General features: G+C 70.7%; 59 protein-coding genes (2 of these 59 only partly in view). 29 read left to right on the top strand and 30 right to left on the bottom strand.

The features are described 5' to 3' along the window. From ACWD26_RS21385 to ACWD26_RS21365, 5 genes are all read right to left on the bottom strand, one after another. Window positions 1-46, bottom strand: partial view of a DNA-binding protein gene (locus ACWD26_RS21385; protein WP_451272348.1) — the 5' end (the start) only. 134 nt of this gene lie to the left of the window's left edge; the window shows 46 of its 180 coding nt (coding positions 1-46); the start codon lies at window positions 44-46; its stop codon lies off the left edge, out of view. Between the two features lie 248 nt (window positions 47-294). After that, window positions 295-990, bottom strand: coding sequence for a flavin reductase family protein (locus ACWD26_RS21380; RefSeq protein ID WP_451272276.1), 696 nt, complete (start codon window positions 988-990; stop codon window positions 295-297). 65 nt (window positions 991-1,055) lie between these two features. Next, window positions 1,056-1,880: an enoyl-CoA hydratase/isomerase family protein gene (locus ACWD26_RS21375; protein ID WP_451272274.1), complete on the bottom strand. Its 825-nt coding sequence runs from the start codon at window positions 1,878-1,880 to the stop codon at window positions 1,056-1,058. Between the two features lie 97 nt (window positions 1,881-1,977). Further along, window positions 1,978-4,224, bottom strand: coding sequence for an acetate--CoA ligase family protein (locus ACWD26_RS21370; RefSeq protein WP_451272272.1), 2,247 nt, complete (start codon window positions 4,222-4,224; stop codon window positions 1,978-1,980). A 301-nt stretch (window positions 4,225-4,525) separates the two neighbouring features. Next, window positions 4,526-5,737 (bottom strand): flavin-containing monooxygenase, encoded by a 1,212-nt coding sequence (locus ACWD26_RS21365; protein ID WP_451272270.1) that lies wholly within the window; start codon window positions 5,735-5,737, stop codon window positions 4,526-4,528. A 388-nt stretch (window positions 5,738-6,125) separates the two neighbouring features. Between ACWD26_RS21365 and ACWD26_RS21360 the strand changes: the two genes are divergently transcribed. From ACWD26_RS21360 to ACWD26_RS21345, 4 genes are read left to right on the top strand one after another with little or no spacing between them, the layout of a single operon-like run. Continuing rightward, on the top strand, window positions 6,126-6,575 hold the full coding sequence (locus ACWD26_RS21360; RefSeq protein WP_451272268.1) for a DoxX family membrane protein: 450 nt from the start codon (window positions 6,126-6,128) through the stop codon (window positions 6,573-6,575). Next, a complete protein-coding gene (locus ACWD26_RS21355) occupies window positions 6,575-7,051 on the top strand; it encodes a Zn-ribbon domain-containing OB-fold protein (protein ID WP_451272267.1) in 477 nt (158 codons plus the stop codon). The genes ACWD26_RS21360 and ACWD26_RS21355 overlap by 1 nt, the downstream gene beginning before the upstream one ends. 24 nt (window positions 7,052-7,075) lie before the next feature. Next, window positions 7,076-7,708, top strand: a complete 633-nt coding sequence (locus ACWD26_RS21350; protein WP_451272265.1) for a GNAT family N-acetyltransferase — start codon at window positions 7,076-7,078, stop codon at window positions 7,706-7,708. Then, window positions 7,705-8,487, top strand: a complete 783-nt coding sequence (locus ACWD26_RS21345; RefSeq protein WP_451272263.1) for a class I SAM-dependent DNA methyltransferase — start codon at window positions 7,705-7,707, stop codon at window positions 8,485-8,487. The genes ACWD26_RS21350 and ACWD26_RS21345 overlap by 4 nt, the downstream gene beginning before the upstream one ends. Window positions 8,488-8,503: 16 nt before the next feature. On the opposite strand, the gene ACWD26_RS21340 is transcribed toward ACWD26_RS21345, so the two are convergent. The 3 genes from ACWD26_RS21340 to ACWD26_RS21330 all read right to left on the bottom strand — a co-directional run bounded on the left by ACWD26_RS21340 (window position 8,504) and on the right by ACWD26_RS21330 (window position 10,970). Next, complete coding sequence (locus tag ACWD26_RS21340) at window positions 8,504-9,214, bottom strand: pyridoxine/pyridoxamine 5'-phosphate oxidase (RefSeq protein WP_451272261.1); 711 nt, start codon at window positions 9,212-9,214, stop codon at window positions 8,504-8,506. A gap of 10 nt (window positions 9,215-9,224) precedes the next feature. Continuing rightward, the gene (locus ACWD26_RS21335; RefSeq protein WP_451272259.1) at window positions 9,225-9,650 is read right to left on the bottom strand and encodes a pyridoxamine 5'-phosphate oxidase family protein; all 426 of its coding nucleotides are present in this window, start codon (window positions 9,648-9,650) and stop codon (window positions 9,225-9,227) included. Window positions 9,651-9,746: 96 nt separating this feature from the next. After that, window positions 9,747-10,970, bottom strand: coding sequence for a thiolase C-terminal domain-containing protein (locus ACWD26_RS21330; protein WP_451272257.1), 1,224 nt, complete (start codon window positions 10,968-10,970; stop codon window positions 9,747-9,749). Between the two features lie 148 nt (window positions 10,971-11,118). Between ACWD26_RS21330 and ACWD26_RS21325 the strand changes: the two genes are divergently transcribed. Both ACWD26_RS21325 and ACWD26_RS21320 read left to right on the top strand, forming a co-directional pair. Continuing rightward, the gene (locus tag ACWD26_RS21325; RefSeq protein ID WP_451272255.1) at window positions 11,119-12,462 is read left to right on the top strand and encodes an acyl-CoA dehydrogenase family protein; all 1,344 of its coding nucleotides are present in this window, start codon (window positions 11,119-11,121) and stop codon (window positions 12,460-12,462) included. Beyond that, entirely contained in the window at window positions 12,462-12,962 is a 501-nt protein-coding gene (locus ACWD26_RS21320; protein WP_451272253.1) for a nitroreductase/quinone reductase family protein, read from the top strand. Before ACWD26_RS21325 ends, ACWD26_RS21320 begins: the two co-directional genes overlap by 1 nt. Before the next feature lie 196 nt (window positions 12,963-13,158). Here ACWD26_RS21320 and ACWD26_RS21315 read toward each other — a convergent pair whose 3' ends face one another. Beyond that, complete coding sequence (locus tag ACWD26_RS21315; protein ID WP_451272251.1) at window positions 13,159-13,806, bottom strand: TetR family transcriptional regulator; 648 nt, start codon at window positions 13,804-13,806, stop codon at window positions 13,159-13,161. Between the two features lie 489 nt (window positions 13,807-14,295). On the opposite strand from ACWD26_RS21315, the gene ACWD26_RS21310 reads away from it, so the two are divergent. The 5 genes from ACWD26_RS21310 (at window position 14,296) to ACWD26_RS21290 (ending at window position 19,767) form a co-directional block, all read left to right on the top strand. Next, complete coding sequence (locus tag ACWD26_RS21310; RefSeq protein ID WP_451272249.1) at window positions 14,296-15,159, top strand: VOC family protein; 864 nt, start codon at window positions 14,296-14,298, stop codon at window positions 15,157-15,159. A gap of 380 nt (window positions 15,160-15,539) precedes the next feature. Continuing rightward, complete coding sequence (locus tag ACWD26_RS21305) at window positions 15,540-17,921, top strand: outer membrane protein assembly factor BamB family protein (protein ID WP_451272247.1); 2,382 nt, start codon at window positions 15,540-15,542, stop codon at window positions 17,919-17,921. A 161-nt stretch (window positions 17,922-18,082) separates the two neighbouring features. Then, a complete protein-coding gene (locus tag ACWD26_RS21300) occupies window positions 18,083-18,517 on the top strand; it encodes a VOC family protein (RefSeq protein WP_451272245.1) in 435 nt (144 codons plus the stop codon). A 138-nt stretch (window positions 18,518-18,655) separates the two neighbouring features. Beyond that, window positions 18,656-19,162, top strand: a complete 507-nt coding sequence (locus ACWD26_RS21295; RefSeq protein ID WP_451272243.1) for a hypothetical protein — start codon at window positions 18,656-18,658, stop codon at window positions 19,160-19,162. Window positions 19,163-19,173: 11 nt separating this feature from the next. Then, window positions 19,174-19,767, top strand: coding sequence for a hypothetical protein (locus ACWD26_RS21290; protein WP_451272241.1), 594 nt, complete (start codon window positions 19,174-19,176; stop codon window positions 19,765-19,767). 3 nt (window positions 19,768-19,770) lie between these two features. On the opposite strand, the gene ACWD26_RS21285 is transcribed toward ACWD26_RS21290, so the two are convergent. The 3 genes from ACWD26_RS21285 to ACWD26_RS21275 are packed head-to-tail and all read right to left on the bottom strand — an operon-like array spanning window position 19,771 to window position 22,145. Then, the gene (locus ACWD26_RS21285) at window positions 19,771-20,550 is read right to left on the bottom strand and encodes an enoyl-CoA hydratase/isomerase family protein (RefSeq protein WP_451272240.1); all 780 of its coding nucleotides are present in this window, start codon (window positions 20,548-20,550) and stop codon (window positions 19,771-19,773) included. Beyond that, window positions 20,547-20,963 (bottom strand): Zn-ribbon domain-containing OB-fold protein, encoded by a 417-nt coding sequence (locus ACWD26_RS21280; RefSeq protein WP_451272238.1) that lies wholly within the window; start codon window positions 20,961-20,963, stop codon window positions 20,547-20,549. The genes ACWD26_RS21285 and ACWD26_RS21280 overlap by 4 nt, the downstream gene beginning before the upstream one ends. Before the next feature lie 33 nt (window positions 20,964-20,996). After that, the gene (locus tag ACWD26_RS21275; RefSeq protein WP_451272346.1) at window positions 20,997-22,145 is read right to left on the bottom strand and encodes a lipid-transfer protein; all 1,149 of its coding nucleotides are present in this window, start codon (window positions 22,143-22,145) and stop codon (window positions 20,997-20,999) included. Window positions 22,146-22,285: 140 nt separating this feature from the next. Between ACWD26_RS21275 and ACWD26_RS21270 the strand changes: the two genes are divergently transcribed. Next, window positions 22,286-23,965: a fatty acid--CoA ligase family protein gene (locus ACWD26_RS21270; RefSeq protein ID WP_451272236.1), complete on the top strand. Its 1,680-nt coding sequence runs from the start codon at window positions 22,286-22,288 to the stop codon at window positions 23,963-23,965. A gap of 27 nt (window positions 23,966-23,992) precedes the next feature. Here the strand turns inward: ACWD26_RS21270 and ACWD26_RS21265 are convergent, their stop codons facing one another. The 3 genes from ACWD26_RS21265 to ACWD26_RS21255 all read right to left on the bottom strand — a co-directional run bounded on the left by ACWD26_RS21265 (window position 23,993) and on the right by ACWD26_RS21255 (window position 27,932). Next, window positions 23,993-24,352 (bottom strand): DUF6247 family protein, encoded by a 360-nt coding sequence (locus ACWD26_RS21265; protein ID WP_451272234.1) that lies wholly within the window; start codon window positions 24,350-24,352, stop codon window positions 23,993-23,995. Window positions 24,353-24,481: 129 nt separating this feature from the next. Continuing rightward, window positions 24,482-24,715 (bottom strand): hypothetical protein, encoded by a 234-nt coding sequence (locus tag ACWD26_RS21260; protein ID WP_451272232.1) that lies wholly within the window; start codon window positions 24,713-24,715, stop codon window positions 24,482-24,484. 193 nt (window positions 24,716-24,908) lie between these two features. Next, complete coding sequence (locus tag ACWD26_RS21255; protein ID WP_451272230.1) at window positions 24,909-27,932, bottom strand: AfsR/SARP family transcriptional regulator; 3,024 nt, start codon at window positions 27,930-27,932, stop codon at window positions 24,909-24,911. A 199-nt stretch (window positions 27,933-28,131) separates the two neighbouring features. On the opposite strand from ACWD26_RS21255, the gene ACWD26_RS21250 reads away from it, so the two are divergent. Further along, window positions 28,132-29,394, top strand: a complete 1,263-nt coding sequence (locus ACWD26_RS21250) for an amidohydrolase family protein (RefSeq protein ID WP_451272228.1) — start codon at window positions 28,132-28,134, stop codon at window positions 29,392-29,394. Between the two features lie 267 nt (window positions 29,395-29,661). On the opposite strand, the gene ACWD26_RS21245 is transcribed toward ACWD26_RS21250, so the two are convergent. After that, window positions 29,662-30,438 carry a TSUP family transporter gene (locus tag ACWD26_RS21245; RefSeq protein WP_451272226.1) on the bottom strand — a complete coding sequence of 259 codons (777 nt, stop codon included), beginning with the start codon at window positions 30,436-30,438 and terminating at the stop codon, window positions 29,662-29,664. 238 nt (window positions 30,439-30,676) lie between these two features. On the opposite strand from ACWD26_RS21245, the gene ACWD26_RS21240 reads away from it, so the two are divergent. Continuing rightward, window positions 30,677-31,579 carry an LLM class F420-dependent oxidoreductase gene (locus ACWD26_RS21240; RefSeq protein WP_451272344.1) on the top strand — a complete coding sequence of 301 codons (903 nt, stop codon included), beginning with the start codon at window positions 30,677-30,679 and terminating at the stop codon, window positions 31,577-31,579. A gap of 63 nt (window positions 31,580-31,642) precedes the next feature. On the opposite strand, the gene ACWD26_RS21235 is transcribed toward ACWD26_RS21240, so the two are convergent. Together ACWD26_RS21235 and ACWD26_RS21230 are read right to left on the bottom strand one after the other, a co-directional pair. Further along, window positions 31,643-31,855, bottom strand: a complete 213-nt coding sequence (locus ACWD26_RS21235; protein ID WP_451272224.1) for a hypothetical protein — start codon at window positions 31,853-31,855, stop codon at window positions 31,643-31,645. Between the two features lie 76 nt (window positions 31,856-31,931). Then, the gene (locus ACWD26_RS21230) at window positions 31,932-32,273 is read right to left on the bottom strand and encodes a hypothetical protein (protein ID WP_451272222.1); all 342 of its coding nucleotides are present in this window, start codon (window positions 32,271-32,273) and stop codon (window positions 31,932-31,934) included. Between the two features lie 135 nt (window positions 32,274-32,408). Between ACWD26_RS21230 and ACWD26_RS21225 the strand changes: the two genes are divergently transcribed. Beyond that, the gene (locus ACWD26_RS21225; RefSeq protein ID WP_451272220.1) at window positions 32,409-32,642 is read left to right on the top strand and encodes a GntR family transcriptional regulator; all 234 of its coding nucleotides are present in this window, start codon (window positions 32,409-32,411) and stop codon (window positions 32,640-32,642) included. 55 nt (window positions 32,643-32,697) lie between these two features. Here ACWD26_RS21225 and ACWD26_RS21220 read toward each other — a convergent pair whose 3' ends face one another. Genes ACWD26_RS21220 through ACWD26_RS21210 form a run of 3 tightly spaced genes read right to left on the bottom strand, consistent with a single transcriptional unit; the run spans window position 32,698 to window position 34,336 of the window. Then, complete coding sequence (locus tag ACWD26_RS21220; protein ID WP_451272218.1) at window positions 32,698-33,552, bottom strand: helix-turn-helix domain-containing protein; 855 nt, start codon at window positions 33,550-33,552, stop codon at window positions 32,698-32,700. A gap of 24 nt (window positions 33,553-33,576) precedes the next feature. Continuing rightward, window positions 33,577-34,104 carry a DUF6879 family protein gene (locus ACWD26_RS21215; protein WP_451272216.1) on the bottom strand — a complete coding sequence of 176 codons (528 nt, stop codon included), beginning with the start codon at window positions 34,102-34,104 and terminating at the stop codon, window positions 33,577-33,579. Further along, complete coding sequence (locus ACWD26_RS21210) at window positions 34,076-34,336, bottom strand: hypothetical protein (protein WP_451272214.1); 261 nt, start codon at window positions 34,334-34,336, stop codon at window positions 34,076-34,078. Before ACWD26_RS21210 ends, ACWD26_RS21215 begins: the two co-directional genes overlap by 29 nt. A 270-nt stretch (window positions 34,337-34,606) precedes the next feature. Between ACWD26_RS21210 and ACWD26_RS21205 the strand changes: the two genes are divergently transcribed. The 5 genes from ACWD26_RS21205 to tgmC are packed head-to-tail and all read left to right on the top strand — an operon-like array spanning window position 34,607 to window position 37,405. Further along, the gene (locus ACWD26_RS21205; protein ID WP_451272212.1) at window positions 34,607-34,963 is read left to right on the top strand and encodes a DUF6415 family natural product biosynthesis protein; all 357 of its coding nucleotides are present in this window, start codon (window positions 34,607-34,609) and stop codon (window positions 34,961-34,963) included. After that, window positions 34,964-35,227 carry a putative ATP-grasp-modified RiPP gene (gene tgmA, locus ACWD26_RS21200; RefSeq protein WP_451272210.1) on the top strand — a complete coding sequence of 88 codons (264 nt, stop codon included), beginning with the start codon at window positions 34,964-34,966 and terminating at the stop codon, window positions 35,225-35,227. After that, a complete protein-coding gene (locus ACWD26_RS21195) occupies window positions 35,227-35,883 on the top strand; it encodes a hypothetical protein (RefSeq protein ID WP_451272208.1) in 657 nt (218 codons plus the stop codon). Before tgmA ends, ACWD26_RS21195 begins: the two co-directional genes overlap by 1 nt. Then, the gene (locus ACWD26_RS21190) at window positions 35,838-36,209 is read left to right on the top strand and encodes a hypothetical protein (RefSeq protein ID WP_451272206.1); all 372 of its coding nucleotides are present in this window, start codon (window positions 35,838-35,840) and stop codon (window positions 36,207-36,209) included. The genes ACWD26_RS21195 and ACWD26_RS21190 overlap by 46 nt, the downstream gene beginning before the upstream one ends. Next, window positions 36,206-37,405, top strand: coding sequence for an ATP-grasp peptide maturase system methyltransferase (gene tgmC, locus ACWD26_RS21185; RefSeq protein ID WP_451272204.1), 1,200 nt, complete (start codon window positions 36,206-36,208; stop codon window positions 37,403-37,405). Before ACWD26_RS21190 ends, tgmC begins: the two co-directional genes overlap by 4 nt. Window positions 37,406-37,464: 59 nt before the next feature. On the opposite strand, the gene ACWD26_RS21180 is transcribed toward tgmC, so the two are convergent. The 4 genes from ACWD26_RS21180 to ACWD26_RS21165 all read right to left on the bottom strand — a co-directional run bounded on the left by ACWD26_RS21180 (window position 37,465) and on the right by ACWD26_RS21165 (window position 40,498). Further along, the gene (locus ACWD26_RS21180; protein WP_451272202.1) at window positions 37,465-37,971 is read right to left on the bottom strand and encodes a hypothetical protein; all 507 of its coding nucleotides are present in this window, start codon (window positions 37,969-37,971) and stop codon (window positions 37,465-37,467) included. A gap of 35 nt (window positions 37,972-38,006) precedes the next feature. Continuing rightward, on the bottom strand, window positions 38,007-38,576 hold the full coding sequence (locus tag ACWD26_RS21175) for a DUF4240 domain-containing protein (RefSeq protein WP_451272200.1): 570 nt from the start codon (window positions 38,574-38,576) through the stop codon (window positions 38,007-38,009). Window positions 38,577-38,741: 165 nt separating this feature from the next. Continuing rightward, window positions 38,742-39,209 carry a MarR family transcriptional regulator gene (locus ACWD26_RS21170; RefSeq protein WP_451272198.1) on the bottom strand — a complete coding sequence of 156 codons (468 nt, stop codon included), beginning with the start codon at window positions 39,207-39,209 and terminating at the stop codon, window positions 38,742-38,744. A 530-nt stretch (window positions 39,210-39,739) separates the two neighbouring features. Continuing rightward, window positions 39,740-40,498 carry a class I SAM-dependent methyltransferase gene (locus ACWD26_RS21165; protein WP_451272196.1) on the bottom strand — a complete coding sequence of 253 codons (759 nt, stop codon included), beginning with the start codon at window positions 40,496-40,498 and terminating at the stop codon, window positions 39,740-39,742. 505 nt (window positions 40,499-41,003) lie between these two features. Between ACWD26_RS21165 and ACWD26_RS21160 the strand changes: the two genes are divergently transcribed. Next, window positions 41,004-41,684, top strand: coding sequence for a helix-turn-helix domain-containing protein (locus tag ACWD26_RS21160; protein ID WP_451272194.1), 681 nt, complete (start codon window positions 41,004-41,006; stop codon window positions 41,682-41,684). Between the two features lie 92 nt (window positions 41,685-41,776). On the opposite strand, the gene ACWD26_RS21155 is transcribed toward ACWD26_RS21160, so the two are convergent. Both ACWD26_RS21155 and ACWD26_RS21150 read right to left on the bottom strand, forming a co-directional pair. Next, window positions 41,777-42,568 carry a hypothetical protein gene (locus ACWD26_RS21155; RefSeq protein ID WP_451272192.1) on the bottom strand — a complete coding sequence of 264 codons (792 nt, stop codon included), beginning with the start codon at window positions 42,566-42,568 and terminating at the stop codon, window positions 41,777-41,779. A gap of 86 nt (window positions 42,569-42,654) precedes the next feature. Continuing rightward, complete coding sequence (locus tag ACWD26_RS21150; protein WP_451272190.1) at window positions 42,655-43,395, bottom strand: hypothetical protein; 741 nt, start codon at window positions 43,393-43,395, stop codon at window positions 42,655-42,657. A gap of 196 nt (window positions 43,396-43,591) precedes the next feature. Between ACWD26_RS21150 and ACWD26_RS21145 the strand changes: the two genes are divergently transcribed. The 6 genes from ACWD26_RS21145 (at window position 43,592) to ACWD26_RS21120 (ending at window position 50,190) form a co-directional block, all read left to right on the top strand. Then, the gene (locus ACWD26_RS21145; protein ID WP_451272188.1) at window positions 43,592-44,344 is read left to right on the top strand and encodes an SDR family NAD(P)-dependent oxidoreductase; all 753 of its coding nucleotides are present in this window, start codon (window positions 43,592-43,594) and stop codon (window positions 44,342-44,344) included. Window positions 44,345-44,503: 159 nt separating this feature from the next. After that, window positions 44,504-45,622: an LLM class flavin-dependent oxidoreductase gene (locus tag ACWD26_RS21140; RefSeq protein ID WP_451272186.1), complete on the top strand. Its 1,119-nt coding sequence runs from the start codon at window positions 44,504-44,506 to the stop codon at window positions 45,620-45,622. Window positions 45,623-45,731: 109 nt separating this feature from the next. Beyond that, a complete protein-coding gene (locus ACWD26_RS21135) occupies window positions 45,732-47,465 on the top strand; it encodes an N-acyl-D-amino-acid deacylase family protein (RefSeq protein WP_451272184.1) in 1,734 nt (577 codons plus the stop codon). Next, window positions 47,462-48,928, top strand: coding sequence for an aldehyde dehydrogenase family protein (locus tag ACWD26_RS21130; protein WP_451272183.1), 1,467 nt, complete (start codon window positions 47,462-47,464; stop codon window positions 48,926-48,928). Before ACWD26_RS21135 ends, ACWD26_RS21130 begins: the two co-directional genes overlap by 4 nt. A 120-nt stretch (window positions 48,929-49,048) precedes the next feature. Further along, window positions 49,049-49,603 (top strand): hypothetical protein, encoded by a 555-nt coding sequence (locus ACWD26_RS21125; protein WP_451272342.1) that lies wholly within the window; start codon window positions 49,049-49,051, stop codon window positions 49,601-49,603. Between the two features lie 26 nt (window positions 49,604-49,629). Continuing rightward, entirely contained in the window at window positions 49,630-50,190 is a 561-nt protein-coding gene (locus ACWD26_RS21120; protein WP_451272181.1) for an AAA family ATPase, read from the top strand. On the opposite strand, the gene ACWD26_RS21115 is transcribed toward ACWD26_RS21120, so the two are convergent. Both ACWD26_RS21115 and ACWD26_RS21110 read right to left on the bottom strand, forming a co-directional pair. Next, the gene (locus ACWD26_RS21115) at window positions 50,183-50,740 is read right to left on the bottom strand and encodes a hypothetical protein (protein ID WP_451272179.1); all 558 of its coding nucleotides are present in this window, start codon (window positions 50,738-50,740) and stop codon (window positions 50,183-50,185) included. The two genes, ACWD26_RS21120 and ACWD26_RS21115, sit on opposite strands and share 8 nt — an antisense overlap. Before the next feature lie 184 nt (window positions 50,741-50,924). Next, window positions 50,925-51,230, bottom strand: coding sequence for a hypothetical protein (locus ACWD26_RS21110; RefSeq protein ID WP_451272177.1), 306 nt, complete (start codon window positions 51,228-51,230; stop codon window positions 50,925-50,927). Window positions 51,231-51,367: 137 nt separating this feature from the next. Between ACWD26_RS21110 and ACWD26_RS21105 the strand changes: the two genes are divergently transcribed. Next, window positions 51,368-52,102, top strand: a complete 735-nt coding sequence (locus ACWD26_RS21105) for a class I SAM-dependent methyltransferase (RefSeq protein WP_451272175.1) — start codon at window positions 51,368-51,370, stop codon at window positions 52,100-52,102. 400 nt (window positions 52,103-52,502) lie between these two features. Beyond that, window positions 52,503-52,760, top strand: coding sequence for a hypothetical protein (locus ACWD26_RS21100; protein WP_451272173.1), 258 nt, complete (start codon window positions 52,503-52,505; stop codon window positions 52,758-52,760). A 49-nt stretch (window positions 52,761-52,809) separates the two neighbouring features. Here the strand turns inward: ACWD26_RS21100 and ACWD26_RS21095 are convergent, their stop codons facing one another. Then, a protein-coding gene (locus tag ACWD26_RS21095; RefSeq protein WP_451272171.1) for a phage baseplate protein crosses the window boundary here: on the bottom strand, window positions 52,810-53,533 show its 3' portion. 254 nt of this gene lie beyond the right edge of the window; the window shows 724 of its 978 coding nt (coding positions 255-978); its start codon lies off the right edge, out of view; its stop codon occupies window positions 52,810-52,812.

Here is a 53,533-nt window from a genome sequence, read left to right as displayed (position 1 = left end):
TCCAATAGGTGAGGCGGACCGCGTCGGTGTCCAGGTGGAAGCGCAGCTCGCGAAGCTTGCCGTCCAGCTGGCGCGAGTACGGCTCGCTGAGCAGCGGGGCCGCGATCGGCGAGCAGGTCGACGTAGAACGCGACCGTACTGCGATGCCCTGCGGACAGCCCGAGGAACCACTGTTCCACCTCCGGCTCCAGCTCTACTTCACCCCACGTCATAACAGCGACGTTATGAACAGGCTAGCCGGTGGGTTCGAGGATCGCGCGGCGTGCACTCGAAAGAGTGGGCCCGGCCGTGCGGTCAGGCCCTGAGCTCGCCGAATCGTCCTTTGTGGAACAGCAGCGGCGGGATCGCTTCGTCCGCCGCGCCCAGCGCCTCCACCCGGCCCACGACGATCAGGTGGTCGCCGCCGGGGTGTACGGCGTGGATCGTGCAGTCGATCCAGGCGGGGGCGCCGGTGAGGCGGGGGGAGCCGGTCGCGGGGGCCGGGGCGTGGGAGACGCCGGTGAACTTGTCCGTGCCGCTCACCGCGAAGCGCCGGCACAACTCGCCCTGATCTGCGCCGAGTACGTTCACGCAGAAGACGCCCGCGCGGGCGATGCGCGGCCAGGTCGTCGACGTACGGCCGACCATGAAGACGACGAGGGGCGGGTCGAGGGAGAGCGCGGAGAAGGACTGACAGGCGAAGCCGGCGGGGTGGCCGGCGGGGGCGTTGCCCGTGCTGTCGGTCGACGCGGGCGACGCGGTCGTCGGGGCGTCCCGGGCCGTCGGCGCCGTCTCCACCGCCGGGGCGGTGATCACCGTGACGCCCGTCGCGAAGTTGCCCAGTACGCGGCGGAACTCGGCCTGGTCGACCGGCGCGCGCTCGTCCTCGCCGACGCAGCGCAGCTCGGGGCGGGGCAGTGCTTCGACGACCGGCTGCGCGAGCGCCGTCCCACGGCCCCTGTCCGCCTTCAGATAGCGGACGGCGGCGGCTGCCATTCCCGCGTGTCCCATCACACCACCCATTGAAGCTGACGGGCCGTCAGAAGTGAAGCCCCGTAACGGTTCGCCCGGTGCCGTCAGCGGCCCTCGAAACGCGGTGGCCGTCGCTCCACGAAGCTCGCCACGCCCTCCTGGGCGTCCGCCGTCGTCATGTTGATCTCCTGCGCGGTGGCCTCGGCTGCGAAGGCGGTGGCGCGGTCGGTGTCGAGGGAGGCGTTGACCAGGTGTTTGGTCAGCGCCATGGCGCGGGTCGGGCCGGCGGCGAGGCGTTCGGCCCACTCGCGGGCCGTCTTCTCCAGGTCCTGGGCGGGGACGACACGGTTGACCAGACCGAGGCGTTCCGCGTCGGCGGCGGGCAGGGCGTCGCCGAAGAACATCAGCTCCTTAGCCCGGTGGGGGCCGACGAGGCGGGGGAGGAGATACGCGCCGCCGCCGTCGGGGACGAGGCCGCGCCGTACGAACACCTCGATGAAACGGGCCCCTTCCGCCGCCAGCACGAGGTCACAGGCGAGGGCGAGGTGCGCGCCGAGGCCGGCCGCCGTGCCGTTCACCGCAGCGATCACCGGCTTCTCGCAGTCGAGTACGGCCGCGATGAGCCGCTGCGCGCCGAGCCGGATCACGCGCGCCACATCACCGGCCACGCGTTCGCCGCCGACCGTCGCGCCCCGCAGGTCCGCGCCCGCGCAGAAGCCGCGGCCCGTCGCGGTGATGACGACCGCGCGTACGGCGGGGTCGGCGGAGGCGTCGGCGAGGAGTTGGATGAGGCGTTCCCGCTGGTCAGGGGTGAGGGCGTTCATCGCCTCGGGACGGTTGAGGGTGATCCACGAGACCGCGTTGTCAGTGGCGTGCCGTATCAATGTGTCACGGGATTTTTCGGGATGTTCGAGGGGGGAAGCGGACATGTGGGTGCTCCGGTTCTTACGGGGAGTGATGGCGGTCCTGGGCGTCCTGGGTGCGACGGTCCTGGGTGTGTGGGGTGCCTTCCGTGCGTGTCGGCGCTCAGCGGCACACGGCCAGCGCGTCCAGGGCCACGGCCCCCTGCCCCCTCGGCAGCACCATCAGCGGGTTGATGTCCAGCTCCGCGATCTCGTCGCCGAGTTCGAGCGCCATGCGCTGCACGCGGAGCACCACCTCCACGAGGGCGTCCACGTCGGCCGGGGGAGCCCCGCGCACCCCGTCCAGCAGGGCCCGCCCGCGCAGTTCGGTGAGCATGGCGCGGGCCTGGTCCTCACCGAAGGGCGGCACGCGTACGGCGGAGTCGCGCAGCACCTCCACGAGGACGCCGCCGAGCCCGACGGTGACCGTCGGCCCGAACAGGTCGTCATGGGTGACGCCCACGACCATCTCCACACCCCGCTCGACCATCTGGCACACGAGCACGCCGTCCAGGGAGACATCTTCGTAGCGGGCGAGGTCGGTCAGTTCGCGATAGGCGTCGCGGATCTGGCTCGCGGAGGTCAGGCCGATCTTCACCAGGCCGAGTTCCGTCTTGTGGGCGATGCGGGCGCCGGAGGCCTTCATCACCACCGGGTAGCCGACGAGGCTCGCCGCGCGTACGGCCGCCGCCGCGCTGGTCACCAGCTGCTCGCGCGGCACGCGTATCCCGTAGGCGCGCAGCAGCTGCTTGGCCGCGTGCTCGCTCAGCTGCTGCCCCGGCCGCATCAGCGCCTTCGCCTTGCGGAAGGAGGGAGAGGGGGAGCGCGGTGCCTCGTCGAAGGGGGAGCGGTAGGCGGCGGTGAAGCGGGTGTGGTCGAGGTGGGCGCGGACGGCGGTGATGCAGTTGGCGAAGGTACGGAAGGTCGCCACCCGGGACGATCCGAGGAGCGTCTCGCGGTACGCGGCCTCGGTGCCCACCGGCGAGCCCCACACCACGCACACCAGCTTGTCCGTCCGCTCCGCCGCGGCCACCAGGTCCTGGGCGAGCTTGTCGCTCATCGGCGGGAAGGGGCCGGTGATGGGGCAGATCAGCACCCCCACCGCCGGGTCGTCGAGGATCGCGTCGAGGATGCGGGGGCCACGCCAGTCGCCCACGGGGTGGCCGCCGTTGTCGACGGGGTTGGCCACGCTCAGATAGTCGGGGATCCACTGGTGCAGCTCGGCCTGCTTGGCCGCCGAGAGGGTGGGCAGGGGCAGTCCGGCCTCCGTGGCCAGGTCGGCGAAGTGCGCGCCCGTACCGCCGGAGATCGAATAGACGACGACGCCCTCGGGCCGGGTCGATCCAGGCGTCCGTGGCCGTCGCGCCCGCGCCAACAGGGTGGCCGTGTCCTGGAGTTCGTCGAGCCCGTCGACCCGTATCACCCCGTACTGCCGCATCGCCGCGTCGACCACCGCGTCCGCGCCGGTCAGCTTGCCGGTGTGGGAGGCGGCGGTGCGGGCGCCGGTCTCGGTGCGGCCGACCTTCACGGCGACGACGGGCACACCGCGCCGGGCGGCCCGGTCGGCGGCGAGGAGGAAGGCGCGGCCGTCCTTCAGGCCCTCGACATAGGCGGCGATGGCGCCGACCTCGGGGCGTTCGGCGAAGTAGGAGATGAAGTCGGCGGTCTCCAGATCGGCCTCGTTGCCGGTGGGGGCCCAGTGGGAGAGGCGGATACCGAGTTCCTGGAGGGAGAAGACGGGGCGGCCCTGGTGGCCGGACTGGGTGATCAGCGCGATCGCCGGGCCGTCGAGGTCGTCGCGGAAGCGCTCGAAGGCGTTGAGGTTGGTGTTGGGGCCGAGCAGCCGCAGACCGTCGGAGCGGGCCACGGCGGCGGCCAGCCGCTCCTGGGCGGCGGCGCCGTCGGCGCCGGTCTCGGCGAAGCCGGAGGCGAAGGCGATCGCGAACTTCACCTTGGCCTCGGCGAGTTCGTCGATCACGGGGAGGGGGTCGGAAAGGAGCAGTACGGCGAGATCGACCTGTTCGGGCAGGTCGGCGATCGAGGGGGAGCAGGGGATGCCGAAGACCGACTCGCGGGTGGGGTGCACGGGGTGCAGCCGGGCGCCGACCCGTTCGGACCAGGCGAGCAGCTGCCGGGTGATACCGGTGTTCGGCCGGCCCTCCGCGTCCGAGGCGCCGATGACGGCCACGGACGCGGGGCGGAAGAAACGGTCCAGATCGGGGACGTCGGCGTACAGCGGGCGCCCGCTGACGTCCAGGTCGCCGGCCTCGGCGGGCCTGCCGTGCACGACCTGCGCGGGATGCTCGCCGCAGGCGATGGCGCGGGCCCGGCGGGAGTCGGTGGTGAGGGTGCCGTGGGTTGATCCAAGCATCGGTCCGCCCGCTCCTGTGTGACAGCCAATTCAGTGACGTGACGCGGTGGCGCGATGACGTAGTCACGTATCTGACGCTACGTCAGATTTCAGACTACTGAACTGACCCTGCGTCAGGAATGGGTGTGCGAGCAAAGTTACGCGGCAGTAAGGGAGTTGTACCCGCGCGGGGCGGCGGTCAGACGTCCTCGGGCCGGGCTGTCCGCCGCACGGCGGACCAGCCTCCTCATGGACCACGGCCGGGCTCATGTGCGGTGCTGGGAGCCGAGGTGATGGCGCCCGCCCGGTGTCCGTCGGTCGTTCAGCGTGCGGTGCGGATGCGTACGGTGATCGCGTCGCGGGTGGCGACGCCGCCCGTCCTGGCGATCCTTCTGGCGATCTTCTCGGCGTCGAGGGCGAGTTCGCGGAGCATGCCGCTGATGGGGTTGGTGAAGCCGGTGAAGTACAGGCCGGGGGCGTTCTCGGGGGAGTGCGGGCCGTGCACGACCGGCTTCCCGCGTCCGTCCAGGACGTCGAGGTGCCCGACGAGCCCCTCCAGGGCGCGCCGGTAGCCGGTGGCGGCGATCACGGCGTCGGTCTCGATCCGGGTGCCGTCGCCGAGGAGGACCTTGCCGTCGTCGAAGCCCTCGACCGGGCCGACGATCTCGACCTTCCCCTTGCGTACGGCGTCGATGAGGCCGACGTCCTGCACGGGGAGGGCCCCCTCCTTCACGCGGGAGTAGAGACCGGTGTCGGGCCGGGCCAGGCCGCGGGCCGAGAGGTCCGGCACGCTGAGCTTCGCCAGCGGCTTGGCGAGCCGGTCCACGAGGGCGACGGGCAGCCGCCGTACGAGGACGCCCGTGTACTGGGCCGACCAGCCGGCCGTGGAGCGGCGCACGATGTGCGGGGCCGTCCGCACCGCGAGCCGTACGCGCCGTGCCCCGCCCTCGACGAGGTCGACGGCGATCTCGGCGCCGGTGTTGCCGATGCCGACGACCAGGACGTCCCGGCCGGCGTAGGGCTTGGCGTTGCGGTACTCGGAGGCGTGCAGCAGGCCGCCCGTGTACGTGTCGCGGCCCGGCCAGTCGGGTACGTGGGGCGTGTGGTTGTGGCCGGTGGCGACGACGACCGCGCTGCCGGTCAGTTCGCGGCCGCCGGTGGCGTGCAGCAGCCAGCCGGTGCCGTCCGGGGCCCGCTCGATACGGGACACCTCGACGCCGGTGACGATCTCCAGCTGGTGCACCTCGGCGTACTTCTCCAGGTACCGCACCAGGTTGTCCCGCGACACCCACCGGCCGAAGCGGCGCGGCATCGGCAGGCCGGGCAGTGCCGACAGCCGCCGGGTGGTGTGCAGGTGCAGCCGGTCGTAGTGCCGCCGCCAGGACGCCCCGACCGCGTCGGACTTCTCCAGGACGACGGCCCGCACGCCCTGCGCCCGCAACGCGTACGCGACGGCCAGCCCTCCGGGGCCGCCGCCGATCACATAGACGGGGCGGTCCGAGGCGGGTGTCGCGGAAGCTCTGGAGTCGGCCATGCGCCCGAGCGTATTCGCGTGCTTACTTGATGGGTCTCGGTCAAGCCCGGAATTGGTTGCGGATTGATCACGGATGTAGGAGGTGCGGGTGGGGTCTGTGGCGTAGGTCTCTTGGTGTGGGGAGGTGGTGTGGTGGCGTACCTGGTGACGGTGCGAGGCCGGTCGAGGCTTCCACCGCCCCCGCCTACGCTCCTTTGCGCGGCCGTCCTCGCCGGGGAGCAGCAGGTCGCCACGGACTCACGTCCGAGCTCTACGGGCGGGCCATGCCGTTCGGGTTCGTGCCCTGGCCAGGTCCTTCGGCCGGTCCGTGCCCCTTGCGCATCCACCTCCCGTCCGCTGAACTGACGTACCGTCAGAAACCCCACGCGGATGCGGAAGGGCGGCGTCGATGGACACGATCTGGCTCTCGGGGGCCGAATGGCTGGCCGTCCTTCGTATCGGACTCGGGCTGTGGTGGCTGGAGAGTTGGCGGCACAAGGACAAGAAGGCCTGGTTCGAGCAGGGGGCCGGGATCGCGTGGGCGGCGGGAGTGGCGGAGAAGCACCGGTGGGGGGCGGTGCGAAGCGGGTTCGACGTGGTGGTCAGGCCTCGGCCCAAGACCATGGCGTATGTCGTCGTCTACGCCGAACTCGCCCTCGGACTCGGCCTGATCCTCGGCTTCCTCACGCCGATCGCGCTGGCCGGCGGGCTGCTGCTCAACATCCTCTACCTCGTGCTGATGATCCACGACTGGGCCGAGCAGGGGCAGAACTCGATGATGGCGCTCATCTCGGTGGTGGGGCTGTTCGGGATGTCCTGGCAGACGTGGTCCGTCGACAGCGCTCTGGGGTTGTTCTGATGGGGACGGCGGGGAGCGGGAGTGGGGGCGGCGGGGGCGGCGCCGGGCGGTTCGATCTGCCGGAGGCCGACGGGTTCAGCCGTACGTACTGGGACGCGGCCGCCGAGGGGCGGCTGCTCCTGCGGCGCTGCGGGGCGGTGGGCTGCGGTCGCGTCCACCACTATCCGCGCGAGTTCTGCCCGTACTGCTGGAGCGAGGACGTGCGGTGGGAGGAGGCCTCCGGGCGGGCCACCCTCTACACCTGGTCCGTTGTCCACCGCAACGACCTGCCGCCCTTCGGGGAGCGGACGCCGTACGTCGCCGCGGTCGTCGACCTCGCCGAGGGGCCGCGGATGATGACCGAGGTTGTGGGGTGGGGGGATGAGGGAGAAGAGGGGGGAGAGGGAGGCGGGGGGTTGTGTGTGGGGGTGGAGTTGGACGTGGTGTTCCGGGAGGTCGGGGAGTTCGCGGTGCCCGTATTTCGCGTGCGGCGGTGAGATGGTCCGCGTTTCAATGGGGGCGTGAGCCGTACTGATGAGCGACCCTCTGATCCTTTCCGCGAGTCGGCCGCCGCGCCCCGGGGCGCTGGGCCACTCCACGACTACGGGCTGCGGCTGTGTCACTGGGACCCCGAGTCCGACGCGGACGTCGAGGCGTGGTTCCGGGGGCGCGGTGATCCGGATTTCCGGCGGTGGAACACGCCCACGGTCCTGGACACGAGCCTTGAGGGCGCCCGGGAGTCGCTGCGGCAGCGGGCCGAGTCCGACGCCGAGGGGAAGAGCGCGGCCTTCCGGGTCACGGACGCGGAGAGCGGGGCGACACTCGGACAGGTCGGGCTGAACTCGATCGACAGGCACATGCGCAGGGCCGTCGTCGGCTACTGGGTGCTGCCCGAGGCCCGTGGCCGCCGCGTCGCCACCCGCGCCCTCGACGTCGCCGCCCGCTGGGCCTTCGCCGAACTCGGCATCCACCGCATCGAACTCGACCACGCCGTCGGCCATGCCGCGTCCTGCCGTGTCGCCGAGCTGTGCGGGTTCCCCTACGAGGGCACCCTGCGCGGGGCGTCCTTCGCCGAGGGGACCCACGACGCGTTCCGGGACGCGCACCTGCATGCCCGGCTGGCCACCGACCCCGCGCCGGGAGGCGTGCGATGAGCACCGACGACACCCTCAGCGGTCTCGACGACCCCGATGACCCCGACGGCCACTTCGGCGAAGCCGTCGCCGCGCACTACGACGACACCGCCGCCGAGATGTTCGGCCCGGAGGCCGTGGAACCGGTCGTGGAGCTGATCGCCGGGCTCGCGGGGGAGCGGGGCGAGCCTCGCGCTCTCGAATTCGGCATCGGCACCGGCCGTATCGCCCTGCCGCTCGCCCGTCGGGGCGTTCCGGTGCACGGGATCGACATGTCGCGGGCCATGGTGGAGCGGATGCGGGCCAAGCCGGGCGGCGAGGACATCGGGGTCACCATCGGGGACTTCGCCACGACACAGGTGGACGGCCCCGGCTTCACCGTCGCCTACCTCGTCTTCAACACGATCAACAACCTGACCACGCAGGACGCCCAGGTGGACTGCTTCCGTAACGCCGCCGCGCATCTCGTGCCCGGCGGCTGTTTCGTGATCGAGGTCGGTGTGCCGGATCTGCGGAGGCTGCCGCCGGGGCAGAACGCGGTGCCGTTCCGGGTGGGGCCGGAGCGGCTGGGGTTCGACGAGTACGACGTGGCGACGCAGGGGATGCGGTCGCACCACGTGATGGTCGTCGACGGGCGGACGGTGCGTCTGTCGGTCCCCTTCCGGTACGTCTGGCCGGCCGAGCTGGATCTCATGGCCCGACTGGCCGGGATGCGGCTGCGGAACCGGTGGGCCGGGTGGCGGGGGGAGCCGTTCACGAACGACAGCACCAAGCACGTGTCCGTGTGGGAGAAGGTCTGAACGGCCGACGAGGCGGTCAGGGCCACAGCAACTCGGTGGCCCAACCGCCCTCCTCCCGGCGGTAGTCGAGCCGTACGTGCCGTCGCCGCGCGTCGCCCTGGAAGAACTCCACCTCGTCCGGCTCCACGACGTACGCCGTCCAGGACGGTACGGCCACGTCCGGCTCCCGCTCCGCCCGCGCCCACGCGGCCTTTGACGCGCGCTCCAACTCCTCGTACGAGGACAGGACTTCGCTCTGGCGGCCCACGAGGGCGGCGGCCAGCGCACCCGTCGAGCGGGCGTGCAGATCGGCGTGGGCGACCTCGGCGGGTTCGACGGTGACCCGGCCCCGCACCCGTACCTGGCGGCCGAGGAGCGGCCAGTAGAAGCCGAGCGCCGCGTACGGGCGGGCCGCCAGCTGCCGGCCCTTCCGGCTGCTCGCGTGCGACGCGAAGTGCCAGCCCCGCGCGTCCACGTCGTGCAGCATCACCGTACGGGTGTCCGGCCGCCCCTCCGCGTCCGCCGTGGCCAGCGACATCGTGTGCGGCTCCACCTCCCCGGCCCCCACCACCTCCCCGAACCACGCGGCGAAGAGGGCCACCGGGTCGGCGGGGGCCGAGGCCGGATCGAACAACGGCAACGCGCTGACCTGCGGATCCCACACCCGCAGCCGTCGCAGGATCTGCACGAACCCGGACGGCCGGGAGTCGGGGTGGGGCGGAGGCGGAGGAGACGCGTCGGCACTCATGCCCCGATTGTCACACCGTGCCCAGGTCGGACGAGAGCCAGTGTTCGGGGCGCATGTGGATGACGACCTGTTCGCCGTGGTTCTTGCTGGCGAAGTCCATGTAGCCGTCCACCTTTTCGGCCGGGAGGTAGCGGGACGAGATCTCGCGCAGGTGGTCGGGGGTGGCGGGGGTCGTGCCGGTGACGGGGCCCTCGACGGAGACGTAACGGATGGTGGGTTCGAGACGGTCGACCATCAGCGAGAAGCGGCCGGCCGCCTGGATCAGTCGGTTCTTGCGGGTGTCCAGCCCGGTCATCACCCAGACCTCGCCGCCGGGTTCGTACTGGTACCAGATCGGCACCGTCAACGGCGCCCTTCCCTCCCCGGCCGCCACCGCCAACGCGGCCACATGCGCCTCGGCCAGAAACTCCTCGCGCTCCTTGCGGGACAGTGCCATGTGACTTCCTCCGGAACCGCTCGATGGGGACGCCTTCGTCTGCCATTCGATCGGTTCAGCCAGCCGGCGCCACGTCCTATTCCGCCGGAGACGGTCTCATCCCCGTCCCAGCACCACCGTTCCCGAGGAGCAGAACCAGCCGCCCGTGCCCGAGGCGACCGCCAGGCGGGGCAGGTGGCCGTCGGCGGCTCGGATCTGGCGGTCGCCGGCCTCGCCGCGCAGTTGGCGTACGGCCTCGACGAGGAGGAAAAGGCCGCGCATGCCGGGGTGCTGGGCGGAGAGGCCGCCGCCGTCGGTGTTGACGGGGAGGTCGCCGGTGAGGGTCAGGCGGTTCTTCTCGACGAAGGCGCCGCCTTCGCCCTTCGCGCAGAAGCCGAGGTCCTCCAGGGTCACCAGGGTCATGTACGTGAAGGCGTCGTAGATCTCCGCGAAGTCGATCTCGGCGGGGCGCACTCCGGCGCGTTCGAAGGCCAGGCGGCCGCTGACCGCCGCCGGGGAGACCGTGAAGTCGGGCCACTCGGACATGGTGGTGTGGGAGGTGTGTTCGCCGGTGCCGAGGATCCAGACGGGGGTCGTCGGACGGCAGTCCCGTACGTACTCCTCGGCGGCCAGCAGGATCGCCGCACCCCCGTCGGAGCGTATGCAGCAGTGGAGCTTGGTGAACGGGTCGGCGATGGGAGGGGAGGAAAGGACGTCGTCGACGGTGATCGGCGTGCGGAACATCGCCCCGGGGTTGGCGGCCGCGTTCACCCGGGCCTGTACGGCGACGGAGGCCAGCTGTTCCAGGGTCGTGCCGTACTCGTGCATATGGCGGCGCGCGGCCATGGCGTACTTGGCGATCAGGGTGTGCCCGTAGGGGACCTCGAACTGGAGGGGGCCGCGAGCCCCGAAGGAGAGGTTGCCGGTGCGGCGGCCGGCCTTGATGTCCGCGCGGGCCGTGGAGCCGTAGACGAGGAGGACGACGTTCGCGTGCCCGGCGGCGATCGCGTCCGCCGCGTGCGCCGCCATGACCTCCCAGGTCGAACCCCCGACGGACGTGGAGTCCACCCAGGTGGGCCGCAGGCCCAGGTACTCCGCCACCTCCACCGGCGCCAGCGTCCCCAGGCCGGCCGACGCCAGTCCGTCGATGGCCGTGCGCTCCAGCCCCGCGTCGGTGAGCGCCCGCCGGGCGGCCTGCGCGTGGAGCGCGTACGGGGTCGCGTCGTCCACCCGGCCGCACTCGGACAGCGCGGCCCCCACGATCGCGACCTTCCGGCCGCCGCCACGAGAGGCCGCGTCATGACGGCGACCGGTACCGGGTGCGACAGGCACAGGAGTCATAAATCTGACGGTACATCAGATCTGGAGGGGTGGGGCCCTGTGCTTCGGTCGCCTCCCGCTCTAATATGACGACCCGTCAGATCATGTCAGTGGTCAGATCATGTCAGTGGCCAGGCAGGTGGTCGAGGGAGAAGAAGGGGGGCCGCCCATGGATGCCCGCTTCACACCCGAGCAGGAGGAAATCCGGCGCACGGTACGGGAGTTGCTGCTCAAGCGCTGTGGTCCGGAGGAGGTCCGGACGGCCGTGCGGACGGGGGAGGGGTACGACGGCACGCTGTGGGCCGCCCTCTCCGACCAGCTCGGGCTGCCGGGGCTCGCCCTCCCCGAGGGGTGCGGCGGCGTCGGCTGCTCGATGACAGAACTAGCCTTGGGAGTAGAGGAGTTGGGGCGCGTACTGGCTCCCTCGCCGGTACTGGCCACCTCCGTCCTCGTCGCCCCCCTGATCCTCGCCCTCGGTACCGAGCGGCAGCGCGCCGAGCTGCTGCCCCGCCTCGCCTCCGGGCGCCTCACCGCCGCCCTCGCCGTACCGGGCCCGGCCCTCACCACCGCGCTGGCGCTGACCGGCTCCAACGGGGGCGAGTGGGCCGGCGGCGGCCGGGCCGGCGGGGTCCAGGCGCGACGCGTTGGGGACGGCTGGCGGCTCTACGGAGAGGTCGTGCAGGTCCTCGACGGGCACAGCGCCGGCATGCTGGTCGTGGCCGCGCACGCCGGGGGGTTCGCTCGCTCGCGGACGCTGCTGTTCCTCGTACGGGCGGAGGCCCAGGAGAGGGGCACGGGCCCGGGGCTCGTGCGGGTGCGGCAGACCTCCGTCGACGAGACGCGGTCGATGGCGCGGCTCGAACTACGGGATGTGGCAGCGGAGTTGCTGGGCGCCGATGACGAGGCCGATGTGCCGGCGGCCCTCGCCGACGTCGGGGACGCGGCCGCCGCCGTACTCGCCGCCGAGGCCGTGGGGGCCGCCGACCGGGCGTTGGAGCGGACCGTCGCGTATGTGCGGCAGCGGGAGCAGTTCGGGCGGCCGATCGGGTCGTTCCAGGCGGTGAAGCACCGGCTCGCGGATGTGTATGTGGGGGTGCGGGCGGCCCGGTCGGCGGCGTACTACGCGGCCTGGGCGGCTGCTGCCGCCGGGCACCGGGGAGAGCGCGGGGAGCGGGTCGGCGGCCTGGCGCTCGCCCAGGCACTGGAGGCGTTGCGGGCCGCCGCCGGGGAGGGGATCCAGCTGCACGGGGGGATCGGGTTCACCTGGGAACACGAGGCGCAGCTGTACTTCAAGCGGGCCGCCGGCGACGAGCTGCTCTTCGGACCGGTGCACCGGCTGCGGGCGTGGGCGGCCGACTCGGCGGGGGTCTTCGCGGGCGACGGGCGGGGCGTACGGGGCGTACGGGGTGTACAAGGCGTACGGGATATACATGGTTTACGTGATGTACAGAACGTACGGGATGCGCGGGATGTGCGGGATGTGCGGGACGTACGCGAGGAGGTGCGGGGCTGATGGCTTCGAAGAGTGCGGAGGGGATGAAGGGCATGGGCGTGCGGCTGGTGCAGAAGGTGTCCTCGGCCCCGGCGTTCGCCCGGGTCGCGCCGCACGTCATACCCGCGCTGGACCGGGCCGTGCACCGGGTCACGCGGGGCAGGGTGCTGCTCAGCGCGCAGCTGCTGCCCGGCGTCGTCCTGACCGCGACCGGCGCGCGGAGCGGGGTGCCGCGTCGTACGCCGCTGGCCTGTATGCCGGAGCGGGAGGGCGGCAGTTGGGTTCTCGTCGGGTCCAACTTCGGCCGACCCGGCCATCCCGCCTGGAGCGCCAACCTGCTGGCCCACCCCGACGCCGAGATCAGCTGGAAGGGCGAGGACATCCCGGTGACCGCGCATCTGCTGCGGGGGGAGGAACGGGCGGTCGTCTGGAAGGAGTTGCTGCGGTTCTGGCCGCCGTACTCGACGTATCAGGCCCGGGTGGACCGCGAGATACGGGTGTTCCGGATCGTACGGCGCTGATGGCCTTCCGGCCGCCGTGGCGGTCTCACGTCGCCCCGGCCCCTCGGGGCTTTCCGGCCCCCTCAGTCTCTTCGGTTCCTCGAAGTCACCCCGGCCCCTGAACGCGACCGGCGGCACGCCCCGTTACAGGGTGCCGCCCGCTTGACAGGATTCGCGTCCGGGGGGCGGGCCGGCCCGGGGCCGCTCCCGCTCGTGGCTACCTCGTGGGCTTCTTGCCGGTGATGCCAAGGTGGACCAACAGGGCCAGGTTCGGCTTCAGTTCGGCCTGCTTGACGCCCCAGGTCTGGAAGCCCTTCTGGTGCGAGGAGACCGAGGCGAGCATGGCGACCAGGGACCCGGCGAGGGCGCCGGGGTTGACGTCCTTGTCGACCCGGCCCTTGGCCTGCAGCTCGGCGACCGTATTCGAGAGGGAGTTGGTGACCGAGTTCAGGATCTTCATCCGGATCTTGTAGAAACGTTTGTCGCCCTCGGCGGCGCCCAGGTCGACGACGCGCAGGATGGCGTCGTTCTTGCGCCAGAACTCCAGGAAACCGTCGACGAGTTCCTGGGCGGTCTGCCAGCCGGCCTTGCCGACCCAGGAGCGGCCCTCCAGGAGGCGCGTCAACGTGGCGCCCTCGGTGGCCATTTGCTCGGCGATCTCCAGGACGGCGCCTTCGACGTCCGGGAAGTACTGGTAGAAGGTGGCGGGTGAAGTCCCCGCCTTCCGGGCGACATCAATGACTTTGACGTCCCGGTAGGGCGACGAGCTGAGCATCTCGCTGAGGCAGTCGAGCAGCTTCTGCCGGGTCGCCTGCCCTCGTCGGCCGGCCACGCGGCCGTCGACGGTACGCACTTGTCCTGTCATGCCGTCAGCTTACCGAGGGGTGATCGGAGCGCGATTCGGCCGACTGCAAATGGGGAGCAATGGCCTCACCAAGGGGTTCGTGGGGTGAGTGCGGGGTGCGTTGGCGGGTTTCTTTCGCCCCCGCCGCCCCTACCCGTCCCATCCCCCAGGGGCGCTGCCCCTTCGACCCCGACGGGGTGCGTTGTTCGGGTGCGGGTTCGTGGGGCTTCTCGCGCAGTTCCCCGCGCCCCTAAAAAACCAGGCCCTGCGGGCCTGGAGACAACGGCCCTGCGGGTTGAAAAGCTTGGGGCGCAGCCCCTGCTTTTCAGGGGCGCGGGGAACTGCGCGAGCAACCCCCACTCACCCGCACCCGCCCACTCACCGGCACCCGCCCACTCACCGGCACCCGCCCACTCACCGGCACCCGCCCACTCACATGCACCCCCGCGCTCTCAGGCGCCCGGGCCCCTCTGGCGCGCGCCCCGCGTGAGGCGCCGTTAGTTTGGGCCTATGGCCGATGAGACGGGAGTCGCCGCCGGGGCGGGAAGCGTCCCGTACCCCGAGGGCGTTCCCTGCTGGGTGGACGCCCAGCTGCCCGACGTGGAGGCGGGCAAGCGGTTCTACGGCGAACTCTTCGGGTGGACCTTCAAGGTGGCCCCCGGAGACGGCGCCCACGAAGTGTGGGCGTACCCGGCGGGTACCTCCACCCCGCTCGCCGCCCTCGCCCCCAAGCCCGACGGCCGGCTCCCCACTGTCTGGACCGTCCACTTCGCGACCCCGGACGCCTTCGCCCTCGCCGCCCGGATCACCGCGGCCGGCGGGCAGGTGATCACCCCGCCGACCCCGGTCGGCACACTCGGCACGGCCGCGCTCGCCACCGACCCCGAGGGCGCCGTCTTCGGCCTGTGGCAGGCCGGTACGCACCACGGCTTCGGGCTCCGCCACGAACCCGGCACCTTCACCTGGGCCGAGCTGTACACCCGGGACACCGAGGCGGCCAACTCCTTCTACGCCGACCTCTTCCACGACGCGCTCTTCGGCCCGGACGCGGCCCCGGACTTCGGCCGGGCCACGCTCACGGACGTCTTCCCGGTGGAGATGCCGCCGCACTTCCTGGTCCACTTCGGCACGGAGGACTGCGAGGCCGCGCTCGCGACCGTCACCCGGCTCGGCGGCCGCGTCCAGGTGCCACCCTTCGACACGTCGTACGGAAATGTGGCGGTCGTCACGGACAATCAAGGCGCGTCGTTCGCGCTGCTCCAGCGGAGGGACGGAAACGGCTGGCGGGAGCCCTCGCGGGAGGCGGATCAGGCGGAGCAGCGCCCGGACGAGCTGCGGCAACAGGGGGACGACCAGCGCGAGGACGAGGCCTGACGGGCGGGTGGACACGGGCCGGCCGGGCCGAGGACGACGGCTGACCAGCGAGAAGAGGGCAGCCGACCGGCGCGGGGGTGAGGGCCGGCCCTCCGGGGTGACGGGGGTGCCGAGGCCGCCGGGTGGGCAGACATAGGGGGTTGTGCGCCGGTGGTACGCCGCTCGCCGCGCTGTCCCACCATCCGAGCTCCCGCTTCCCGGGAGGCGGACAACGTGGTTTTGTCCTGAGACACCCCGATCCGCTCCCGGGTTAGCAACCTGCCCCCGGTAGCAGGAAGAATCGGGGTGCGTGCCGCCATGGCGGTGCGGTGGTGAGACGCTGCACGGGGTCGCGCGCACAACGTGGGTGACGCGGTCCGTACGGGGAGGTGGCAGGGCAAGTGGTGGATCAGCTGACGCAGCACGATCCGCGGCGGATCGGGCCGTTCGAGGTGCTGGGACGGCTGGGTGCCGGCGGTATGGGGCTGGTCTATCTGGCGCGCTCGGCGTCGGGTCGGCGCGTGGCGATCAAGACCGTGCGGACGGAGCTGGCCGAGGACCAGCTCTTCCGGGTGCGTTTCACGCGTGAGGTCGAGGCGGCCCGCGCGGTGTCCGGTTTCTACACGGCCGCCGTGGTCGACGCCGACCCGCGCGCCGCCGTGCCGTGGCTGGCGACCGCGTACGTCCCCGCGCCCTCGCTCGAGGAGATAGTGAATGACTGCGGTCCGATGCCGGTCCAGGCGGTGCGCTGGCTGGCGGCGGGTGTGGCCGAGGCGCTCCAGTCCATCCACGGCGCCGGACTCGTCCACCGCGACCTGAAGCCCTCCAACGTGCTCGTCGTCGAGGACGGTCCGCGTGTGATCGACTTCGGCATCGCGTCCGGCGTCTCGAACACGCGTTTGACGATGACGAACGTAGCCGTCGGTACGCCCGCCTACATGTCGCCCGAGCAGGCGAAGGACTCGCGCAGCGTCACCGGCGCGAGCGATGTCTTCTCGCTCGGTTCGATGCTCGTGTTCGCCGCCACCGGGCACGCGCCGTTCCACGGGGCCAACCCCGTCGAGACCGTCTTCATGCTGCTGCGCGAGGGCCCCGACCTCTCCGGCCTCCCGGACGATCTGCGCCCCCTCATCGAGTCCTGTATGCAGATGGACCCGACGGCCCGCCCCAACCCCGCCGACCTCCAGGCCCAGCTCGCCCCCCACCTCTTCGGTTCCGGCTCGGACGACAGCGGTACGGCGTCGGCGTGGCTGCCGGAGAAGGCGGTGAGCCTGATCGAGACGCGCCGGGGCGGACGCCCGGCGCCCAAGCCGCAGCAGACCTCCGGCGGGCGCAGCGGCGGCGGTAACGGTGCCGGAGCGGGCGGTGGGCGCCCGCCGGCCCCCGTACCGCCGCCCCCGCCCTCGTACGACCCCGCGCCCGTGTCCCCCGTCTCGCTCGGCGCCCCCGACACCGGGCCGGTACGGCTGGCCGGCGGCCAGGTGCCCATCGGGCCCGGGCCGCGCGTCGCCGACGCCCGCGCCGCCGCCGTGAAGGCGCCCCCTCCGGAGGCAGGCCTCGCCGCCTCCTGGTCCCGGCCGCGCGCCGGCGTGAACGGCGCCGACCCCGCGCCCTCCGTGACCGCCCCGCCCGCCGTTCCCGAACCGGCCGCCTCCGGCTGGCGCCCCTGGCGTTTCCGCATGTCGAACGACGTCTGGGGCACCCCGTCCGTCGCCGACGACCTCGTCTACGTCACCTCCTTCGAGGTGCACGCCCTGGACGTGGCCACCGGCCGGCGCCGCTTCAAGACCCGGGACGTCGCCTGGTCGATGGCGGTCGCGGACGGCCGTATCCACGCCTCCGACGGCCCGACCCTCTTCGCGCTCGACGCACGCGAGGGCGGCGACCTGTGGCGGCTGTCCACGGACGCCTGGGTGTACTCCCTCAAGGCCGACCGGGGCACGGTGGTCACCGCGACCCGGGGCGGCGGCGTCCAGGGCTGGGAGGCCTCCAACGGGCAGAAACTGTGGGAGCTGACCGGCGCCCAGACCGACTTCGAGTCCCCCGAGGCGGGCACGGTCGTCCAGGACGGCACGGTCTACGTCTGGAAGGACGCCCGGCTGCGCGCGCTGGAGGCCCGTACGGGTGACGAGCGCTGGTCGTACCCCATCGGGGACGCGGCGTCCTGCGGCGGGGTCCCGGTACGGCTCACCCCGGCCTCGGACGGCTATGTGTATGTCGCCGCCGGCAGCCGCGTCCTCGCCGTCGACATCGCGAGCGGCCACGTCCGCTGGCACTTCGAGGCGCCGGCGGTGTTCCTGTCCGCGCCGACGTTCGCGCCGGGGCCGGCGGTGACGGGCGGCGGGGTGTACCTCGCCGACTACCTCGGCACGGTGTACGCCCTCGACGCGACGGACGGGCGGGACCGGTGGAGGATCGCGACGGAGTCCCGCTCCTCCCTGGAGCCGGTGCTCGTCGCCGCCGGGCACGTCCATGTCGGCAGCGGCAAGGGGCTGTACACCCTCGACGCGGTCACGGGGACGCCGAAGTGGCGGTTCCAGGCGGGCGGGGAGATCGTGGGGGCGCCGTCGGTGGCGGAGGGCCGGATCCACTTCGGCTCGACGGACCACCTGCTGTACACGCTGAAGGCGGACGACGGCCGGTTGCGGTGGAAGCTCGCGACGGGCGGGGAGATCACCGGCTCGCCCGTGGTCAAGGACGGTGTCGTGTACGCGTGCAGCAAGGACCGGTGCGTGTACGCGCTCGACGCGGAGAAGGGGACGGGGACGGCGCGGACGCCCTAGGGCGCGCTAGGGGTCGGGTGCCTCGGGTGCCCTGGGTGCGTGGGCGGGTGCGGGTTCGTGGGGCTTCTCGCGCAGTTCCCCGCGGCCCCTGAAAAGCAGGGGCTGCGGCCCCGTGCTTTTTTGATGAGGCCAAGGACGGCGCGTTCGGTTATGGTGCGCCGATGTCATCGATCAAGCAGTTCCAGGTCACCTTCGACTGCGCCGAACCCGCGCGCCTCGCCGGCTTCTGGTGCGAGGTGTTGGGGTACGTCGTACCGCCGGTCCCGGAGGGTTTCGCCACTTGGGAGGAGCACCATCGCTCGCTGCCTCCCGAGAAGCAGGTCGTCTACTTCGCGTGCAGTGATCCCTCGGGTGTGGGCCCGCGCCTGCTCTTCCAGCGCGTTCCCGAAGGGAAGGTCGTCAAGAACCGGGTGCACCTCGACGTGCGGGCCGGCACGGGACTCGTGGGTGAAGAGCGCCTCGCCACCCTGGAGGCCGAATGCGCACGACTGGTCGCGCTCGGCGCGGTCCACGTACGAACGCTGCTCGCCGATGAGGACAACGAGTCGTGCATCCTGATGCAGGACATCGAGGGCAACGAGTTCTGTCTCGACTGAGCAACCGTTCCACAGCGGTGACGGACTTGGCGCGACCGGGCCACGCGGCGCTGTTAGGGTGACGTGCGCCTGTCAGCGGAAGTGATCCGGTTTGCGGGTGCGACACCAAATCGACGCTACTCAACGGGGGTTGAGCAAGTGCAGTCTCGTCATGTCCGGGCCGTCGCGGTCTTCGGTATCGCCGTCTTCGCGCTCACCGGGGCCCGTGGTTCCGGCGGCGGCGGATGCTCCGGCGGAAGTTCCTCGTCCAGCAGTTCCTCCAGCTCCAGCGGTGGCAGCGACAGCAGCAGCACGACCACCACGGGCGGGAGCACCACCACGGGGACGGGCGGGTCGTCCAGCTCCAAGGGTGCCGCCAGGGACCTGAAGATCGAGACGTGCGAGTACGACAACGGCCTCGTCGCCCGCGTCCGTGCCACCAACAGCAGCTCGACCAGCACGTACACCTACAAGTTCGAGGTCGAGTTCACGGACGCGGACGGCAAACACGTCGCCACCACCGACGGTGGCGTCATCCGGTCCGTGCCCGCGGGTTCCTCCGACGTCCTCACCGTCAAGGTCGTCGAGGGCTCGGTGGACGACACCGCCTTCGCGGGAAGTGGCGGCACCTGCAAGCTGACCAAGCTGTCGCGGACCGCCGAGTGAGGAGGCCGTTGATGCGCGGACAGACAGGGACACGCGGACTGAGGTTCGCGTCGATGGCGGTGATCGTCGTCCTCGCGCTGACCGGGTTCTCGACGGGACGCGGTTCCAGCGGGGGCGGCGGTTCCAGTGACGGCGGCAGCGGCGGCGGCTGCAGCTCCTCGTCTCAGGACCACGACACGTCCTCGTCCTCGTCCTCGGGCGGCACGTCCGGTCTCGGCAAGAGCGACGACGACTACGACGATTACGGCGACGGCTATGACGACCCGTACGACGACGGCTATGACGACTCGTACGACGACACCACCGGCCAGCCCCAGGAAACCGAGGAGACGCTGGAGGACGCGCAGGCGGAGCTGATCCGCTGCGCTACGGCGAAGGCCCCGTACGCGACGGTCAAGGTGTGGAACCGCAACACCACCGAGGGCGCCTTCAACGTCACCGTGATGTTCGAGGACGCGAAGGGCCGGATGTCCCTCGGCAAGGTCGAGCGGGTCACCGTGCCCGCGCAGGACACGGTGACCGTGCGGATCGAGGTCGGTGACGACGACCGGGCGAAGCTGGTCGACCACTGCTCGGTCGAGGAGTCGGCTCCGCAGGCCGACTGACCGTTATCGCATCCGGAACCCACCCGGGCGCCGCGCGGCGAACAACTCCGCCTGCCGTTCACCCGGCAGGTTGCCCAGCGACACCAGATGCGGGGCGAACGCCAGGGCGTGCGCCCTCGCCGCTTCCCGGGCCGCCCAGCAGGCCCGGACCGTGCCCTGGACGGCCTCCGGCGGATACCCGGCGATCACCTCGGCGCACCGCACGGCCGCGGCGACGGACTCGCCGGGGTCCGTCACCTCCGACACCAGGCCCACCTCGTACGCCCGGCGCGCCGACATCCGCTCGGCGGTGCCCATCAACGCCATCCGCGCGGCCTCCCCGTACGGCATCCGCTGGGCCATCAAAATCGACTCGAAGGCGCTGACCATGCCGTAGGTGGTGTGCGGGTCGAAGAAGGTGGCGGAGGGGTCGGCGACGAGGAAGTCGGACTCGCCGAGGAGGTAGAAGGCGCCGCCGCACGCCATGCCGTTCACGGCCGCGATCACCGGTTTCCAGAGGTCGTTGGATTTCGGGCCGATCCTGAGGAGGGGGTCCTCGATCGTGTACGGGGAGTTCGGCTGCGGTACGGCCGTCACCGCGTCCCGGTCGAGGCCCGTGCAGAAGGCGCGGCCTCCGGCGCCGGTCACCACGACGGCACGTACCGTGTCGTCGAACCTCAACTCACGCCACGTCCCGGTGAGTTGATCCGCCGTCGTCAGGTCGATCGCGTTCAGTTTCTCCGGGCGGTCCAGGGTCAGGACCGCCACGCCCGTGTCCTTGTCCGTCGCCGTGCGCAGGGTCACGGCCGCTCCAGTACCCATTGGGGCAGGCCGGCGTCGGTGAAGACCACCTGGACCCGCGCGCCGATGCGGAGGCGCTCGACCGGGACCGAGTCGAGGCGGGCGCCCGGCTCGCTCACCAGGTTGCCGACGAGGCGGATGCGGGGGGCGTCGGTCAGTTCGACGAGGACGACGTTGTACGGGGCCTGCTCGGCGTAGTCGGGGAGGAGCGGGGGGTGTGGGAGGACGTACGACCAGATGCGGCCCCGGCCGCTGACCTGGCGCCACTCGGTGGCGAAGGACCGGCAGTGGGGACAGCAGGGGCGGGGCGGGAAGCGGAGTTCGCCGCAGTCGGCGCAGGCCTGGACGCGTAGTTCGCCCTGGGCGGCGTACTCCCAGAAGGGGGCGCCGTCGTCGTCCACGACCGGTGTCAGCATCTCCTCAACTCCCCATCCTTTGGCGCGACTTGTTCAGTTCCTCAGTAGCAGGGCGGAGGTCGGTACCCCTTCGCCCGCCGTCACCAGACAGCTCGACGCCCCCGGTACCTGCGCGGTGCTCGTGCCGCGCAGCTGTCGTACGCCCTCGGTGATCAGGTTGAAGCCGTGGACGTAGGCCTCGCTGAGGCCGCCGCCGGAGGTGTTGAGGGGCAGCCGGCCGCCGGTCTCCAGGGCGCCGCCCTCGGTGAACGCGCCGCCCTCGCCCCGGCCGCAGAAGCCGTAGCCCTCCAGGGAGAGGGGGATCAACGCCGTGAACGCGTCGTAGATCTGGGCCACGTCGATGTCGTCCGGGGTGAGGTCCGCGTGTTTCCAGAGGTGGCGGGCGGCGGTCCAGGCGGGGCCGGTCAGCGGGTCGTCGTTCCAGTAGTTGACCATGCCGTGGTGCTGGGCGGGCAGGCCCTGGGCGGCGGAGTGGACGTAGACGGGGGTCCGGCGGCAGTCGCGGGCGCGCTCGGCGGAGACGACCACGCACGCCAACGCCCCGTCCGTCTCAAGGCAGTTGTCGAAGAGGCAGAGGGGCTCGCTGATCCAGCGGGAGTTCATGTACATCTCGCGGGTCAGCGGGCGGTCGTACATGATCGCGGCGGGGTTCTGGTTCGCCCTGTTGCGGCAGGCCAGGGCGACGTTGAAGAGGTGGTCGCGGGTGGTGCCGTACTCGTGCATGTGGCGGCGCGCGAGCATGGCTATCTCGTCGGCGGGACGGAGCAGGCCGTACGGGCGCGTCCACTGGGCGGGCGTGGGGAGTTGGACCGTGGTGTTCTTCCACGGGCGGGGGCCCGAGCCGCGTTTGCGCGAGCGCCAGGCGACCCCGACCGTGGCCTGTCCGGTCGCGATCGCGGCGGCCAGGTGCGCGACCGTGGCGCACGAACCACCGCCGCCGTAGCCGACCTTGCTGAAGAAGGTGAGGTCCCCGAGGCCGAGCGCCTTGGCCACCTCGACCTCGTCCGTCTCCTCCATCGTGTACGAGGCGAGCGCGTCGACCTCGTCCGGCGCGATCCCGGCGTCGTCGAGTGCGGAGAGGATCGCACGGCACGCCAACGCCCGTTCGGAATCCGTTAGTTGCTTGGCGAAGGGGGTCTGGCCGATGCCGACGATCGCTGTCGCGTCCTTGAGTACGGCCATGGGAGCCATGAGGGCACACCTCCGCACCGGGGCATGGGGTCAGGGGCTGTCCGGCACGTGGCCGACTGCTGACAGTCCGTCAGGGTACAGCTAATCTGACGGGTAGTCAGCTAGTGGGATTCGGGTGCGGGAGGCCTGCTGTGCGCGGTGACGTGGAGGTGCGCGGTGACGTGGAGTGGGGAACCATCCCGGGCCTGGTCCGCTCGGCCGCCGAGCGGTACGGCGAGGTGGAGGCCGTTGTCGAGGGGCGTACGCGGGTGTCGTACGCGGAGCTGGGCGCCCGGGTGGAGCGCGCGGCGGCGGCGTGCGTGGCGAACGGCGTCCGGGGCGGCGACCGGGTGGCCATCTGGGCGCCGAACTCCCTCGACTGGATCGTCGCCGCCCTGGGCGCGGTCTCGGCGGGCGCCGTCCTCGTCCCGCTCAACACCCGCTTCAAGGGCACCGAGGCGGCGGATGTGCTGGCGCGCGGCCGGGTGAAGCTGCTGTTCATCACCGGGACGTTCCTGGGGACGTCGTACGTGGCGTCGCTGCGGCGGGCGGCGGGGCAGGGAGCGGCGGGACAGGGGTCGGTGGGGCAGGGGTCGGTGGGACAAGGAGCGGTGGGCGGCGTGTGCGGGGGGCCGGGCTCGCTGCCCGGACTGCCGCACCTGGAACAGGTGGTGGTCCTCGCGGACGACGCCCCCGCCGACTTCCGCACCTGGAAGGACTTCCTGGCGAGCGGCGACGGGGTGAGGGCCGGCGAGGTACGGGCGAGGTCCGAGGCGCTGACCGGCGATTCCCCCTCCGACCTCGTCTTCACCTCGGGCACCACCGGCCGCCCCAAGGGTGCGGTGATCACCCACGCGCAGACCCTGCGGGCGTACGAGGTGTGGTGCGAGCTGGCCGGGCTCCGGCAGGGCGACCGCTATCTGATCGTGAACCCCTTCTTCCACACCTTCGGCTACAAGGCGGGCGTCATCGCCTGCCTGATGCGGGGCGCGACGATGATCCCGCAGCCGGTGTTCAACGTGGAGACGGCCATGGCCAACGTGGCGGCGGAACGTGTTTCCGTCCTCCCCGGCCCGCCGACCCTCCACCAGTCCCTCCTGGACCACCCCGCCCGCGACGACTACGACCTGAGCGCCCTGCGCCTGGTGGTGACCGGCGCGGCGGTCGTCCCGCTCCAACTGGTCGAACGGCTGCGGGCGGAGCTGCGCGTGGAGACCGTCCTGACGGCGTACGGCCTGTCCGAGGCCTCCGGCATCGTCACGATGTGCCGGCGCGGGGACGAGCCGTCGGTGATCGCGTCGACGTCCGGCCGGGCGATCCCCGGGACGGAGGTGCGGGTCGTCGGCCCCTCGGGTGCCGCCCTGCCGGCCGGCTCACCCGGCGAGGTCCTCGTCCGGGGCTTCAACGTCATGCGGGGCTACTTCGAGGATCCCGCCGAGACCGCGCGGACGGTGACGGAGGACGGCTGGCTGCGCACGGGTGATGTCGGGGTCTTGGGCCCCGAGGGCAATCTGCGGATCACCGACCGCCTCAAGGACATGTTCATCGTCGGCGGCTTCAACGCCTACCCCGCCGAGATCGAGCAACTGCTGGGCCTGCACCCCGATGTGGCCGACGTCGCCGTCATCGGCGTCCCGGACCCCCGCCTCGGCGAGGTCGGCAAGGCCTACGTCGTACGCCGCCCGGGGTCCCTGGTGACCGCCGACGACCTCATCGCCTGGTCCCGCCGCGAGATGGCCAACTACAAGGTGCCGAGGGCGGTGGACTTCGTGGCGGAGCTGCCGCGCAACGCGAGCGGGAAGGTGGTGAAGGGGGAGTTGCGGGGGCGCTGAGGGGCCGGGACGGGTGCCCCGCGCCGGTCATGCGCGGTTCAGTGACTCCCGGGCGGCGCGGTGGAGGTCGCGGAGCTCGTCCATGGCCTCGCGCCAGGCGGGGTCGTCGTGGTCGACGGTCCGTGCGGTGTGCTCGGCGGCGCGCAGCCGGGTCGCCGAGGCAGGGACACGGGCGATCTCGACGGTCACGGCCCAGGCTTCGAGGAACCGGGTGATGGGGCCGAGGCTGCCCGAGCGCGCCGCCAGGGTGATGGCCTCGTCCTTCTGCCGTTCCATCTCCGGCAGGCGGTGCGGTGCCACCCGTGTCAGGGCCAGACGCAGCGCGGTCGGTGTTCTCTCCGGCCGAGCGACGACGGGCCCACCGGCTTCGGTATGCGCTGCGATCATCCTGATCCTTCCTTGCACCGCGCGCCGCGCCGCCCCGCACGGCGCGGTTCCGGAGACACTTCGGCCGCGGTGGCTCCCCCTCCGCGCCACCGCGGCCGGTCCCCGTGGGAACGGAAGTCTGGTGTGCCCTTACTTGCGGCCGTCCAGGTCGAGAGCGGGCGGTGCGGGCATGTTGTTGTCGAGCGTCGTGATGTCGTTCTTGACCGGTTCGCTGGGCATGTTGTTGTCCAGCGGGCCGTCACCCGGGACCTTCGGCGGTGCGGGCATGTTGTTGTCGAGCGTCGTGATGTCGTTCTTGGCGGGCTCGCTGGGCATGTTGTTGTCCAGCGGGGTGACGTCCACTGCCTTCTTCGTCTCACTCATGGTCGCGTCCCTCTGCTGTGGTGGCGAGTAGGGAACGCCCGTCCGGAGGCTCCCCCGATGACCACCGGACGGGCGTTCGGAGCCGCACCCTAACTGGTCGGACTCCTGGTCAGACCGCCTGCCCCCCGACGCGACGGTGTGACAGGCATAAGAGTGCCGGGCGGTGATAAACGAATGCTGAACGTCCCCGCGGTCAGGCCGCTGCGGCGGGCGAGAGCAGGGCGCGTACGTCCTCGGCCTCGTCCGCACCGTTCTGCTCGTAGAGGTTGAGCGCCTCCCTCCAACACGCCTTGGCACGGTCGGCCTGGCCCAGGGAGGCGAGCGCTCGTCCCAGGAGTGTCAGGACGCTGCCCCGTGTCCGGTCGCCGCCGATGCAGCCGAGTGCGAGAGCCTGTTCGGCGTGCTGTGCGGCCTGGGCGGGCCGTCGGCCGGCGATGTTCGCCTCCGCGATCCTGAACTGGGTGGTTCCTTCCCAGAGTCGCTGCCGGTGATCCACGAAGATCGTCAGGGCCTCGGAGAACTGACTGAGGGCCTCCGCGTGCCGGCCCGCCTTGGTCAGAGCCACTCCCAGCGCGTAGTGGCCGTTGGCCAACCGCATCGTGCTGCCCACTTCGATGTGGACGGCGAGGCCGTGCTGAGCGAACTCGATGGCTTTCGCGGTGTTGCCCATCCCTATGTAGGCCCGCGAGAGATTGCACAGAGCCGTTGCCTCGCAGAGTCCGTTGCCGGCTGCCCGGAACCCCTCTATGGCCTGGTCGAAGTAGACCTTGCCGTCCGTGTACCGGTGTTGGTGGAGCGCGATGAGCCCTCGGTCCTGGGCTGCCCAGCTGTGGGCGGTGGGGTCCTCGGCCGCGGCCGCGCATTCCATGGCGAGCCGTGATTCCTCCGCCGCCTGCTGGATGCGGCCGGAGACCAGCAGGACGCCGGTGAGGATGTTGCGGGCCCTGCCCTCCGCGCGGGTGTCTCCGGCCGACTGCGTCGCTTCGCACATGGCCGTGGCCGTCGTCTCGTACTGGTGGGAGTTGGCCCCCGACTCGGCCAGATCCCGAGCCGCCCACAGCAGATCCACCGCCCGGCGCAGCCGGTCCGTGCCCGCCGCCTGCCGTACGCAGCTCAGCAGGGGCGAGGCCTCGCTGTACAGCCAGTCCAGAGCCGCGGACCCGTCGCCGAAGCGCAGCCCCGGATGCTCGGTGGCCTCCAGATCGTCCACCAGCCGGTCGCCGGGCCGCTCGATCGCGTACACCTCCGCCGCCGTCGCAAGATAGAAGTCGAGCAGCCGCGACATCGCCCCCTCCCGCTCGCCCGCCCCCTCCCGCTCGCCCGCCGGCTCCTCGTCGCGTTCGGCGCATGCACGCGCGTAGAGGCGGACGAGATCGTGGAAGCGGTAGCGGCCGGGAGCCGCGGATTCGAGGAGGGAGGTGTCGACGAGGGTCTCCAGGAGGTCCTCGGTGTCCTCCGGCGGCAGGTCGAGTACGGCGGCCGCGGCGGCCAGGGAGATGTCCGGACCGTCGGCGAGACCCAGCAGCCGGAAGGCACGGGCCTGGGTGGGCTCCAGCTGGCCGTAGCCCAGTTCGAAGGTGGCCTTCACAGCCAGATCGCCCGCCTGGAGCTCGTCCAACCGCCGCCGCTCGTCGGCGAGTTTGGTGGCCAGGACGGACACCGTCCAGGTTCTGCGCGCCGCCAGACGGGACGCGGCGATACGGATGGCGAGGGGCAGGAAACCGCAGGCGGCGACGACATCGAGCGCGGCCTTGCGTTCCGCCGCGACCCGCTCCGCGCCGACGATCTTCGTGAAGAGCTGGAGGGCCTCGTCCGGGGACATGACGTCCAGGTCGACGAGGTGGGCGCCGGCCAGGTCGACCATGCGCACCCGGGCGGTGACGAGGGCCGCGCAGCCCGCCGTACCGGGGAGGAGGGGCCGTACCTGGGCGGCGTCCCGCGCGTTGTCGAGCAGCACCAGCACCCGGCGGCCGTCCAGGACCGACCGGTACAGCGCGGCCCGCTCCTCCAGGGAGTCGGGGATCGCGGAGTCGGCCGTGCCGAGCGCCCGCAGGAAGGAGCCGAGGACCGTCACCGGCTCGGCGGGGCGGGCGCCGGCGCCCTGGAGGTCGACGTACAGCTGCCCGTCCGGGAAGGAGGCGCGCGCCTGGTGGGCGACATGCACGGCGAGGGTCGTCTTGCCGACGCCGCCTATGCCCGCCAGCGCGGACACGGCCATCACCTGGCCCTCGGCGCCGGACGCCCCCGCCAGCGTCTCGCTCAGGTCCTCGACGAAGGACGACCGGCCCGTGAAGTCCGGGACGGTGGCGGGCAGTTGCGCGGGACGGACGGGGCCGGCGGCGGGCTCCGGGGCGAGCGGCGCGGAGGGTTCCGCGAGGCCCGGGTCCGCCTGGAGGATGCGCTGCTGCAACTCCCGCAGGCCCGGGCGCGGGTCCACGCCCAGTTCGTCGGCGAGGAGGCGTCGCGTGTCGGCGTACACGGCGAGGGCCTCCGCCTGGCGCCCGCTGCGGTACAGGGCGAGCATCAGCAGTTCGCGCAGACGCTCCCGCAAAGGGTGCGCGGCGGTGAGGGCCGTCAGCTCCGAGACCGCCTCCGCGTGGCAGCCCTGCTCCAGGTCCATGTCCAGCCGGGCCTCGACGAGTTGGAGGCGCCACTCGTCGAGACGGGCCCGCTGCGCCTCCGCGTACGGCCCCGGAACACCGGCCAGGACCTCGCCGTCCCACAGGCTCAGCGCCTTGTTCAGCAGATGGCGGGCATGGCACAGATCCCCGGAGTTCTTGGCCTTCTCGGCGTCGGCGGCCAGGTCCTGGGCGACGGCGAGGTCCAGCGCGCCCCCGGACAGCGACCGGATCGCGTACCCTCCGGACTCGCTCACCAGCACACCGGCGGAGAGCGCCTTGCGTAGCCGCGAGGCGTACGTCCGTACGGCGGCCAGCGCCTGCGACGGCGGATCGTCGCCCCACAGCGCGTCGATCAGCTCGCCGGCGGTGGCCGTACGGCCCTCGCGCAGCAACAGCGCCGCCAGCAGCGCGCGTTGCTGTGGCGAACCGGTGGCGAGGGGATCGGCGCCGCGCCAGGCCCGCACGGGGCCGAGAACGCTGAAGCGGAGCTCCGCCGCGGCCTCGGCGGCAGGTTCCGGAATCGATGCGTCCCCGGGACCCCTCTGCTCCGGCACTCGCGGCACACCGACCTCCGGCACTCCCGGTTCACCACCCATCGACGCCCCCCAAGCCTCCCTGATACCTAAGCCAGTTTGCCTTGTTCATGGCAGATCCGTCAGCCGGGCGAGAGCTCGATCACAGGTCGCCACGCGGGATGTCACCAGGTCCACACGGGCTCTCCTCGCACCTCATGTCGTGGCCGGTGTCCTGACAGGACAGCTGACGGTCCGTCAGATCGGCGCTACCGTGACACACATGGACACCATGGAGACGAGCGCCACGGATCCCACCGCCGCCGCCGGCCCCTTCCCGAAGATCATCTCCGTCGACGACCACACGGTGGAGCCCCCGAACGTCTGGCAGGACCGGCTCCCGAAGAAGTACCGGGACATCGGTCCCCGCGTGGTCCGCGCGCCGCTGAAGGAGATGACGTTCCTCGGCGGCCGCTTCAAGCCCGTCATGGGCGCCCCCGGCGACGACGGCCCCATCGGCGACTGGTGGGTGTACGAGGACCTGCACCGCCCGCTGACCCGCCTCGACACCGCCGTCGGCTACTCCAGGGACGAGATCAAGCTGGAGGTCATCACGTACGAGCAGATGCGCCCCGGCTCGTACGACGTCCCCCAGCGCCTCGCCGACATGGACGTCAACCACGTCCAGTCGGCCCTCTGCTTCCCGACCTTCCCGCGTTTCTGCGGCCAGACCTTCACGGAGGCCGCCGACCACGAGCTGGGGCTGCTCGGTGTCCGGGCGTACAACGACTGGATGGTGGAGGAGTGGTGCGGCCCGCTGGCCCGGGGCCGCCTGATCCCCCTCACCCTGATCCCCCTCTGGGACGCCGAGTTGGCGGCGGCGGAGGTGCGCCGCAACGCGGCCCGAGGGGTCCGGGCCGTGGCCTTCTCCGAGATCCCCCCGCACCTTGGGCTGCCCTCCGTCCACACCGACGACTGGGACCCCTTCCTCGCGGCCTGCGACGAGACCGGCACGGTCGTGGCGATGCACATCGGCTCGTCCAGCCGTATGCCGTCCACCTCCGCCGACGCCCCGCCCGCCGTCGGCTCCACGATCACCTTCGCCAACTGCTGCTTCTCGATGGTCGACTGGCTGATGAGCGGCAAGTTCGAGCGTTTCCCCAACCTCAAGGTCATGTACGCCGAGGGTCAGATCGGCTGGATCCCGTACATCCTGGAGCGCGCGGACGTGGTGTGGGAGGAGAACCGTGGCTGGGGCGGCGTCGCCGACAAGGTCCACCGCCCACCGTCCGAACTCTTCGCCGACCACGTCTACGGCTGCTTCTTCGACGACGCGTTCGGGCTCCGTAACCTGGACGCCATCGGGGTGGGCAACGTGCTCTACGAGACCGACTACCCCCACTCCGACTCCACCTGGCCCGAGTCGCGGCAGGTCGGCGAAGCCCAGATGGGCCACCTGGCCCCGGACGTCGTCGACCGGATCGTCCGCCGCAACGCGATCGAACTGCTGGGGCTGACGGAGGAGGGGCTCTGGGCGGGGGCGTGAGGGGGGATCGGGGGCATGGTCGGGTGCGGGTGGGTGGGGCTTTTCGCGCAGTTCCCCGCGCGCCTGAAAAGCGGGACTTCGCCCCTGCTTTTTGGCCCGAAAGGGCCGTAGGCCCTCAAGGGGTGCGGGGAACTGCGCGAGAAGCTCCCACCGAACCCGCACTCACCCACCCACCCCGAACCGCCCGCCCCGCAATGGGGGTCGAAGGGGCGCAGCCCCTGGAGAACGGGCTGGGTAGGGGCGGCGGGGGCGCAGAACCTCGGTCTGTCAGCCGGTTCCGATTCCCGCCCGGACGAAGTACAGGACCGTCATCGTGACCGCCGTGCCCAGGACGACACCCCCTAGGACCCGGGAGGGGAGGCGGAGGGCGAGGCGGGCGCCCGCGAAGCCGCCGGCGATGGCGCCCGTGAGCATGGCGGTGAGGAGGAGCGGGGCGGTCAGCGCGTCCGAGGCGATGAGGAAGAGGGCGGCGGCGCTCAGGTAGACGGCGGTGACCTGGGCCATCCGCATCGGGTTGCCGGTCGCGGGGTCGAGGCCGATGCCGATGCCCCACAGGGCCAGCATCAGGATGCCTACGGCTCCGCCGAAGTATCCGCCGTACACGGCGAGCAGGAACTGTCCAGCCAGCAAGGCCCGGGGGCCGAGGCCGGCGGCCCGGTCCGGCGACGTGCCGAGCAGCCGCAGGACATGACGGCCGAGGGCGAGGACGAGCGTGGCGAAGGCCAGCAGCCAGGGCACGGCGGCGTCGAAGGAGGACGAGGGCAGGACCAGCAGGAGCGCGGCGCCGAGGCCGCCGCCGAGCACGCTGGTCGTGGTCAGCGCCCGCGTGGAAGCCGCTCCCACCTGGGCGATCTCGTGCCGGGAGACCCACGCGCCGGCCACCGAACCGGGCAGGAGGGCGATGGTCGAGGCCGCGTTCGCGGTCACCGGGGGCAGCCCGACCGCGACCAGGGCGGGCAGCGCCACGAACGTGCCTCCGCCGCCGACGGCGTTCAACGTCCCGGCGGCGAGACCGGCCAGCAGCACGAGCAGGATCTCGGACATCCGCCGAGCATGACCCCGAGAGTGAGGACCCCACAATGGGCCCACCATGCGCGATCCTCGCGTCCGCCTCAGGCCCTGCCATGGGCTGAGGTCTGCCTCACCTCTTGTCTGACGCCCCTCTTGTCTGACGAACCGTCAGCTACGACGATGGGTGCGGCCGAGCACGCAGTACCTGCGCACCAACCACCATCCGGGGGCGACCGTGCCGACACCGCAGGAAGGCCGACTGGTCTACGGGATGCAGCTCCCCGTCCAGTCGCAGAGCACCCTCTACGCCGAGCCCTGGGAGGCGGACGCCGGGCCGGAGGACCTGGCGGAGATCGCGCGGGCGGCTGACAGGGCCGGGTTCGCGTACGTCGCCACCTGCGACCATGTGGCCATTCCGCGCCGCCTCGCGCCCGCGATGAGCACGGTCTGGTACGACCCGGTCGCCACGCTCGCCTACTTGGCCGGAGTCACCGAACGCGTCCGGCTCCTGAGTCACGTCGCGGTCGTAGGCCTGCGCCACCCGCTCCTCACCGCCAAGCAGTACGCGACCCTCGACCACCTCTCGGGCGGCCGGCTGATCCTCGGCGTGGGCGCCGGGCACGTTCGGGAGGAGTTCGAGGTGCTGGGGGCCGACTTCGACCGCCGGGGCGCGGTCCTGGACGAGTGCGTCGACGCGCTGCGAGCGGCCCTGGGCCCGGACGAATTCCCTGCCCACCACGGCAAGCTGTACGACTTCGAAGACCTGGGCCAGCTCCCTCGACCTGCCCAGGACCGCATCCCCCTGTGGGTGGGCGGCTCGTCCCCCGCCGCCGTACGCCGGGCCGCCGTGCGCGGCGACGGCTGGTTGCCGCAGGGCGACCCCCGCGACCGCCTGCCGGAGCAGATCGCCCGCTTGCGGCGGCTGCGGGAAGAGGCGGGCGCCACGGGCCCGTTCACCATCGGCGCGATCACCGAGCCGCTGTACGTCGGCGACCCGACCTGGGACGTCGGCCGCCGCACCGTCACGGGCCACCCGGCCGCCCTCGCCGAGTCCCTGCGGGCGTACGCGGCGATGGGCGTGCACCAGATCCAGGTCCGTTTCCGAAGCCGGGGCAGGAGTGAACTGGTGGATCAGATAGGCGTGTTCGGGGCGGAGGTCGGGCCGCTGCTGTAGGCGCCGCCCGCCCAGCCGTAAAGGTACGGAAGGCCGGGCGGCGGCCTCTGGTGCAGGGGGCTGCTACCGGCGTTCTGTCTCCCGCCCGCTCCGGCAGCGCGGGCAGCGGCACGGCGGCCACTGCTGCGACTTCGGCAGGCGCTCGGTGTCGTGCTCGCTCATGACCGTGACCGTGAGCTGTTGTGCGCGGCGGTCGGTCTCGCCGTCGGGGCCGATCCGGTATGTGCGGATGGTCAGCCGTGAGGCCCCGTTGTCGGGGTACCGCCCAGCCTTCACCGGTGCGGGCCCTCGCGGTCGGGCCGCCCGGCGAGCGCGCACTCGGCCGACAGCGCCGCGTCCGCCTGCGGTGCCCTCAGCACGCCATCATCCGCTCTGCTCCGATGACATGCCGGTCGAGATCGATGCCGAAGTCGGCGGCGAGCACGAGGGCGAGCCGTCGCCGGGACTGCCGTTCCTGCTCCCGCTCTACGGCGACGAGGTAGGGGCGGACGAGCGGGGAGGCTGCCCCGTCGAGGGGGGTGTCCGTGTCCAGGCTGTAGGGGGAACGCGGGGCCGGGAGTCGCGATGCGGCGGGACCGGGGGCCTCTGGTCGGGGCGTTGGGAGGACGGCGCGGTGGGAAGCGGCCCGCCGCCTGCCGGTGCCGGGGGCGACCATGCCCAGCACCCATCGCAGGTACACGTGGATAATGCTCACTGTCCTCAGCTCCTCTTCAGCTGATGGCCATGCCCCGGGGCCGTGCCAGGCCGCCGGGGTCTCTCGCATTCAGAGCATTCGCGCATTCGCGCATTCGCGGTCGCTCGATTACGCGAAGACGCATACGTTCGAGTCATGGATCTTGACCGTGGTAAGCCCGTGTGGCCCCAGCTCGCGGACGAACTGCGCCGCCGCATCGACGCCGGCACGTATGCGCCCGGCAGTCGGTTCCCCGCTGTGGTGGATCTCGCCACGGAGTTCGACGTTGCCGCGTCGACGGTGCAGAAGGCGGTGGCCTCCCTTCGTGCGGAGGGCAGGCTCCGTACCGTGCTGGGGCAGGGTTCGTTCGTCGCCGATCAGGGGAAGTGACCTGCTCCTGACGGGACTTGGGTGGCACCCGACGTGCGACACGCTTCGACCCCGGTCAGCTCAGGGCTTCGATCGCCTTCAGGATCAGGGCGCGCGCTTCCGCCCCGTACATGGCCATGCCCCGCAGCTGCTCGAACGCCTTCAGGTAGAGGGCGATCTCGTCGGGCTGGGTGATTCTGACGCGGGCCGACACCAGCTCAACGGACACGAGTGCGTCGTCGTAGACATGGAACGTCTCCCGGGGCCACTGCGTGCGTTCTCGTGCGGCCATCGGAATGACGCCGAGCGAGACCGACGGCAGGGCCCCCGCCGTGAGGAGATAACCGAGTTGCGCGGCCATGGCCTCCGCGTCGGCGATCTGGCAGTACAGAACAGCCTCTTCGATGAGTAGGGCGAAGCGGTGTCCCGGCTCGTGGACGACTCGCGAGCGCGCCACCCTGGCCTGGGCCGCCTCGGCGCTGTCATCGGAGGGGAGGTCACGGAAGTGGGCGGCCCTTCGCAGGACGCTCGCCGCGTACCCCTCGGTCTGGAGCAGCCCGGGGACGAGGGTGGACGAATACACCCGGAACAGTTCGGTGCTGTTGAAGAGCTGTGCGGAGCTTTCCTGTAGCTGCTTCAGGCCGTTACGGAGCTGATGACGCCACTCCCGGTACATCGACTCGGCGTTCACCGACTGGACGACGAGGTTCTCCGCCTGGTCGTCGGCGTGAACCGCCTCGCACCAGCGGCGGATGTCCTTCGCGGTGGGACCGGTGACCGCGTTCTCGATGCGGGAGGTCTTGGAGTGGTGCCAGTCGCACCGGTCGGCCAGCTCGACGACAGTCAATCCCGCCTCCTTCCGGAGGTCGCGCAGACGCCTGGCGACGGCCTCGCGCGCGGCCTGGGCGGATGAGGACGGGGAGAGGGGCATGAACTGGCCTACCGGGACGTGCTGTCAGCGGACTTCGTACTGGTCATGTGGAACGGCTCGCGACCAGACCGCCTCGAACGCCTCCGAACACAGCTGTGCCGCTGCCGGATCGTCGGAGACTTCCTGGCCGGCCGAAGCACCGTCGCCGGTGAAGTGGTTCCAACGGACCAGTCGGTTGTCGAACAGCCAGAAGTCGTTGCCCGGCAGCGCGATGTCCGAGGCACGTCGGCGGGACAGCCAGCGTACGTGCTCGCCCGCGGCGATGTTGGTGAACGTGTTCGAGTGCTCGAAGCGGATGTACTCGGTGACCGGCTCGGAGACGATCCTGGCTCGGCGTACGACGACCCCACGCGAGACCGTCTCCTGGATCAGGTCGAGCCACGGCCGCCACCAGGATGCCCGATCCTCCGGGTCGTGACGGAACCCCGCACGCCACTCGGCGAACGGCCCCTTCTCGGAGTCGACGGCGTACGCGTCGCGCATCTCCAAGTGAACGGCCGAGTGCTCACAGGCCGCGATCAGCTCACTGAACGGAGGCACGCTCGACGGCATCGCAGGCCTCCCTGATCATGTGCACCATCCTGGCCGGAATACGGATCACTGCCTCGCCCTCCGGGATCCCCTTGCCGTGGCCCGGGGCTTCGAACGCGGCGCATTCCGCTTCGAGTTCGCGGCCAGGCTTCCAGCCCTGGAGGACGAGTTCTTTGTTCTCCTGATCGACCCACACGGTCGGGCTCTCGTCGTCACCGGTGTTCGGATCGATCCCGATGAACAGTAGGGGCACGTCGGCCTCCCTCCACGAGGTACGCATCTTTCTGCATCACAGTGCGGTTCACAAAGGGCAGGGTCAAGAGCGCCTCGTAGCCAACGCCCCTGTCAGCGTGACTACTTGCACATATCTGCACATCTCTGGAAGCGGTGTGCGGCAGGTCCCTAATGTCAGGGACTACGAAGAAATAGCTGCCGGCGTCAGCCTCGCTGGGAGCCACCGACGCTGTTGAGGACCGCCGCCATGAAGACCCGTGCCGCCCGTTTGCCGTCTGCCGGAGAGCCGATGGGGATTCCGCTCGACATCGAGACGATGCGGCTCACCGCACGCCGCCTGCTCGCCGAGGACGCCGAGCCTCCCACCCTCGATGAGTTGGAGACCCTCACCCTGCAACTGCGCGGCCACATCATGGTCGCCGTCCCAGACGTGGCAGCCGCGGCCGGACGGCTTCCCGAGGATGACGTCCCCCGTGCCTGCGCCCTCGCCTGCGTCGGTGAGGCCCGGATGCGCCTTGGCCTCGAACCCGGCGCCACCCTCCCCACCGGCATCGCTCATGCCCAGCGCCTCGCCCGGTCGGTGAACGCGTTGTGCGACCACCACGAGAACCTGGCGAAGCTCGAACTCAGCGGTCAGGAGATTTAGATGGAACCGACAACCCACGCTCTCCGCCCATGGGGCCTGACCCGCATGGAGCCGTACCCGAAGCTGCACGCCGCCGCCACCGCCGTGGCGCTGGACCCGGCGTCGCAGACAGCCGTCTTCCGCGATCCGCACGGACGCCCCGTCGAGATGGGCAAGCACGGCACCGGTACCGGCACGGAGACGAAGACCCAGACCAGTCAGGGTGACGGTTCCGGGCCCGCCAACTCCGACGAGGGCCAGGACCAGGACTCGGACCAGGACTGATGTTCTCTTCACACCAGGTGCGTCCGGTCGTCGTGCTGACCGCCCTGGACGACCTGACGGCGGAACATGTCATCGCCGAGTCGAACGGCCGGGGCGTCCCGGTCGTACGGCTCGACCCCGGTTCGCCGGGCGAGGTGACGTTCTCCGCTCACGCGGGCAGCGGTTGGTCCTGGCACGGCCCGCTCAGCACCCCGACTCGCACCCTCAGCCTTGAGGACGCCCGCGCCGTTTACTACCGGCGCCCGACCCTCTACGGCCCGCCCTATGCCGGCCTGGACGACCAAGAGAGGGAGTTCACGGTGGCCCAGATCCGGCACGGTCTGGGCGGTCTGCTGGCGGCTCTTCCGTCGTGTCTGTACGTCAACCACCCGCATCGGAACTCAGGGGCGGAGTTCAAGCCCCGCCAGATCACGGAAGCCGTGCGGGCCGGGCTGGACGTGCCCCCGACGCTGGTCACCAACGACCCTGCGTCCGCACGCTCCTTCGCCAAGGAGTACGGGCCGGTGGTCTACAAGCCACTCAGATCGACCGCGTACCGCGTGGGCGGCGCGTTGCGCACGGTCTGGGTCCGCCCGGTCGTAGCCGATGAGATCGGCGACGGTGTCGCCGCGTGCCCGCACTGTTCCAGCAGGCCGTCGCCAAGACCGCCGACGTGAGGGTGGCGGCTGTGGGCGAGCGGCTGTTCGTCACCCGCATCACCACCGACGGCGATCACCTCGACTGGCGGCTCGATTACGACCTGATCACCTGTACCCCCATGGACCTCACCGACGTGCCTGCCCAGGTCCGGCAGGGCATCCGCGCCTATCTGAAGGCGTTCGGCCTGGTCTTCGGCGCGTTCGACTTCGCGGTGGAAGCAGGCGGCGCGTGGCGTTTCCTGGAGTGCAATCCGAACGGCCAGTGGGCATTCGTGGACCGTGATACGACCGGGGCCATCGCATGTGCCTTGGCCGATCTGCTGGAGAAGGGACACCCTGCATGACCGGCACCCCGCCCCTCGACGAGTCCCATGCCGCCGAGCTGCGTCACGCCCTCGCCGACCAGCTCGAACGGGACGGGCACCTGCGGTCGGCCGTATGGCGTGCCGCCGTCGAGGCCGTGCCCCGGCATGAGTTCGTGCGCGAGTACTTCCGTCGGTCCCACGACTCGCAGGGCACCCTGTGGACGCCGGTGGTCCCGGGCCGGGAGGAGGCGGGCGCCTGGCCGGCCGAGGTGTACACCGATGACACGCTGGTGACCCAGCTCGACGGCCATGTGCATCCCGGAGACGTGGACGGGCGGCCCGTGCACGGCGATCCGACTTCGTCGTCCACCCTGCCGAGCCTGATCGTGCGGATGCTCCAGGACCTCGACCCCCGGGACGGGGACCAGGTGCTGGAGGTCGGCACGGGCACCGGCTATTCGACCGCCCTCATGTGCGAGCGTCTCGGCAGCGAGAACGTGACCTCCGTCGAGGTGGACCCGGCCGCCGCCGAGCGCGCCCGGGCCGCCATCACCGCGGCCGGGTACGAACCGACGCTCGTCAACGGTGACGGTCTGCTCGGCCACCCCGAAGGCGCCCAGTACGACGGGCTGATCGCCACGTGTTCCGTGCGTACCGTTCCTAGGGCCTGGCTCGAACAGGTGCGGCCCGGCGGCACCGTCATCACCAGCGTCTCCGGGTGGCTGTACGGGTCGGGCCTGGTGAAGCTGACAGTCGGCGAGGGCGGAACTGCCGAAGGGCGGTTCCTGCCCGGCACGGTGTCGTTCATGATCGCGCGTCCGCACGCCGCGCCCGCTCTGTCCGGCGTCGCGGACCTGCTGACCCAGGACGCCGACGAACGTTCGGCACAGGTCGGCCCCGAGGTACTCGCCGACTGGACCACTCAGTTCGTCGCCCAGCTTGCGCTACCGGGCGCCCAGTACATCGGCATGAGCATGGGGGGTGGGCCGATGCTGGACCACGTGGTCGACCTGGCCACGAGGTCGTTCGCCACGCTTGTGCCGGACGGCGGGCGTGGGTTCCTGGTGCGTCAGGGCGGCCCGCTGCGACTGTGGGACGCCGCCGAAGAGGCGATCAGCACGTGGCGGAGCGTCGGCGCGCCGCCGCAGACCGAGTTCGGGCTGACCGTCACCCCGACGCGCCAGCGGGTCTGGCTCGGCTGCCCCGAAGGGCTGTTTTGGGACCTGCCCACTTGACCACCGCCACACGCTTTGGAACCGAACTCACTGGCCAGATAGAGGAGTTCGGGTCGACCTCAAGGGAACCGGTGGGTCCGCTGGTTCGGACCGGCAGGGACGAAGCTCAGCCCGTTCTCGTCGAGCGCGTTGAAGACGGTCACCCGGCCCGTCTCGAAGGCGAAGCTGATGTCAACGTTTCCCTGAGCGACACCACTGCCTGTCCACTCGAGCAGTTCGGCCCCCTTGAGGGGCAGTCCCCGCAGATCACGTAGGCCGGGCAGAGGCTCCGGACACCACCGCAGGTCGAAGCCGGGCCACCGGACCGGTCGGGTGGGGTCGATCGTGTTCCATGTGAGGGAGAGCTCACCGAGTTTGTGGTGGTTGATCTCGACCTGCTCGCCGGCGAAGTCGAACAGCACTGGGCAGTCGCAGAACCACTCGTCGTCGTGGAGGTCCCAGACCAGCCAGACTCTCGTCAGCGCCCGGCCGGCAAGACCTCGCAGACGATTCCCGTGCTCCCGCATCACACCGCCACGGCCGTCCAGCCACGCTGGCCGATAGCCCGCAATGCCGAAATCGAACATCAAGTCATCCTGCCAGAGCTCCGTCCCGCTGTGAGTCAGTCCGCTCCCGAGCCGAGATGGAGTGCGGCCAGCCGTGGCAGACGCCGGCGCATCTCCTGGACATCGTCGAAGTCGAACGACTCGCCCATGTCGGCACCGTCGTCCTTCTCTTCGGCTGTGGCACGAGCGTCGGTGTACGCCTCCAGAGCCTCCCAGAAGGCGTCTGCGTCACCGGTCAGCCGCTTGTACGCCCCGGCCGAGACGAAGTTGAAGTCTTCGTCGAAGATGACGTCCTGGTCCTGGGCCACCGCAGCGGCAAGTACGGCAGGGTGCTCGGCGAGGGCATCCGGGCATGCGAGCGTCCGTTCGTACCACTCGCGTCCGAGTGCCACCAGCCCCGCCGTGAAGTCGCTGAACCGGTCATCGGAGCAGCCTCCGCCGATCAGGTAGGCGGCCGCCCCTACGTCCCAGCGGTAGACCGCGTCACGTAGACGGGTGAAACGGGCCTCGAAGGCGAGGATCTCTTCCAGGGACAGCGACGAAAGGTGATCGAGAACAGCGGCGTCGAGCGGCTTGCCACTGCCCTTCATCGCGTCGAGCACGCGCCAGAACTCTTCACCGTCCATGGCGGGCAGTGTGCCAGGGCCCCAAGGCGTGTTTGAGATGTGCTCACAGTGGATGTCGCAGGAGGGCAAGTTGGGTGGCGGCATGACCTCGACGAACTGCGGTATTGGTTGACCTGCCACGAACGCACCAGGGACCGGGCGCTGTGCTCGGCCCCTTGGGGTCTGTCAGGCGGCTGTCCCGCCCGCGTTGCGGATCAGTTGCTGGAGCACCTTCACCGTGGTGACGTAGTCCGCGTCGTCGATGCCTTCGTGGAGGACGGCACGGAACGCGGGCGTGGTGCGCTTGATGTCGACGCGGGCCTGTTCCCCCACCTCGGTGAGCCACAGCCGGTCCTCGGTATCGCGGGTCAGCCAGCCGCGCTCCAGGAGCACCTCGGCCTCTGCGGCCAGATCATCCTCGGGCCGGAGGTAGGAGGCCATGGCTTCCTGCAGTTCGGGCAGGGTCATCCCCGCGCCATCGGGCGAGATGTCGTTCTCCGACAGGTTGCGCAGCAGCCAGAACTGGGGCTGGGTGTAGCCCTTTGCGGCTTGTTGAGCCCGGATGTACGCGATGAGTGCCTCGTAGGCGACGCCGGTCCAGTACGCGGCGGGCTGTTCGGCGAGTTCGGCGTCGGAGATCTGCTGAGTCGTCATGGGGTCCCCTCCTGGCACTGCTGTGCGGAGCCTGCACGCCGTGCAGGTCATGCAGAGACCGTATGACCTCAAGTGCGGTTGAGGACAAGCTGGTGCCCAGCAGGCAACGTTCGCCGTGCCGTGCCGTGCCGTGCCGTGCAGCAGGAGGTCCAGGGTGTGGATGGGGGCATTGAACCCAGAACCTTTGCCCTGCTCAACTGGGGGCGTTGGTGGGTTCCATACGCGACTGAGGCCAGAAGGAGCAGGGCAAGGAGCCAGCTACCGGCACGGGTGGGACGGAAGCCCTGGCCCACGGTCGCATCCTGGAGACAACCCCGCTGGGCGGCGGGGGGCGCAGGCCAGGGCGTACGGGGCCTCAGGGGAGGTCGACACGCCACGATAAAGCGGATGCCGAGCCTTGGAGCTGAGCGGAAGCGTGCTGCTTTCTGACCGATGGGTGGCGGAAGCGTGTTTTTCCGACCGAGGGCACGCTGCTCGGGGCCGGAACCGTGGGCGGCTGGGCCCTGGGCCTGCCCGGCGAGGGGATGCCTTCACGTCTCGGCGCGGCGGAACGGTTTGTGGGTCACCCAGAGCAGTTCCGCCGGCCAGCGGTGTGCCCAGTCGGGTGGGTCGGTGTCGTTGTAGCCGTTGGGGGTTCCGCGTTCGGGCCGCGGCTCGATGAGGTCGTCGATGACGAGACCCGCGCCGCGCAGGACCTTGACCCAGTCGCCGTAGGTGAGCTGATAGCTGGTCGCGCCGTCGTCTTCGGCGATGGTGTTCAGCCCGAAGTAGTCCTGCTGCAGCGTCGTGGTCACGCGGCTGGCGGTTTCGTCGTAGCAAGCTTCGAACCATGGGCTGGCGACGTTGAACACCAGGCGCCCGCCTCGGCCCAGGACGCGTGCGGCCTCCGGGACGGCCAGGTGCGGGGGCGCCCAGCTGAGCCCACCGAAGTCGCAGAACACCAGGTCGAAGCTGCCGGCGGCGAAGGGGAGCTGTTCGGCGGCGCCTTGCACCAGCGGGTAGCGGGCCGCCCCCATCGCGCTGGCCGCTGCGGCGAGTTGGGCTTCGGACAGGTCGAGCCCGACCACGGTGGCGCCCTCGGCGGCGAGCGCCCTGGACCACTGGCCGGCGCCGCAGCCGAGTTCGAGGACGCGCTTGCCGGTGACGTCGCCCAGGGCGTTCAGGTGCGCGTCGGGGACGGAGTACATGCCCCACAGCCGGGGTGCGGCGCCGATCTGCGGGTCGTGCTCGTGCTGGTAGGCGCTGCTGATCCGGTTCCAGAGCTGCCGGTTGGCGGGGATGCTGTCCACGTGCCGACTCCAGCACTGCCTGCCGGGGGCGGTCAACACGATTAGGGCACTGGCCGGCCCTCGCCTCCGTCCGGCCCTGGCTCGGCTCGTGATCTGCCGGACGAGCCCTGACGCAGGGCGGCGGCGACAATGCCCTCAAGAGGCTTGGCCCTCGCCCTCGCGGCGCTGGGGCGGGCGGGAGGAGCGACAGCCGGTCGTCTCCGGTGCGCGCCCGGACGATCCGGTGGGTCGGTGAACGGCCCTAAGAGATAAGGGAGTTCGAGGATTCGGCTGCCCCAACGCCGTGGTGAGACGCTCGGGCGAGTGGCTGTCTGACAGGTTTGCGTTTTGTTCTTGAATCTTCGAACAAGTGGCGTCGGGGCCGCGTATGTAAGGGAGTCATGGCTTCGGCGGAAGGACCCACGAAGTGCGATCCCCCCGGCACATCGGAACGTCCCAGCACGTAGGTACCACCGTTTCAGCTGCTCCCGCACGTTCCTCCCGTCTCCCGGCGCACCCGCCCCGCGTGCAGACGCCCTCGTCCCTCGGCCACGGCCACAGTGACGGCCGCGGTCTGTCGGTGGCGCTCGCCTGCGCGGAGCGGGACTGGCCGCACCACGACTGGCCGGCCCCCGACGACCGGTACGTGAGCAGCGCGCTGCACGTCCCACCGCCGTACCGCGCGCTCCGCGAGACCGAGGTGGATGTCGTGGTCCTGCGGTGCGAGGACCCGTCCGTCTCTTTCGCGGAGCTGCTGAAGGCCATGGGAGCGATGACCGCTCCGGTGATCGTCGTCAGCCCGCTCAGGGACACCGACGCGGTGGTGGACGTGTTCCGGGGCGGGGCCGGCTACCTGGTGGAGGGCGACTACTGCGCCTGCATGCTCTCCTCGGCGGTCGTGGCCGCCACGGTCGGCCACACCTACTTCTCGCCCGTCGCGTGCGCCATCATCCGTGACGCCGCCCGACAGATCCCCGGTGAGGACGAGGCGAGGGAGCGGCTGCGCTCACTGCTCTCCCCCCGCGAACGGCAGATCATGGAGCTGCTCTCCACCGGCCTCGGTGCCCAGGAGATCGGGCTGCGTCTGACCCTGAGCGAGAAGACCGTCCGCAACAACCTCAGCAACATCTACGCCAAGCTGGATGTACGGGGGAGTACGGAGGCGGTGCTGAGGTGGCTGGGAGCGGCCACCGGTGTTCGCGTTTGAGAATGCCCTGTCGGACTCGTGACCGGGCTCCTGAAAAAAATCCCCCGCGCCTGGCACGGGGGATCAGGGGATTACTCGGATTTCTCCGAGTCCTATTGAATGGTGACGTCGGAGAGCGGAATCTCGATGTCGGTCACGTTCGCGCCGCCCGCGTCGAATCCGGGTTCGGCGCGCACGCTGTTCTCGCTGTTGAGGATTCCGTTGGCCTGGGGCGTACCGCACTTCACATTGCGCAGCCAGAGCCGGCCGTCCGGCGTTCCGCTGGGCAGGAGTTGCGGGTAGAAGACGTGGACGGTGGTGGCGTTCTCGCTGGGCGAGAAGAACACCTTCTGGCCGTCCTGGGCCTCCTTGTAGGTGGCCTTGAGGAAGCCGCTCACGTCGGTGCGCTTGTGGGACCACATGAAGAAGGCGATGTGGTCCGCCTTGACCGTGTCGGCCCTGGAGAAGGAGAACGACGACGTGGTGTCGTCGCGCTTGATATTGAATTCCTGTGTGGCGAACTTGACGCCGATCTCGAAGATGGAGCTCGCCAGCTTCGTACTGCCGTCCGTGTTGAAGCCGTCCTCCAGCTGAATGACGCGGGTCACGGAGGCCGTGCCGCTGAAGGTCTTCGTCGCCGCGGTGCTGACTCCGCAATTGTCGGTCACCGAGGTGACCCGTTCGTTGGGGCCGAGGCTGTTGGCCTTGGACTGGACGTCGACGAACTCGCAGTTCTCCAGCCTGTCCGAGTCCGTGCGGCAGTCGGTGGCCACCTCGTCGGGGGTGGCGGCTCCCGCGCTGTACATCAGCGGGACGGCCAGTCCGAGGGCGACGACCGGCGCCAGAGCGAGGGTGATGCGCTTCTTCTTGCTGCGGTGGTTGCCGCTGCGCCCGGTGCGTGTCATGTGGGTCTCCTGCGAGAGTGAGGGGGATAAGTACTGGTGGGAGGGTTGGCGGGTCGATCGGAGGCCGTCGGCTGTCGGCCTTTCGGTCAGCAGTCCTCCAGGACGACCTTGGTGGTGCCGTCCGCGAGCCCGGGCGTGCCCGCGGCGCTTTCCAGGATGACCGGCCCCTCGACGACCTCCGGCGCCACGAAGTTCTTCTCGGGGGAGGGGTTCACGGCGAAGCTGCCAGGGTCGGCGTCGAGGTGTACCCGCCATTCGCCGGTCATGCGCTGCATCTTCGGCGTGAAGGTCACGTGCATGACCTTGCCGACAGGAACTTCCCGCTGTTCCGACTCGCTGGCTGTGGCCGTCTTGACGGTCATGTCCAGCGTGCCCTTGTGCTTCACCCAGCCGCCGCTCAGGGCTCCGAAGAGACCACCGAGGGCGCCCTGCTGGGTCGCGGTGTACTTGCCCTGGCCCTGGCCCACCGCCTTGGAGAACTCGGTGGTCACCTTCGATGGTTCGGTGGCGTTCGGCTCGCAGTTCGGGAAGTCGACAGTGACCTTCTCCGTAGGGCCGTCGAAGGTCTCGAACTTCGTCTCCACGAAATCACAGGTGTCGGATTCGAATCCGTCCCCGAGGCCGCCCCCGAAATCGCTCGTCGACTGCTGCTTTCCGTTGAGCTTGGCAGTCCTTTCGCACATCCTCATGATCCGTTCGGCAGTCGGCTCGTCGGCGGCGTTGGCCGACGGCAGCAGCACGGTGACGGTGGCCGCGCCGGTCGCGAGTGAGGCGCCGATCGCCAAGTATCGGACCTTCTTGTTCCTGAAGCGCCTCTTGGCTGCCATGGCTGTCTCTCCTTGGGGGGTGCTTTACCTTCCGATGGAGGATTATTGGGGTCCCGTACAGCCAGTGGACAGAGTCAAATGTCCCTACTCCCGGGTCACTTGAGATCGCAAATGCAAGCCATCACTCGCTCAACTGACACACCGTCAGATGTAGAGGTACCCTGACCTCGACCAACACACCGCGATGGGAGTCCGCATGGGCAAGCTCGACGGACGTGTCGTCCTCGTCACAGGCGCCGCGCGCGGCCAGGGGGAGCAGGAGGCCCGGCTGTTCCGGGAGGAGGGGGCCCAGGTCGTCGTCGCCGACGTGCTCGACGACCGGGGCGAGGCCCTCGCCAAGGAGATCGGCGCGCTCTACGTCCACCTGGACGTGTCCCGCGAGGAGGACTGGGCGACGGCCGTGACCGCCACCAAGGCCGCGTACGGCCGGGTCGACGGCCTCGTGAACAACGCCGGCGTCCTGCGCTTCAACTCCCTCGTCGACACCCCCCTCGACGAGTTCATGCAGGTCGTGCGGGTCAACCAGGTCGGTGTCTTCCTCGGCATCAAGGCCCTCGCCCCCGAGATCGAGGCGGCCGGCGGCGGCACAATCGTCAACACCGCCTCGTACACCGGGATGACGGGCATGGCGTACGTCGGCGCGTACGCCGCCACCAAGCACGCGATCGTCGGCCTCACCCGTGTGGCCGCGCTGGAGCTGGCCCGCAAGGGCATCCGGGTCAACGCGGTCTGTCCGGGCGCCGTCGACACCGCGATGAGCGATCCGGGGGACGGAGGGGATGCGGCGGCCGTCGACAAGCTCTACCGCAAGCGCGTCCCGCTCGGCCGGATCGGCCGCCCCGAGGAGGTCGCCCGGCTGGCCCTCTTCCTCTCCTGTGCGGACTCCTCCTACATCACCGGGCAGCCGTTCGTGATCGACGGCGGCTGGCTGGCCGGGGTGAGCCTGTGATCACGGCGAGCCTGTGCTCACGGTAAGCCTGGATCACAGTTATCTGACGGCACGTCAGCTATTGACGCTCCACGGGGGCCGGTGGAACAGTCGGCCGTATCGAGATCTGACGTACTGTCAGATACGGCTGCCGGGTATGGCTGAGGACGGTGAACCTCCTTGGAATTCGGGCTCTTTGTACAGGGATACGTGGGCAAGCGGGCCGAGACGGATCCGCTCGCGGAGCACAAGGCGCTGATGGAGGAGACCGAGTACGTCATCCAGGCGGACAAGTCCGGCTTCAAGTACGCCTGGGCGTCCGAGCACCACTTCCTGGAGGAGTACTCGCACCTGTCCGCCAACGACGTGTTCCTGGGGTACCTGGCACACGCGACCGAGCGGATCCACCTGGGCTCCGGGATCTTCAACCCGCTCGCCCAGGTCAACCACCCCGTGAAGGTCGCCGAGAAGGTCACCATGCTCGACCATCTCACCGAGGGCCGCTTCGAGTTCGGCAGCGGGCGCGGGGCGGGCTCGCACGAGATCCTCGGGTTCATCCCCGGTGTGACCGACATGAACTACACCAAGGAGATCTGGGAAGAGACCATCGCCGAGTTCCCCAAGATGTGGCTCCAGGACGAGTACGTCGGCTTCCAGGGCAAGCACTGGTCCCTGCCGCCGCGCAAGATCCTGCCCAAGCCGTACGGGAAGTCCCACCCGGCGATGTGGTACGCCGCCGGGTCGCCGCCGTCGTACGCCATGGCCGCGCGCAAGGGGCTCGGGGTGCTCGGCTTCAGCGTGCAGAAGGTCTCCGACATGGAGTGGGTGCTGGAGCAGTACAAGACCGCGATCGTCGACGCCGAGCCGATCGGGGACTTCGTCAACGACAACGTGATGGTGACGACGACGGCGATCTGCGCGCCCACCCACGACGAGGCGGTGCGGGTGGCGGTCAACGGGGGGCTGCACTACCTGCCGTCGCTCGTCTTCCGGTACCACGACACGTTCCCCCGGCCGGACGGCTTCCCCGTGTGGCCGGAGACATTGCCCGAGTACAACGAGGAGTTCATCGAACTGCTCATCGAGGAAGAGCTGTTGATCTGCGGGGACCCGGACGAGGTGGTCCGGCAGTGCAAGCGGTGGGAGCAGGCCGGGGCGGATCAGCTGAGCTTCGGGTTGCCGGTGGGGGTGCCGAAGGACGCGACGCTGCAGACCATTCGCCTCGTCGGGGAGCACGTGATTCCGAAGATCGACACGGATCCTGTGCATCGCACCACGCGGTTTCGAGGGGCTGTCTGAGGTCGAGTGGCGGCTGAGGGTGGGTGGGGGCTGGTCGCGCAGTTCCCCGCGCCCCTGACCGGCATGGGCGGCACCCACATTCTTACCAGGCACCCGGAAGGAGCGAGTCGTGCTCGACCATGTCATCAAAGGTGTGACCGTCGTCGATGGGACCGGTGCCCCTGCCTACACAGCCGACGTGGGCATACGCGACGGCCGTATCGCCGTCATCGGGCAGAACGTCGCCGAAGACGCCCGTACGTCCGAGGACGCGGCCGGGCTCGTGCTGGCGCCCGGGTTCGTCGACCCCCACACGCACTACGACGCCCAGCTGTTCTGGGACCCGTACGCGACTCCCTCCCTCAACCACGGGGTGACCACGGTCGCGGGCGGGAACTGCGGGTTCACGCTGGCGCCCCTGAACCCCTCCCGTCCCGAGGACGCGGACTACACGCGGCGGATGATGTCCAAGGTCGAGGGGATGTCGCTGGTCGCGTTGGAGGAGGGGGCGCCCTGGAACTGGAGCGGGTTCGGCGAGTACCTGGACGCGCTCGAAGGACGGATCGCCGTCAACGCCGGGTTCATGGTGGGGCATTGCGCGCTGCGGCGGTACGTCATGGGGCCGGACGCGATCGGCGGGCAGCCGAGTGACGAGCAGCTGGACGCGATGCTGCGGCTGTTCCACGAGGCGATGGAGGCGGGGGCGTGGGGGCTGTCGACCACGCAGTCGTCGACGCACAGCGACGGGGACGGCCGGCCCGTCGCCTCGCGGCACGCCACGCCCGCCGAGCTGATCGCACTGTCACGGGCCGTGGGCGAACACGAGGGCACGCAGATCGAGGCGATCGTCGCCGGATGCCTGGACCAGTTCAGCGACGACGAGATCGATCTCTTCGTGGAGATGAGCGCGGTGGCGGGGCGGCCGCTCAACTGGAACGTGCTGACGATCGACTCGGCCGTTCCCGAGCGCGTGCCGAGGCAGCTGGAGGCGAGTGAGCGGGCGCGGAAGGCCGGGGGCCGCGTGGTGGCCCTCACCATGCCGATCCTCACGCCCATGAACATGTCGCTGGGGACGTTCTGCGCGCTGAACCTGATCCCGGGGTGGGGGCCGATCCTGGGCCTGCCGGTGCCCGAGCGGATCGAACGGCTGCGTGACCCGGACGTACGGGCGGAGATGCTGCGGCGCGCGGACTCGAGGGAAGCCGGTGTCTTCCGGCGGCTCGCCAACTTCGGGCGGTACGTCATCGGGGACACCTACAGCGAGGCGAACGAGGGCCTGACCGGGCGGGTCGTCAAGGACATCGCGGCGGAGCGGGGACAGGAACCGTTCGAGTGCCTGGTGGAGATCTGCGCCGCCGACGGCCTCCGTACGGTGCTGTGGCCCATGCCCACCGACAACGACCCCGACTCCTGGGCCCTGCGCGCCGAGACCTGGCGCCACGAGGACGTCCTCCTCGGCGGCTCGGACGCGGGCGCCCATCTGGACCGTATGTGCGGCGCCCCGTACACCACCCGGTTCATCGGGGACTGTCTGCGCGGCCGGAAACTGGTCGGGCTCGAACAGGCGGTGAAGATGCTGACCGACGACCCGGCGCGGCTCTTCGGCCTGCGGGAGCGGGGGCAGGTCCGGGAGGGCTGGCACGCTGACCTCGTCCTCTTCGACCCGGAGCGCGTCGACGCCGGCAAGGCCACCCTGGTGCACGACCTGCCGGGTGACAGCCCGCGCCTCGACTCGAAGGCGATCGGCGTACGGGCCGTCTGGGTCAACGGGGTCGAGGCGATCCGCGACGACGTGGTGACCGGTGCCGTGCCGGGGAAGGTGCTGCGCAGCGGGCGGGACACGCGGACGGTGAGTACGAGGTGAGTCCCGAGGGGTCTTCGGAGCGGCGGCGGTTGTTCATCGGCGGCTCCTGGGTGGAGCCCGACGGTGGGCACTACGCGGTGATCGACCCGGCGACCGAGGGCGTCGTCGGGTGGGCGCCGGGGGCCTCGCGGGAACAGGTGCACGCGGCAGCCGCCGCCGCCCGCGAGGCCTTCGGCCCGTGGTCACGGACCCCGGCGGCGGAGCGGGCGGCCGTGCTGGCCCGTACGGCGGACCACATACGCCGCCATCTCGTCCCGTACGCCGAGCTCGCCCGGGCCGAGACCGGCGCGACGACCGGTACGGCGCGGGGGATGCAGGTGGGGGTCGGGGCGGCCCGTTTCCAGCGGTACGCCCGTGTCGAGCCGGTGGAGGAGCCGATCGCGCCCCAGATCAACGAGGCGGGCCCCTTCGGCAAGGCGGCCGTGATGGGCGCCCTCGCCGTACGCCAGCCCGTGGGCGTGGTCACCTGCGTCACCTCGTACAACAACCCCTGGGCCAACCCGGCTGGCAAGATCGCCCCCGCGCTCGCCATGGGCAACACGGTGGTCGTGAAACCGGCCCCGCAGGACCCGCTCTCCGTGTACCGCATGGCGGAGGCCCTGGAGGCCGCCGGTGTTCCGCCGGGTGTGGTGAACGTGGTGAGCGGGCCGGGCGCGGACGTGGGCGAGGCGGCCGTGGACTCCCCGGACGTCGACATGGTGAGCTTCACCGGCTCGACGGCCGTCGGACAGCGGATCGCGGAGGTGTGCGGGCGCGGGATGAAGCGCCAGCTGATGGAGCTGGGCGGGAAGGGCGCGGCGGTCGTCTTCGACGACGCGGACGTGGGCGCGGCGGTGGCCGGCATCGCCACCACCTTCACCTTCTACAGCGGACAGATCTGCACGGCGCCGACGCGGGTGATCGCACAACGCGGTGTCTACGACCGTCTGGTGACCCAACTGGCCGCGTATGTTGGAGGGTTGACGGTGGGCGACCCGCGCGAGGCGGGCACGGTGGTGGGGCCGGTGATCTCGGCGGCCCACCGGGACCGGGTGGAGTCGTATGTCGAGGTGGGCCGCAAGGAGGGGGCGCGGGTGGTGGCGGGGGGTGAGCGGCCGCCGTACGACCGGGGTTTCTACGTCGCGCCCACGCTGCTGGCGGACTGCACGCCGGATATGCGGGTCGTCCGGGAGGAGATCTTCGGCCCGGTCGTCGTCGTCCTCCCCTTCGACGACGAGGACGAGGCGGTCGCCCTCGCCAACGACAGCGACTACGGCCTCATCGACTACGTCTGGTCGGGGGACGTGGCCAGAGCGTTCCGCGTGGCCCGGCGGCTCAGGGCGGGGGGAGTGGGGGTGAACACCGTCGGCCGCAACATGGAGGCGCCGTTCGGCGGGTTCAAGAAGAGCGGGGTGGGCCGGGACGTGGGGTCGTACGCGCTGCACGCGTACAGCGAGGTGCAGGCGATCGTCTGGCCGGGGTGAGGCCTTCCCTTGCGATCGCCGGGGGCACGATGATGTTCCAATGCGGGAAGGGTGGCGGGCAGGGCGCTTCAGGTGCTGCGGGTGCTGCGGACGCGTTGGGTGCGTTGGGCGTGTTTCGTGGTGAGCCGGCCTCTCCTCTACCTGGACGTGGACGGTCCGTTGAACCCGTACGCCGCGAAGCCGGAGCGTCGGCCCGACGGTTACGCGACGCATCGGATGAAACCGCGGGGCTGGCTCGCCCAGCATCCGGGGCGGCCCCCGGCGTCCGTCAAGCCGCTGCGGGTCTGGCTCAACCCGGAACACGGTCGTCAACTGCTGGAGCTGAGCGAGCTGTTCGACCTGGTGTGGGCGACGACGTGGGTCGGTGAGGCCAACACGTACATCGGACCGGTCCTCGGGCTGCCGGAGCTGCCGGTGGTGGACTGGCCCGAGACGGGCGGGTCGGGGGTGTCCGGTGTCGCGGAGCACCCGGGGGTGTTCTGGAAGACACCACGTCTCGTCGAACACGCGGCCGGGCGGCCGTTCGCGTGGGTCGACGACGAGATCGGTGTCCCCGACCGGGACTTCGTGGCCGGCCGCCACCCCGGCTCCGCCCTGCTGCACCGCACCGACCCCCGACTCGGCCTGTGCGCACCGGACTTCGGCACCCTCGCCGCGTTCGCACGGACCATCTGACCGGCGGGGACGAATACGATCGGCTGATGATCGTATGGGTGAACGGGGCCTTCGGGAGCGGCAAGACCACGCTGGTCGAGGAGCTGCGGGGGCGGTGGCCCGAGGCGTTGGTGTGCGATCCCGAGGTGATCGGCTATGTGCTGAGGGAGATCGTGGAGGTGCCGACCGGGGACTTCCAGGATCTGCGGCTCTGGCGGCGGCAGGTGGCCGAGATGCTGGTGGGCCTGGCGGAGGAGTACCGGCGGCCGGTCCTCGCGCCGATGACCCTCGTGAACCCCGCGTACATGGCCGAGGTCTTCGGCGCGATCGGGGCCGCGGGCATCCCCCTCCACCACTTTTTCCTCAAGGTGCCCGAGGACGTACTGGCCGCCCGGATCGACGGCCGGAGCTTCACGCCGGACGACCCCGAGCAGGACGAACGGGTCCGCCGGTGGTGCAAGGAGCGCATCGCGGCGTGCGCGGCTGCCATGGACACCCTGCCCACCGACACGGTGTTCCTGGACGGTGAGTCCAGCCCGGGCGAACTGGCCGATGCCGTACTCCGCCACGCACAGGACGGAGCCATCCGTAGCGGACCTATCAGCTGAGGTCCTGCTCCGTCGGTTCGCTACGGCCGATCGACAGGGACCAGTGGACGTTCGACGGGCTGGTGACGGAGACGGTGCCTGCACCGGCCGCTCCCTCGACGGCGAACACGTTGGCGATACCGGTCACTTCGCCGTCGAGGCATTCCATGGGGAAGGAGGCGCCGACGGAACGCAGGACGACCTCGATCCTGCCCTTGCCCTCGCACTCCACCGCGACGGTCAAGGCCTCGCCGTCGCCCTTCTTCGCCTCGCCGAACTCCAGGGACGCGCTGCCCTGGGTACGGTTCTGACGCAGGACGATCCGGCCGTCCATGTTCAGGTCCGGGGCGCGGTCCACGGACACTTCCGAAGCGTCGGCCTCGACGTCGGCGTCGGCCTCGTCGGAGACCGCCGCCGGAGTCGCCTTCGCCGGGCTGGGCGAGGCCGCTCGTACCGGCTGTTCGTCCGCCGCCCCGTTGCCGCCGCTCGACGAGCAGGCGGTGGTGGAGAGGACGACCGCCGCCGAGAGCAGTGTCAGGGCGGCGAGTGTGCGGCGGGACGTGCGTGACATGCGTGACGTACGAGATGCGTGTGACATGAACTACCCCCGTTGTTCAGCCCGTTGGTCACCGGGCGAGGCCGTGATCATGGCATCGGGCCGCGAACGTCAACAAGGCGAAGACGGGGGTTCAGAGCAGGATCTGAGGTTCCCGGCAACCATCCCTCAGAAGTGAACCTCCGCGCAGGCCCGCCCGCTACTCCATACCGCCGTTGAGGTGCTCCCAGCCCTCGGCGCAGAGCACCGCGCCGTTGGGGAGGTCGCGGTGGACGGGGACCGTGAATTTCTGGTGGCAGCCCCAGAAGCCGGTCGCGCTGTTGGTGTGGATGCCGCCGCCCCAGATGTGGAAATGGCCGGTGAAGTCGCCGTTCCAGGTCGTCGCCGTGGAGATCGTCTCGACGCGCAGACCCTGCCCCGGACCTCGATGCAGGTCCGCTGACTGCAGCCCTGCGCCCCGGCGGACGCCGACGGCGCCCCCGTGCCCACCAACGCCCCCGCCCACACCGCGCTCACGGCCACACGAACGAGCCACCGTGCCTTCGAGCCCGGTCCGTCCATGCCAGCGGCTCCAGAGCACCCACTCCGTGTCGCGTGAATCCCGGCGCGTCAGGGGACGTTGGGCGGGGGAGGTTCGACTTCATGGCTGACGAGATCTTCCACGACCGACGGCTGGCCGAGCTCTACGACCCGCTCGACCCCGACCGCGGCGACCTGGACGCGTACGTCCTGCTCGCGGAGGAGTTCGGTGCGAGGAGCGTGCTGGACGTCGGCTGTGGGACGGGCGTGTTCGCGTTGTTGTTGGCGGAGCGCGGGGTGGAGGTCGTCGGGCTCGACCCGGCCGGTGCCTCCCTCGACGTCGCGCGGGCGAAGCCGGGGGCGGACCGGGTCCGGTGGATTCACGGTGATGCCTCGGCACTGCCCCCGCTGCGGGTCGACCTCGTGACGATGACGGCCAACGTGGCGCAGGCGATCGTCGACGCGGAGGGATGGCGGCGGACGCTGGCGGCCGCGTACGAGGCGCTGCGCCCTGGCGGCCGTCTCGTCTTCGAGACCCGGGACCCGGCCGGGCGGGCCTGGGAGATGTGGAACCGCGAGGCGTCGTACGGGGTGACGGACGTCCCGGGTGTCGGCACGGTCGAGAGCTGGGTCGAGCTGACCGAGGTCGCCGGCCCCCTGGTGACGTTCCGCTGGCACTACGTCATCGGCGGCGCCGGAGAGACCCTCACCTCCGACTCCACCCTCAGATTCCGCGAGCGCCAGGAGATCGAGGCGGATCTGATCGCTCACGGGTACGAACTGGGGGAGGTACGGGACGCGCCGGACCGCCCCGGGAAGGAGTTCGTGTTCGTGGCGTGTCGGCCACCGACGGTTTGACCGATTAGGCCCTTTTGGGCACGGGGCGAGGCCACCGAGTCGTTGCGGGCGGCGATCCCGGCCTGGTTCACGACGTACGGCCATGAGACCCCGGCGCCCCCGGCCTTCGACCGGCTCGGCGAACTGGCCCTCCCCTCCGCCCCCCTCCTCGGCGAGAAGGACCAGCCCGAAGTCGTCTCCGCAACGAGGAGATCGCCGCCGCCCACATCCCCGGCTGCCGTCCGCCGACCACTTCCCGACCCTCCGGGACCCCGACGCCGTACGGCATTTCATCGAGGACCCGCACGGGCGCGTGGGTCGAGCCGCAGGCGTACGGCCGACAGGGGCGGTAATGGGCTGAGCAACCTCTCCCGGGGCGCGGGGGTCTTACCCGGCGTCACCGACCGAAAGGGCGCAGTCCATGGAACTCGATCCCGATCTCTGTCTGGCCGTCCCGGAGGGTTTCGACGACTCGGACGCCGAGAGTCAGGTGCACCCCATGGCCAGGAAGCTGTTCCCGGCCACCACCGCCGCGGACGCCTTCCGGAAGGCGCAGGAGTGGGTGGCGGAGCACGACGTCTTCCTGGTCGACGTCTCCTGGGACTTCGCGCACGACGAGGACGAGCCCTACACACTGAGCATCTACTTCACGTTCGAGCTGGAACCCGAGGAGGCCTGACCGGGATCTCACCCGCGAACTCCCCGGGCTCAGCCCGGACTGACCCGGCTCAGACCAGCGCCTTCTTGTAGAAGATGCTGGAGCGCCGGTCGCCCTCCACGCCGGTGGCGAAGCCGATGAAGAGGCGGGCCTCGCCGGCGTCGGTGCGGTAGACCGCCAGGCCCTCGGGCTCCCGGTGGTGGAGGGTGGATCCGGCCTTGCTGAGGACGGGGCCCTGCTTCACGGTGCCCGTGTTGATGTCGATGCTGGTGATGTAGGTGTTGCCGTCGCCGACGGGGCTGCCGTCGCCGGGGTACGCGTCACCCGTCAGGAAGTACATGTACGAGCCGTAGAGGGCGTAGCCCTGCGGGGTGCCGGAGATCGCCGGCTGTGCGAAGTCGACCAGCGGCGAGCCGAAGCTGCCCGTCCGGAAGGCGGACAGGGGGTACACGGCGATGCGCTTGCCGGAGCTGGTGTGGTAGCGCACGATCATGCGGTCGTAGACCGGGTCGGCGGAGCAGGTGTACTCGGTGGCCCCGGAGATCGGCCGGTAAGCGGCCGAGCCGGCCGGCGAGCTCAGGGTGGTGTTGGCCTGGTAGGTGATGGGGGCGAGCGCGGTGCCGTACCCCTTGGTGTTCGCGGCGCACTCGATCCACAGCTCGGTGCCGGAACCGTGCGGCAGCGCGGCGAAGGCGACGCCGTGGCCGAAGCCGTCGAGGTGCATGTACGAGAGGTAGTTCCCGTCGAAGTCCATCTTGTTGATGCACAGGTCACCGTCGGCCTCGGTGCTTCCG

This window comes from Streptomyces sp. NPDC002787 (assembly GCF_053592095.1).
Note: the sequence above shows the minus strand (reverse complement) of the source record. Positions and strands in the feature narration are given on the sequence as shown.

Coding starts and splice junctions, on each gene's coding strand:
- ACWD26_RS21380 (WP_451272276.1), bottom strand. CDS start 990: ATGGGACACGCGGGAATGGCAGCCGCCGCCGTCCGCTATCTGAAGGCG.
- ACWD26_RS21375 (WP_451272274.1), bottom strand. CDS start 1,880: ATGTCCGCTTCCCCCCTCGAACATCCCGAAAAATCCCGTGACACATTG.
- ACWD26_RS21370 (WP_451272272.1), bottom strand. CDS start 4,224: ATGCTTGGATCAACCCACGGCACCCTCACCACCGACTCCCGCCGGGCC.
- ACWD26_RS21365 (WP_451272270.1), bottom strand. CDS start 5,737: ATGGCCGACTCCAGAGCTTCCGCGACACCCGCCTCGGACCGCCCCGTC.
- ACWD26_RS21360 (WP_451272268.1), top strand. CDS start 6,126: ATGGACACGATCTGGCTCTCGGGGGCCGAATGGCTGGCCGTCCTTCGT.
- ACWD26_RS21355 (WP_451272267.1), top strand. CDS start 6,575: ATGGGGACGGCGGGGAGCGGGAGTGGGGGCGGCGGGGGCGGCGCCGGG.
- ACWD26_RS21345 (WP_451272263.1), top strand. CDS start 7,705: ATGAGCACCGACGACACCCTCAGCGGTCTCGACGACCCCGATGACCCC.
- ACWD26_RS21340 (WP_451272261.1), bottom strand. CDS start 9,214: ATGAGTGCCGACGCGTCTCCTCCGCCTCCGCCCCACCCCGACTCCCGG.
- ACWD26_RS21335 (WP_451272259.1), bottom strand. CDS start 9,650: ATGGCACTGTCCCGCAAGGAGCGCGAGGAGTTTCTGGCCGAGGCGCAT.
- ACWD26_RS21330 (WP_451272257.1), bottom strand. CDS start 10,970: ATGACTCCTGTGCCTGTCGCACCCGGTACCGGTCGCCGTCATGACGCG.
- ACWD26_RS21325 (WP_451272255.1), top strand. CDS start 11,119: ATGGATGCCCGCTTCACACCCGAGCAGGAGGAAATCCGGCGCACGGTA.
- ACWD26_RS21320 (WP_451272253.1), top strand. CDS start 12,462: ATGGCTTCGAAGAGTGCGGAGGGGATGAAGGGCATGGGCGTGCGGCTG.
- ACWD26_RS21315 (WP_451272251.1), bottom strand. CDS start 13,806: ATGACAGGACAAGTGCGTACCGTCGACGGCCGCGTGGCCGGCCGACGA.
- ACWD26_RS21310 (WP_451272249.1), top strand. CDS start 14,296: ATGGCCGATGAGACGGGAGTCGCCGCCGGGGCGGGAAGCGTCCCGTAC.
- ACWD26_RS21300 (WP_451272245.1), top strand. CDS start 18,083: ATGTCATCGATCAAGCAGTTCCAGGTCACCTTCGACTGCGCCGAACCC.
- ACWD26_RS21290 (WP_451272241.1), top strand. CDS start 19,174: ATGCGCGGACAGACAGGGACACGCGGACTGAGGTTCGCGTCGATGGCG.
- ACWD26_RS21280 (WP_451272238.1), bottom strand. CDS start 20,963: ATGCTGACACCGGTCGTGGACGACGACGGCGCCCCCTTCTGGGAGTAC.
- ACWD26_RS21275 (WP_451272346.1), bottom strand. CDS start 22,145: ATGGCCGTACTCAAGGACGCGACAGCGATCGTCGGCATCGGCCAGACC.
- ACWD26_RS21265 (WP_451272234.1), bottom strand. CDS start 24,352: ATGATCGCAGCGCATACCGAAGCCGGTGGGCCCGTCGTCGCTCGGCCG.
- ACWD26_RS21260 (WP_451272232.1), bottom strand. CDS start 24,715: ATGAGTGAGACGAAGAAGGCAGTGGACGTCACCCCGCTGGACAACAAC.
- ACWD26_RS21255 (WP_451272230.1), bottom strand. CDS start 27,932: ATGGGTGGTGAACCGGGAGTGCCGGAGGTCGGTGTGCCGCGAGTGCCG.
- ACWD26_RS21250 (WP_451272228.1), top strand. CDS start 28,132: ATGGACACCATGGAGACGAGCGCCACGGATCCCACCGCCGCCGCCGGC.
- ACWD26_RS21245 (WP_451272226.1), bottom strand. CDS start 30,438: ATGTCCGAGATCCTGCTCGTGCTGCTGGCCGGTCTCGCCGCCGGGACG.
- ACWD26_RS21240 (WP_451272344.1), top strand. CDS start 30,677: ATGCAGCTCCCCGTCCAGTCGCAGAGCACCCTCTACGCCGAGCCCTGG.
- ACWD26_RS21225 (WP_451272220.1), top strand. CDS start 32,409: ATGGATCTTGACCGTGGTAAGCCCGTGTGGCCCCAGCTCGCGGACGAA.
- ACWD26_RS21220 (WP_451272218.1), bottom strand. CDS start 33,552: ATGCCCCTCTCCCCGTCCTCATCCGCCCAGGCCGCGCGCGAGGCCGTC.
- ACWD26_RS21215 (WP_451272216.1), bottom strand. CDS start 34,104: ATGCCGTCGAGCGTGCCTCCGTTCAGTGAGCTGATCGCGGCCTGTGAG.
- ACWD26_RS21205 (WP_451272212.1), top strand. CDS start 34,607: ATGGGGATTCCGCTCGACATCGAGACGATGCGGCTCACCGCACGCCGC.
- tgmA (WP_451272210.1), top strand. CDS start 34,964: ATGGAACCGACAACCCACGCTCTCCGCCCATGGGGCCTGACCCGCATG.
- ACWD26_RS21195 (WP_451272208.1), top strand. CDS start 35,227: ATGTTCTCTTCACACCAGGTGCGTCCGGTCGTCGTGCTGACCGCCCTG.
- tgmC (WP_451272204.1), top strand. CDS start 36,206: ATGACCGGCACCCCGCCCCTCGACGAGTCCCATGCCGCCGAGCTGCGT.
- ACWD26_RS21180 (WP_451272202.1), bottom strand. CDS start 37,971: ATGTTCGATTTCGGCATTGCGGGCTATCGGCCAGCGTGGCTGGACGGC.
- ACWD26_RS21175 (WP_451272200.1), bottom strand. CDS start 38,576: ATGGACGGTGAAGAGTTCTGGCGCGTGCTCGACGCGATGAAGGGCAGT.
- ACWD26_RS21170 (WP_451272198.1), bottom strand. CDS start 39,209: ATGACGACTCAGCAGATCTCCGACGCCGAACTCGCCGAACAGCCCGCC.
- ACWD26_RS21155 (WP_451272192.1), bottom strand. CDS start 42,568: ATGACACGCACCGGGCGCAGCGGCAACCACCGCAGCAAGAAGAAGCGC.
- ACWD26_RS21150 (WP_451272190.1), bottom strand. CDS start 43,395: ATGGCAGCCAAGAGGCGCTTCAGGAACAAGAAGGTCCGATACTTGGCG.
- ACWD26_RS21145 (WP_451272188.1), top strand. CDS start 43,592: ATGGGCAAGCTCGACGGACGTGTCGTCCTCGTCACAGGCGCCGCGCGC.
- ACWD26_RS21120 (WP_451272181.1), top strand. CDS start 49,630: ATGATCGTATGGGTGAACGGGGCCTTCGGGAGCGGCAAGACCACGCTG.
- ACWD26_RS21115 (WP_451272179.1), bottom strand. CDS start 50,740: ATGTCACGCACGTCCCGCCGCACACTCGCCGCCCTGACACTGCTCTCG.
- ACWD26_RS21105 (WP_451272175.1), top strand. CDS start 51,368: ATGGCTGACGAGATCTTCCACGACCGACGGCTGGCCGAGCTCTACGAC.
- ACWD26_RS21100 (WP_451272173.1), top strand. CDS start 52,503: ATGGAACTCGATCCCGATCTCTGTCTGGCCGTCCCGGAGGGTTTCGAC.